Origin of the sequence: Thioclava sp. F28-4 (assembly GCF_002020045.1) — a bacterium.
Lineage (GTDB): Bacteria > Pseudomonadota > Alphaproteobacteria > Rhodobacterales > Rhodobacteraceae > Thioclava > Thioclava sediminum.
Genome location: NZ_MPZQ01000009.1, coordinates 1 through 54,422, shown reverse-complemented (window position 1 = coordinate 54,422; position 54,422 = coordinate 1). Strand labels below are relative to the sequence as shown.

Here is a 54,422-nt window from a genome sequence, read left to right as displayed (position 1 = left end):
TTCGGCGACCGCGAGATCGATTATGACGACGTGGCGCAGTGCCAGAGCGTGCTGGAAGAGTTCACTTCGCGCTATGCCCGCACTGACGAGACCCATGACGAGGCGGCCTTCAACGAGGTCCCGGAAGAGCGGCGCCGCGTCGCGCGCGGCATCGAGGTCGGTCAGATCTTCTATTTCGGCACGCAATATTCCGAGGCGCTGGGCGCGAGTGTCCAGACCCCGGACGGTTCGAAAGTCCCGGTCCATATGGGCTCGCACGGGATCGGTGTGAGCCGTCTCGTCGGCGCGCTGATCGAGGCGAACCACGACGACAAGGGCATCATCTGGCCCGAGGGGGTGACGCCGTTCCATGTCGGTATCGTCAATCTCAAGCAGGGCGATGTCAGCTGCGACAGCGCCTGCGAAGCGCTCTACCGCGCGTTCCTCGATCACGGGCTCGACCCGCTCTATGACGACCGCGAAGAGCGCGCGGGCGCGAAATTCGCCACCATGGACCTGATCGGCCTGCCGTGGCGCATCACCGTCGGCCCGCGCGGGATCGCGGCGAACAAGGTGGAACTGACCTGCCGCCGCACCGGCGAGAGCGAGGAGATGCCGGCGGAAGAGGCGGTCGAGAAGATCGTGGGCATCTATGAAGGGCTTTGATCTGATCTTTGCCGCCAGCGCGGTCGCGGCGGGCCTGCTCGCCGGGCCCGCTTTGGCCGAAGGCTCGGGGCAGGGCGCCCGGCAGGGCCTAGTGGCGTGGTCGAGCGACGCGCTTGGCATCTCCGCCAAGGTGCCGCAGGGCTGGACGTCGGATGAGATGCCGGGGGGCGGGATCCTGTTCTCCGCCCCCGATATCGACCCGCACAAGACCGCCCATGTCGCGTTGCGCGCCCATGTCGATCAGGGGGGCGACCTCACGGTGGCACATGAACAACTGCTGCACACGATCCTGCTCGATGGCGATACGGTGCTGTCGGATGACGTGACCGAGGACGGGTTCGCAATCCGCTCCAAGGACTCGTTCGGCAAGGTGACGCTGCGCAAGACCGCGCGGCTCGATTGTGAGGGTGGGCCGGTGCTCGCCTCCGTGCAGACCGATTACCCGGCCGATCTGGCCGAGGGCATGGCGCCGCTTCTGGCGGATGTGTCCGGCACGCTGGGCTGTAAATAGGGGGCTCTGCCCCCGCCCGTTCCGGGCTCCCCCGGGATATTTCGACCAAGCCGAAACAGGCGCGCTCTCGCCGCTATGACCGGGCGCAGGCTTGACCTTTCGACCCCGCCGCGCCAGCTTGCGCCGAATTTTCGTGGATGGAGCCGATGGCCGCACGCACTGCCCCGTTTTCCCGTTTCGAGTTCATGATCGCATGGCGCTATCTGCGCGCGCGCCGCGCCGAAGGTGGCGTCTCGGTCATGACATGGATTTCCCTGATCGGCATCGCACTGGGCGTGGCCGCCCTGATCGCGACGCTTGCCGTGCGCGCGGGCTTCCGCGCCGAGTTCGTCTCGACTATCGTCGGCTCGAACCCGCAGATCACGGTCTATTCCGCGCCGATGGAAGTGGCCGAGGGCTCGGGCGTCTATTCCAAGCTGATCCGCGACTATGCCGCGCGCACCGAGCGGATCAAGGCGATCCCCGGTGTGGTCAGCGCGGCCCCGGCCGTGCGCGGTCAGGCGATGGTCAGCTTCGGCGACCGCTCCAACGTGGCGGATGTTTACGGGCTGGCGCTGTCGGATCTGAAGAACATCCCCAATATCGCCCATTCCGACGACGCGCAGGGCGATATCGACAATTACGGTGAAGGCATCGCGATCGGCATCGGGATGGCGCGCGATCTGGGCGTGACGGTGGGCGACACGGTCAAGGTGATCTCGCCGAACGGGGCCAAGACGCCGTCCGGCACGAGCCCGCGGGTGAACGCCTACAAGATCTCGTATGTGTTCTCGGCCGGGCGGTATGACATCGACCAGACGCGGCTTTATATGCCGTTCAAGGAGGCGCAGAGCTTCTTCAACCGCGAAGGCGGGGTGGATGAGATCGACGTCGACGTGGCCGATCCGGAAGGCATCGCCGAATGGGAGCCCGCGATCATGGATGCGAGCGGCAAGGGCACGCTTTTGTGGACGTGGAAGGACGCCTCGTCGAGCTTCCTGCGCGCGCTCTCGGTCGAGGATAACGTGATGTTCATCATCCTCTCGATCCTCGTGCTGATCGCTTCGATGAATATCACCTCGGGGCTGATCATGCTGGTGAAGAACAAGGGTCGCGATATCGGCATCCTGCGCACGATGGGGCTTAGCGAGGGCTCAATCCTGCGGGTCTTCTTCCTGTGCGGGGCCTTCACCGGGGTGATCGGAACGCTTGCGGGGCTGGCGATCGGGGTGCTGTTCGCGGTGAATATCGACCACGTCATGGGCTTCGTGAACTGGCTCAATGGTGGCGATGCCTGGGACCCGTCGATCCGCGGCATCTATCATCTGCCAGCGAAATTGCAGCCCTGGGACGTGACCAAGGCGGTGGCGCTGTCGCTGACGCTGAGCTTCATCGTGACCATCTTCCCGGCGCGCCGTGCTGCGCGCATGAACCCGGTGGAGGCGCTGCGCTATGAATGACGTTCTGATCTGCGAACAGTTGGAAAAGTGCTACAACCGGGGCAAGCCGAACGAGATCACGGTGCTCAAAGGTCTCGATCTGACCATTCCGAAAGGGCAGGTCGTGGCGCTGGTCGCGCCCTCGGGGGCGGGGAAATCGACGCTTCTGCATATCGCGGGGCTGCTGGACACGCCCGATTCCGGGCGGGTGCTGATCGATGGCGAGGACCTGACCGGTGCGCGCGATGGCAAGCGCACGGCGGCGCGGCGCGAGAAGCTGGGCTTCGTCTACCAGTTCCACCACCTGCTGCCGGAGTTCTCGGCGGTCGAGAATATCGTGCTGCCGCAGCTGGCCAATGGCGTCAGCCGCAAGGCGGCGGAAGAGCGGGCCGAGGACCTCTTGAGCCGCGTCGGTATGGCGGGCCGGATGGATCACCGCCCCTCGGCGCTGTCGGGGGGTGAGCAGCAGCGCGTGGCGTTCTGCCGGGCGCTCGCGAACGGGCCGAGCCTGTTGCTGGCCGACGAGCCCACGGGCAATCTCGACCCGGCCACCTCGGATACCGTGTTCGACGTGCTGATGGGGCTGGTGCGCGAGACGGGTCTGTCGGCGCTGATCGCGACGCATAACATGGAGCTCGCCGCCAAGATGGACCGCGTGTTGCATCTGGATAACGGCGCGCTGGAGGAGGGGATATGATCGTTTACGGGATTTCGACCTGCGACACGGTGCGCAAGGCGCGCAAGGCGCTGGAAGCGGCCGGGCGCGACGTGGAGTTTCACGACGTGCGGGCGGAGCCTCTGACGGGGGCCGAGGTCGCGGAATTCGAGGCGGCCTTCGGCGACAAGATCGTCAACCGCGCCTCCACGACGTGGCGCAACCTGCCCGAAAGCGAGCGCGAAAAGCCCGTCGCCGATCTGCTGGGCGAACATCCCGCGCTGATGAAGCGCCCGGTGATCCGCGAGGGCGACAAGCTGACGCTGGGCTGGGCGAAGGCCACGCAGGCCGAGTGGCTCTGAGAGGGGAGCCCCTCATCGAAGACTGAGACAGAAAAACGGCGCGCATCCCGCGATGCGCGCCGTTTCAAATCCTTACCGTCCGATCCTAAGATCAGAGCAGGACCAGATCCGATGCCGAGGAGCGGCCGTCGCGACCCGACTGCAGCTCATATTGGATCTTCTGATTGTCATCGAGCCCCTTGAGACCCGCACGCTCGACAGCAGAGATGTGCACGAACACGTCCTTGCCGCCTTCGTCGGGCGCGATGAAGCCGTAACCCTTGGTGGAATTGAACCATTTCACGGTGCCAGTGGCCATTACCGTCTTCTCCTTCGTAGTCTCCCGGCGCGATATTGCGTCCGGGCCGTGCAGCCAGTCTCTTTCGGGTCTTCCGGCTGCCTTTTTCAGAAGCGAGGCGGTAGGAAAGTCTGTAACACACGCATATTCAAGTCTCTCCGAGAATTGCAAAAATGCAATGACATTCCGTGAGGGGCGCAAGCCCCTCACAGGTCTGTGAAAATTCCGGATCGGCCTGAATTTGCGGCAATTATCCGCGCAAATCGGGCGGCGTCGATTCGGTGATCAACTGCTCGACGATCTCGTCGATTGCCACCGTGGAGGTGCGGGTGTCGCCGAGTTTGCGGACAGACACGGTGCGTTCCTCGACCTCTTTCATCCCGATCGCGAAGATATAGGGGACCTTGCCGAGCGAGTGCTCGCGGACCTTGTAATTGATCTTCTCGTTGCGGGTGTCGGCCTCGGCGCGGATGCCGGCGGCGCGCAGCTTCGACGTCACTTCCAGCACGTAGTCGTCGGCATCCGAGACGATCGAGGCCACGACCACCTGACGCGGCGCGAGCCAGAGCGGCATCTTGCCCGCGAAGTTCTCGATCAGCATGCCGATGAAGCGCTCGAACGAGCCCAGCACTGCGCGGTGCAGCATCACGGGGCGGTGGCGCTCGCCATCCGAGCCCACGAATTCCGCATCCAGACGCTCGGGCAGGTTCGTGTCGACCTGCAGCGTGCCGCATTGCCAGTCGCGCCCGATCGCGTCGGTCAGCACGAATTCCAGCTTCGGCCCGTAGAACGCGCCTTCGCCTTCGAAGATCTCGTAATCGTAACCGGCGGCCTTGCATGCATTGCCGAGCGCGGCTTCGGTGTAATCCCAGCTTTCATCGCTACCGATGCGTTTTTCGGGGCGCGTCGACAGCTTGATGCGCCAGTCGGTGAAGCCGAGATCGTCATAGATCCCCGAGAGGAACTTGATGAATTTCTCGGTTTCCGCCTCGATCTGATCCTCGGTGCAGAAGATATGGGCGTCATCCTGCGTGAAGCCGCGCACGCGCATGATGCCGTGCAGCGCGCCCGAGGGCTCGTAACGCGCACAGGAGCCGAACTCGGCCATGCGGAGCGGCAGGTCGCGATAGGATTTGACGCCCTGATTGAAGATCTGCACGTGGCAGGGGCAGTTCATCGGCTTGAGCGCGTTGACCGTCTTCTCGCGTGCATGATCCTCGTCGACTTCGACGATGAACATGTTCTCCTGGTAGTTCTCCCAGTGGCCCGAGGCTTCCCAGAGCTTGCGGTTCACCACCTGCGGCGTGTTCACCTCGACATAGCCGTCATCGCGCTGCTTGCGGCGCATGTAGTCCTGCAGCGCGGTGTAGATGGTCCAGCCGTTCGGGTGCCAGAAGATCTGGCCCGGCGCCTCTTCCTGCATGTGGAACAGGTCCATCTCGCGGCCGAGCTTACGGTGGTCGCGCTTGGCGGCCTCCTCCATCATCGTGACCCAGGCGTTGAGGTCCTTCTTGGTCTTGAAGGCCACGCCATAGATGCGCTGCAGCATCGGACGCGAGCTGTCGCCCAGCCAATAGGCGCCCGCGACATGGGTCAGCTTGAACGCATCCGCCGGAACCTGACCGGTATGCTGCAGGTGCGGGCCACGGCAGAGATCCTGCCAGTTGCCATGCCAATACATCCGGATGTCTTCGCCTTGCGGGATCCGGTTGATCAGTTCGACCTTGTAGGGCTCTTCCGTCGCCAGATAGTGGTCGATCGCGTGTTTGCGGCTCCAGACCTCGGTCTTGATGGCGTCGCGCGCGTTGATGATCTCGCGCATCTTCTTCTCGATCGCGCCGAGGTCTTCGGGCGTGAAGGGCTCTTCGCGGTCGAAGTCGTAGAACCAGCCATTGTCGCGGACCGGGCCGATCGTGACCTTCACGCCGGGATAGAGCTCCTGCACGGCGCGGGCCATGATATGGGCGAGGTCGTGGCGGATCAGCTCCAGCGCGGGGCCGTCATCCTGCATCGTGTTGATGGCGATCTGCGCGTCTTCCTGGATCGGCCATTGCAGATCCCAATGCGCGCCGTTCACCTGCGCAGAGATCGCTTTCTTCGCCAGCGACGTCGCGATGGAGGCGGCCACTTCGGCCGGCGTCACGCCCGCGTCGTAGTCGCGCGAATTGCCATCGGGAAAGGTGAGGGAGATTTGGGACATGTCGTCCTCCTCGTCGGTTTGGCGCCCACGGAACGCCCGGTTGCGGGATATATGCTTCCCGAGCCTTTTGCGCGGCTCGCGCGCGGCTGTCAATGGCTTGGGGCTGGGGGAGGTGTCGCAGGGGGCGCTGCCCCCGCGCTAACGCGCTCCCCCGGGATATTTCGGCCAAGCCGAAGCTGAAAGCCTCGTGCGCGTTCGTGTTGGCGAAAATATCCCGGGGGTGAGGTGCGCAGCACCGAGGGGGCAGCGCCCCCTTGGCTATGGGCCAAGAAAAAGGCGCCGCTCGGGCGCCTCTCGCTTACATCTTGTTGAGCTTGCTCTGCAGATCGGCGAGCTGTTTCTTGATCGAGTCCAACTCGCCGCGATCATCGCCGTCATCGGGCGCGGGGCCGGACGAGCCTGCCGTGCCCCAGCCGGCCATCATGTTCTGCAAGAAGGCCTGTTGCTGCGCCTGCAGAGCCTCGAAGCCCGGCATCGAGGCCATGGGATTTGGCATCTTGTTCATATTCTCGAGCATATGCGAGTGCCCCTCGCGCAGCATCTCGAAGCTGGCTGCGAGGAATTGCGGCACCACCGATTGCGCAGCCCCCGTATAGGAGCGCACCAGATCGGTCAGCACGTCTACCGGCAGGACATTCTCGCCGCGGCTTTCGTGCTCGGCCACGATCTGCAGCAGATATTGCCGCGTCAGGTCGTCGCCCGATTTCAGATCGACAATCTGCACCTCGCGCCCGTCGCGGATGAATTTCGCGATGTCTTCGAGCGTCACGTAATCGCTGGTCTCGGTGTTGTAGAGACGGCGGCTGGCGTAACGCTTGATCAGCAAGGGCTTTTCGTCTTCGGCCATGTGATGCGATCCTCCCCGGATTGTGCTTGTGCAGCGATTGTGTGACGCCGCGCTGCCAAAAGCAATAAAAGAAAAAGGGCGCGCCACGAGGGCGCGCCCGAGATACGCGAGGCCGACTGGGAGGAGGAAGCCGGTGCCCGCGGTGAATTCTTACTTCGCAGCCGCCGTGGCTTTCTTCGTCGCGGCGGTCATGTCGGCGGTCGCCTTCTTGACGTTTGTGGAGGCTTCTTCCGACATGTCCTTGCCGGCAGCCATCATCAGCTCGACGGTGTCCATCTGAACCTTTTTCGCGATTTCAGCGAAAGCGGCCATGTTTTCGGCAGCCATCTCGGCGGAAGCCGACGCGAAGTCGCTCATCGCCTTGGCGTAATCGGCGGGCTCGTCCTTGGTTTTGGTCAGGTCGCCCATCTTGTCGATGGTGCCCTTGGTCCATTTGGTCGAGATTTCGGTCGACTTGCCGGCAGCTTCAAGCGCCACCTGCGACATCTTCTCGCCCAGAGCCGCTTGCGATTTGAAAGCGTCTTGGAATTTCGAGGTGTCGACGGGGAAGGACGCCATCATGTCCTGCATGATCTTGGTGTAGTCTTGGGTCTTAGCCATGTGAATGCTCCGTTGGGTTGGGGCCCGTGGTCTGGAACGTTGGCGGGGCCCTTTGGGTTACGCAACGTATATACATGCTGCGACGCAGCATTTCAAGAGGAGAATTGCTGCGCCGCAGAAACTTTCAACCCAAGCGGGAAAGTTATATCTTAACTATCTCTTTTACATAAGTGCCGGGCGCATCAGCCAAAACCGGGTGATCTGCATCGCCGGGCTGGCGTGCGGGCACCATCGCGCCGGACTTCTTGGCCAGCCATTCGCCCCAGCGCGGCCACCAGCTTCCCTCGTGGAACTCCGCCTGCGCTTTCCACTCGTTGGGATTCGCGACCGGCGCCTCAGAGGTGTAGTGGCCATATTTCTTCTTGCTGGGCGGGTTCACGATCCCGGCGATATGGCCCGACTGCGACAGGATGAAGGTCTTGTCCTTCGATCCCATCTTCGCGACCCCGTTGAAGGACGCGACCCAGGGCGCGATGTGGTCGGTTTCGCAGGCGATGGCCATCAGCGGCACATTCACGTCCGAGACCTTGACCGTCTCGCCCAGCACCTCAAAGCCGTCGCGCGCGAAGCGGTCCTTCTGGCAGAGCCCGCGCAGATACTCGACCGCCATCTTGCCCGGCAGGTTCGTCGAGTCGCCGTTCCAGAACAGCAGGTCGAAGGCGGGCGGGGATTCCCCCATCATGTAGCTGCGGATCGCGGGCCGATAGATCAGGTCGTTCGAGCGCAGGTAGGAGAAGGTGCGCGACATGAAGTAGCTGTCGAGCACCCCGTCGGCCTTGCATTGCCGCTCGATCCCGTCGACGAAATCGTCCTGCAGGAAGACCGCGAATTCGCCCTGATCCGAGAAGTCGGTGAGCGTGGTGAAGAATGTGGCCGAGTTGATCGACTTGTCCTTGCGCTTGTTCAGAAGGCCCAGCGTCAGCGACAGCGTGGTGCCCGCGATGCAGTAGCCGACCGCGTTGACCTTCTTCTCGCCGGTGATCTTCTTCACCTCGTCGATCGCGGTCAGATAGCCTTCCTGCACGTAGTCATCCATGCCGACATCGGCATAGCTCTGGTCGGGGTTCTTCCAGCTCACCACGAAGAGGGTGAAGCCCTGATCGACGATCCAGCGGATCAGTGAGTTCTGCGGCTTCAGGTCCATGATGTAGAAACGGTTGATCCAGGGCGGGAAGATCACCAGCGGGGTCTTGTGAACCTTCTCGGTGGTCGGCGTGTACTGGATCAGCTCGAATAGGCGGTTGCGATAGACCACCGCGCCCTCGGCGGTGCCGATATTCTCGCCCACGGTGAAGGCGTCCTTGTCGGCCAGCGTCACCAGCAGATCGCCGCGGTTCGCCTCAATGTCGCGCACGAGGTTCTCGAGCCCTTTCACGAGGCTCTCGCCTTCGGTCTCGATCGCCTTCTCCAGCGCGTCGGGGTTGGTGGCGAGGAAATTCGTCGGCGCCATCAGGTCGATGATCTGGCGCGAGAAGTAGTTCAGTCGCTGACGGTCCACCGGATCGAGATCGTCGAGCTTGTCGACCGCCTCTTTCACGCCTTTGGCCGCGATCAGATACTGCTGTTTGATGTAGTTGAAATAGGGGTGGCTGTCCCAGAGCGGATTGGCGAAGCGCGGATCGGACGGGCCGGGATCTTCCGGCGGGCGGAACGCGCCCTTGGCGAGCGCCTCCTGCGCTTCGAGGTAATGCTTCATCGCCTGACCCCAGTAATTCACCTGGGCTTCGAGGATTTTCGAGGGCTTTTCGAGCCACTCGTTCATCATGGCGGCAGAGGACGTCATGTAGAGATCGGCGCCGGGGCCTTCGAGGGCCGGGTTCATCGGTCGCTTATGCGCGATCGCATCGACCATGCGCTCGGTCAGTTCTTCGATGCGGGCGAGGTTGTCCTGCATCTTCTGCGATGCAGCAATTTTGTCCGTCTCCTCGGTTGTCATAAATGATATTCCTCCCTATCCTCTGCACCAGCATAATATCGCCGCAGTCTTGGGGTAAAGCGGCGTTTCCATTGCCGAGTGAGTGCGTGGCCCGCCCCGAGGAGTTGCATATGAAAACGATCATGTCCTACGACCTGATGGAAACCTTCAGGAACACGAACGAGTGGATGGGCGCCTCGGCGCGCGCCATGGCGTCCTACCCGGTCTGGGGTCTCGCCCCGCATCCGATGTTCAAGATCATGTCGGCCTGGGGCCGCGTGACGGAGCGTTCGTTCGCACGGATGGTGATCAAGCCCGACTGGGGCATCCATTCGATCGCGGCCGAGGACGGGCGCGATCACCTCGTCGAGGTCGAGACCGTGCTCGACAAGCCCTTCGGCAGCCTCGTGCATTTCAACGTCCATGGCCGCGAGCCGATGGAGCGCCGCATCCTGCTGGTGGCGCCGATGTCGGGCCATTACGCGACGCTTCTGCGCTCGACCGTGGCCTCGCTGCTGCCCGATGCGGACGTTTGGGTGACCGATTGGCATAATGCGCGCGACATCCCCGTTTCCGAAGGCAAGTTCGATATCGAGGACTACACCCTCTACCTTGTCGATTTCATGAAGAAGATGGGCCCTGACTGCAACGTGATCGCCGTGTGTCAGCCGGCACCGCTCGCGCTGGCCGCAACCGCTTATCTGGCCGCCGAAGACCCTGCCGCGCAGCCGCGCACGCTGACTCTGATCGGCGGGCCGATCGATCCCGACGCGAAGGCGACCGAGGTCACCGATTTCGGGCGCCGCGTCACGATGGGCCAGCTCGAGCAGATGGTGATCCAGCGCGTCGGCTTCAAATACAAGGGCGCGGGCCGTCTGGTCTATCCGGGCCTGATGCAGCTCGCCTCGTTCATCTCGATGAACATGGACAAGCACGCGCAGGCCTTCCAGGAAAAGATATGGAGCGAGGCGCAGGGCGAAGGCTCCGAGCATGACAAGCATTACCGCTTCTACGACGAGTATCTCGCGGTGATGGACATGACGGCGGAGTTCTACCTCTCGACGGTGGAGCGGATCTTCAAGGGCCTCGAGATCGCCCAGAACCGCTTCGAGGTTGCTGGCAAGATGGTCGATATCTCGAAGATCACCAAGGTCGCGGTGAAGACCGTGGAGGGCGAGAAAGACGACATCTCCGCCCCCGGCCAGTGCGTCGCCGCGCTCGACCTGTGCTCGGGCGTGCCGGATTCGATGAAACAACAACACCTCGAGCCCGGCGCAGGCCATTACGGCATCTTCGCAGGGTCGCATTGGCGCAACAACATCCGCCCGCTGGTCCTCGATTTCATCGACGAGAACGCCGACAACCCGGCGCCCGGTAAAGGGAAGCCCGCGACGGTCACGCCGATCCGCAAGAAGAAGGTGAAGACGGCCGAGGCGGGGTGATCTCACTCCACGCGAGAGTTTTAGGAAAGCGCTGCTTCGGCAGCGCTTTTTTATTCGCGGTATCGCCATCGTTTTGACGGGTTTCGGCGCATGATCGGAAAATCACTTGGATTTTTTGAGACCGAGATTATGGACGCATTGTTTTTCCCCGTTGTACTGCTTCTCCTCCTCTTAGTTGCGATCGTAAAATTCCCCCGTTTCAAGGGGTTCATCGGAGAGGTTTACGTCAGCAAAGGACTTAAGAAACTAGCTGAAGAGAGGGGCATGCATCTCTTCGATGATGTGACCCTGCCCGTGAAGGACGGAACGACGCAGATCGATCATGTCCTCATATCGCGGAGCGGCGTGTTCGTGATCGAGACCAAGAACATGAGCGGTTGGATATTCGGTGCGGAGAGGCAATCTCAGTGGACGCAGGTTCTCTATAAGAAAAAGACCAAGTTTCAGAATCCACTGCGGCAAAACTACAAGCACATCAAAGCGATCGAAGAGTGTCTTGGTGTAGATGGCAGCAAGGTTCAGGGGGTTGTCGTCTTCGTTGGTGGGGCGGTCCCGAAAACCGAGTTTCCTTCCAGCGTTTACTGGCGGCGGAACTCGATGCTCAGCTTTCTGAAGTCTCCGCACCAAGTGATACTCACGGAGAGTGAGGTTGAGGCGCTATGTCAGGCGTTGGAAAGCCGGCGGTTCGAGCGGGGTTTGAGGACCACGCAGCAGCACATCAAGAACGTCAGGACGCGAGTGGAAGCGCAGGCTTCGACAGATGCGTGCCCGCGATGCGGATCCGCGATGGTCGAGCGTCGTAGCAAGAAGACGAATGACGTCTTCATGGGCTGTACGAATTTCCCCAAATGCCGTGGGACCCGGAAAGTCGAAGCCCCGAAGGTTGTTGCGTTCTCACGCCAGCAATAACGGCGCCTCCAGCCAGTCGCGCAGGCCTTGGGTGATCTTCTCGGGCTGCTCCAGCGGGCTCAGGTGGCCTGCGCCGAGGATCAGGCGGAATTCGGCGTGGGGCATCAGCTCGGCGAGGAATTCGTGGCGGCGCGGCGGGCAGATCTTGTCGTATTCGCCGCACATCAGCAGCGCGCGGGTTTTCGTGGCGCGCAGCGTGCGTTGCAGGTCGGGGCGGCGCATCAGGGCGCGCGATTGCGCCTCGAACGTGTCGGCGCCCAAGCCTGCCGCCATCTCCAGCATCATCGCCTGAATCTCGGCGCGGCCGGGATCGGGGGCGAGGCTCTCGGCGGGGATTTCTTCCAGCATCATCTCGTCGAGCCGCCCGGTGAGCGCCTTCACGATCCGGGTCTCTCGCGCGGCGGCGATCTGCGGCATCTCGGGCAGGGGGGAGACGTCGAGCAGCGCGACTTGGCTCACCCGGTCGGGGGCGCGGCGCAGGATCTCGATTGCGACGACCGCGCCCAGCCAATGCCCGACCAGCGCGAATTGCGGCGGGGCCTCGTCGAGCACGGTCTGCGCCATCTCCTCGATCGTCGCGCCACGCAGCCGCGCCACCATCACCGAGCGCTCGGAGGACAGTTCCTGCAGCGGGTGCCAGAACAGCCGTGCGTCGCACATGAAACCGGGAAGAAAGACCAGCGGGTCGCTTGGCATCGCTCGAAACCTCAATCGCGGCGCGTTTTCGCGCTTCTCGCGTCGAGTGTGCCGCAAGGGTCGAGGTCAAGCAAATCGAAATGCCGCAAGCAGCGGATCACAGCCGGGCGAGCACCTCCGCCAGCGCGGTCTCGATCAGCGCGAGGCAATCGGGGTCCGAGAAGCGGTGATCGGCGCCTTTGACCAGGGTCAGGCGCATGTCCGCGCCCTCGGCATGCTCCAGCAGGCGGATCGCGGTCTCGGTGCTGACGGCCTCGTCGGCGGTGCCTTGCAAGAAGCGCGTGGGGAAGGGCAGCGCCAGCGGGCTGCGCAGCACCAGCCGCTCGCGGCCCTCGTTGATCAGGCGGCGCGTGATGACATAGGGCTCGCCGTAATCCGACGGAATGGCGATGGAGCCTTCGCTCTCCAGCTTGTGCCGGGTTTCCTTGTCGAAGCTCGCCCAATAGCCGTCTTCGGTGAAATCGGGGGCGGCGGCGATGGTGACGAGGCCCGCGACTTTCTCCGGGTGTTCGCGCGCCATCAGGAGCGAGATCCAGCCGCCCATCGAGGAGCCCACGAGGATCTGCGGGCCTTCGGGCTTGGCCATGATCACGTCGCGCGCATCTTCGAACCAGTCGCCGATCGCGCCGTCCTCGAATTCCCCGCCCGAGACACCGTGGCCGGAATAGTCGAAGCGCAGGAAGGCGCGGCCTTCGCGCTTGGCCCAGTCCTCGAGCGCCAGCGCCTTCGTGCCTTCCATGTCGGATTTGAACCCGCCGAGGAACACCACGCCCGGCCCTTTGCCCGGCGTCAGATTATAGGCGATGCGGCGGCCTTCTTGGGTCTCGAAATACTCGGTCATCTGCGCTCCCTGCGATCTGTTCGCGCCCAGCCTATCGGGCGGCGCGGGTGGCCTCAACCTGTCCGCTTGCGCTCAGTGCGCGGGCTTTTCCTTGCCGGTGACGGCGCGGTAGATCGGCTGGATGATCCGGGTGACGACGGGGATCAGGACCAGACCGTAGATCAACCCGAAGATGCCGTCGAAGAACGCGGTGACGGCCCAGCTGACGAAGCCTTCGGCGGTGCCTGCCGCATGGGCTGCGGCCTCGGCCTGATGGTGGATCCAGTCGTAGGGCGCGTGCCAGCCAAGCTCTGCCAGACCGTGCAGCACGATATTGCCGCCGACCCAGATCATCGCGGCGGTGCCGACGATCATCAGCAATTGCATCAATCTGGGCATCACATGCACGATGCCACGCCCGAGTGCGCGCGTAGGTCCGAGCTTGCCATTCTCGGCCAGCCAGAGCCCCGCATCATCGGCTTTCACGATCAGAGCGACCGAGCCATAGACCACCACCGTCACGCCGATCCCGATGATCGCGAGCGCAATCGCCTCCATCCAGATCGGCTGGCCCGAGGGCAGGGCGGCGAGGCCGATCGTCATGATCTCGGCGGAGAGGATGAAATCGGTCTTCACCGCGGATTTGACGCGCTTTTCCTCGAGATGGTCGGCGGTTTCTGCGGCGACATGGCCCTCGGCATCGGGCTCATGCGGTTTGAACAGGTGATAGACCTTCTCCGCGCCCTCAAAACACAGGTAGGAGCCGCCCAGCATCAGCAAGGGCGTGATCAGCCACGGCGCGAAGGCAGAGAGCAGCAGCGCCGCTGGCAGCAGGAAGATCAGCTTGTTCTTGATCGAGCCGAGCGCGATTTTCCCGACGATCGGCAATTCGCGGGCGGGCTTGAAGCCGTGGACATATTTCGGCGTCACGGCGGCATCGTCGATCAGCGCGCCAGCGGCTTTCGAGCCTGCCTTGGCCGCCTGACCTGCCGCGTCGTCGATGGAGGTCGCCGCCACTTTGGCGATCCCCGCCACGTCATCCAGCAATGCCAGCAAGCCACTCATCGCAAACCCTTTCCCAATCACGCCCGCGTGAGCCTAGGGCGCGTCTCCCCAAGCCACAAGCGCGAAGACTTGTTCCCGAATTCTTTCCGGGCGGACATGAAAAAGGCGCCCGAAGGCGCCTTGATCGGAATTGTTCGCGAGGCTTACAGCCCCAGCTTCTGCGCGACGATCTGGTTGACCGCCTTGGGGTTGGCCTTGCCGCCCGAGGCCTTGATGACCTGACCGACGAACCAGCCAGCGAGCTTCGGGTTGGCCTTGGCCTTCTCGACCTGCTCGGGGTTCGCAGCGATCACCTCGTCCACGGCGGCCTCGATGGCGCCCGTATCGGTGACCTGAATCATGCCGCGCTCTTCCACGATCTTCTCGGGGTCGCCGCCTTCGGTATAGACGATCTCGAAGAGGTCCTTCGCGATCTTGCCCGAGATCTTGTCGGACTTGATCAGCCGGATGATCGCGCCAAGCTGCGCGGCATCGACCGGGCTCGACGAGATGTCGTGGTCTTCCTTCTTCAGGCGACCGAAGAGCTCGTTGATGACCCAGTTCGCGGCGAGCTTGCCGTCACCGGCCTCGGCCACCACAGCCTCGAAGTAATTCGCGTTCTCGACCTCTGCGGTCAGCACCGAGGCGTCATATTCCGACAGGCCCAGCTCCTTGACGAAGCGCGCCTTCTTCTCGTCGGGCAGTTCGGGCATCGAGGCGCCGATATCGTCGACCCAGGCCTGCTCGATCTCGAGCGGCAGCAGGTCGGGGCAGGGGAAGTAGCGGTAATCATGCGCCTCTTCCTTCGAACGCATCGAGCGCGTCTCGCCCTTGTCCGGATCGTAGAGGCGGGTCTCCTGCACCACTTCGCCGCCGTCTTCGACGATGGCGATCTGGCGACGCGCCTCGTATTCGATCGCCTGTTGGATGAAGCGCATCGAGTTCATGTTCTTGATCTCGCAGCGGGTGCCCAGATGCGAGAAATCCTGCGTTTCCTGATATTTCTCGTAAGCGCCCGGCTTGCAGATCGAGACGTTAACGTCCGCGCGCAGGTTGCCGTTTTGCATGTTGCCGTCGCAGGTGCCCAGATAGCGCAGGATCTGGCGCAGCTTGCCGACATAGGCCGCCGCTTCCTCGGGGCCGCGAATATCGGGGCGCGAGACGATTTCCATCAGCGCGACACCGGTGCGGTTGAGGTCCACGAAGGACATATGCGGGTCCATGTCGTGGATCGACTTGCCCGCGTCCTGCTCGAGGTGGATACGTTCGATGCGGACCTTTCGGGCGACGCCCGGGCCCATGTCGACGATGATTTCGCCCTCGCCCACGATGGGGTGGTAGAGCTGCGAAATCTGGTAGCCTTGCGGCAGGTCCGGGTAGAAATAGTTCTTCCGGTCGAAGGCCGAGCGCAGGTTGATATCGGCTTTGAGGCCGAGCCCGGTGCGCACGGCTTGCGCCACGCAGAACTCGTTGATCACCGGCAGCATGCCGGGCATCGCCGCGTCGACGAAGGCCACGTTCGAGTTCGGCTCTGCACCGAATTTGGTCGAGGCGCCCGAGAACAGCTTGGCTTTCGAGGCTACCTGCGCGTGGACTTCAAGCCCGATCACCAGCTCCCAATCCGATTTGGCACCGGCAATGACCTTGGGTTCGGGGGCTTGGAATTCGAGATGGTCGAGCATGTCCACATCCTGTCAGTAAAGGCTTGGGCAAGCTTCTAGGACAGGGCAGGGGCGGGAGCAAGAGGGCGACCGCCCCGGATTAGGGATCAGACCACCGGCACCCCATAGGATTCGAAAATCGCGCTGAGCCGGTCGAGCGGCGGCGTGGCCTCGCGCGGCAGGTAGGCGCGACGCCCGTCGCGCAGCGTGACCATGCATTCGTCGCCCGCTAGCTTGCGCCGCCGCAGCCGCGCCGAGTCGATCTGCGCAAGCGGGAACGTGCCCAATTGCCGCCCGTTGCGATAGACCTCCATTCGCGCTGGCGTGATCCGCAGCAGCCCCGAGCGGTTGCGCATCAGCTTGTACAAAGTGAGGGCGAGATAGATCCACGCAGCGACATGAATCCATGTCGTCGCGGTCAGTTTCATTGCGCTGTAAAGCAGCGCCATCCCGAAGGCGAGGGCGAGATAACCTCCCGCCCGGCGGGCCTGGTGTCGGTATTCAAATTCATTGTCGTCCATGGTCGAGCCCATCCGCGAAATTGCGTAACGCCCGCAAGGCGCGGGCGTCCGCGTTTCGTAGCGCGAGAACCCGGCACGGATGGGCCGAAAATACGGCCAATCCGTGGTGAGATGGGCGCGCCTGCGGGCGCTGAGCGGAAATCAGCCCAACAGACGCTGCGTCATCTCCGACAGGTCGCGGCTGAGGCCCGGCTGAGCGGCGATCCGCTCCAGCTCGCTGCGCATCTTCTCGCGCCGGCCTTCGTCATAGCGCGTCCACGTCTCGAAAGCGGTGGACATGCGGGCGGCGACCTGCGGATTGACCGGATCGAGCTTCAGGAGCCAGTCGGCATAGAAGCGATAGCTCGCCCCGTCCGCGCGGTGGAACCCCGCGTGATTGCCCGACAGTCCCGCCATCAGCGCGCGGAAGCGGTTCGGCGTCTTCCACGTGAAGAGCGGATCGCCGGTCAGCGCCTCGGCGCGCTCCAGCGCCATCTCTGGCGGGCAATTGGCAAGCTGGACGAGGAACCACTTGTCCATCACCAGCCGGTCGCCCTGCCAGCGGTCGCGGAATTCGGCCATGGCGGCGGCGTCCTGCCCGGTCTGCACCAGTGCTGCGAGCGCGCCGAGGCTTTCGGTCATGTTCTCCGCCGAGGCAAAAAGCGCCCCCGCCCGAGCCCCACCGTCGATGCGGTTCAGGAGTCGCAGGACCGCAAGGCGCAGCGCCCGCGGACCGGCCTGCTCGGGATCGGAGCTATAGGGGCCCCTCGCTTCGGTGCTGGTGAAGATCTCGGCCAGAAGCGTCTTGTGCGCGCTCGCCAGATCGCGGGCGAGCCCTTCGCGTGCCGCGTAGATCGCAGCCGGATCGGGCGTCTCGCCCTGATCGTAGAGCGCCTGCGCGATGCTGTCCTCGGAGGGCAGGTTCAGGCACAGCGCACGGAAGGCCGGATCGGCGGTCTCGTCGCGCAGCAGCGCCCCGATCGCATCGGAGAAGGACGCGTCGGTTTCCTGTCCCAGTACTCGCCCGATCAGCACTTTCTGGGCCAGCGCGCGCCCCGCCTCCCAGCGGTTGAACGGGTCGCGGTCATGGGTCAGCAGGAAGGCCAGTTCGGACGTGTCGGCGTCGCGCTCCAGCCGCACGGGGGCGGAAAAGTCGCGCAGGATCGAGGGTACCGGGCGCGTCGCGAGCCCGTCGAAGGTGAAGCTCTGTTTCGCCTCGGTCATTTCCAGAACGGTGGAGGGCACGACCTCGTCGCCATTCTCGGACAGAAGGCCGACTTCAATCGGAATGTGGCGCGGAAGTTTTTCCGTCTGGCCCGGCGTGGGGCGCGTTTCCTGTTCGAATTCAAGCGTGTATGTGCCGTCCTTGAAACTATCGCGCACCCGCAGGGTCGGCGTGCCCGCATCGGTATACCAGCGCTTGAACTGGCTCAGATCTCGGCCCGAGCTGTCCTCGAAGACCTTCAGCCAGTCCTCGATCGTGCAGGCTTGCCCGTCATGGCGCTCGAAATAGAGATCAAGCGCGGCGCGATAGCCCTCGTGGCCGAGCAAGCGGTGCAGCATCCCCACGATCTCGGCGCCTTTCTCGTAGACGGTCGCGGTGTAGAAGTTGTTGATCTCGCGGTAATGATCGGGGCGCGGCGGGTGCGAGAGCGGGCCGCGATCCTCGCGGAATTGCCGTCCGCGCAGCGAGAGGACGTCGTCGATCCGCTTCGTCGCATGGCCGCGCATGTCGCCGGTGAACTGCTGGTCGCGATAGACTGTCAGCCCCTCCTTCAGGCACAGCTGGAACCAGTCGCGGCAGGTGATCCGGTTGCCGGTCCAGTTGTGGAAATACTCATGCGCGATGATGCCCTCGATGCGCTCGTAATCGGCATCGGTGGCGGTCTCCGGCGAGGCCAGAACCCATTTGGAGTTGAAAATGTTCAACCCCTTGTTCTCCATCGCGCCCATATTGAAGTCATCGACGGCGACGATGTTGAAAATGTCCAAGTCGTATTCGCGCCCATAGGCCTCTTCGTCCCAGCGCATAGAACGGTGCAGCGCCTGCAGGGCGAAGTCGCAGCGGTCCTCGTCGCCGGGGCGAACCCAGATATTCGTCGCGACCTCGCGGCCCGACATCGTGGTGAATGTACCCGAATGTGCGCGCAGATCGCCCGCGACCAGCGCGAAGAGATAGGCGGGCTTAGGCCACGGATCGACCCATTCGGCATAGCCGTCGCGGCTCTCGACGAGATCGCCATTCGCCAGCAGCACCGGCTGGTCGCCGGTGATCGTGACGTGGAAGCGCGCCATCACATCGGGGCGGTCCGGGTAGTAGGTGATCTTGCGGAAGCCCTCGGCCTCGCATTGCGTGCAATACATGCCGTTGGACATATAAAGCCCTTCGAGCGCGGTATTCTTCGACGGTGCGATCCGCGTGACGGTTTCCAGCGTGAAGGGCTGCGAGGGCAGAACGTTCGCCGGGATCGTCAGGCCTGTCTTTGTCAGTTCATAGTCGTCCGGCGTCAGCGCCCGCCCGTCCACTGCAACCGAGACAAGCTCCAGATCTTCGCCATCGAGTTCCAGCGCGGCCGCCTCCTGCCGGGGCGAAAAGGTGAGGCGCGCGCGCACTTCGGTCGCGTCCGGGTCGAGCGTGAAATCAAGCCGCACGGTCTCGAGGGTGAAGGGGTAGGGGCGGTAGTCGCTCAGGCGCTTGGCAGGGGCGTCGGCAGCCGTCAGTTCAGCGGACATTCTAACGATATTCCTAATTAACTTCGGGTTATTTCAGGTGGCGCGCGCCCGTGCGAAAGCAAGTTCGCCTTTGCGTGAGCCGCGCCTCTGATGTTCGGCGGGCGCGACCCGGTCTTGGCGTCGCAGTCCCGCAGCTGGCGGAACAGTATCTGGCCCGCTCGGGGTTTTCAAAGCGGTTTCGCGGACCGCTCTGAGAGACGCGTGGCAGGCCGGACGAACCTGAAGCGGGTGGGTTGCGTTACCTGAGGTGAACGGGGCGGCTTGGCGCGAGGTCGCGATCGCCCCGACATGGAATTTGGAAAGATGGAAGGAGGACATCCGATGTCCGCACCCGATACCAATGTGAAGACCCAGAAGAAAAGACACGCCCCCGCCCTGATCGGCATCGCGATCGTCGCGGTGCTGGGCGTGGCGGTGATCCTGGTCTGGATCGCGATGGCCACAGATACCTCGGAGCCCGCGGCAAGCGATGCAAGTCAGGCCGAGGTCACGACGCAGCCCGCGCCGGAGACCGAGGGTGTCGTGCGTTCGGAGCCGCCGGCGAAGCCGCTGGACGGGATTGGTCTGTCCACCACGCAAGCGCCCGAGACGACTGGTGTCGGCAATGTTGAAAGCAATGGCGACGCGACGCAGGCCGACCCGATCCAGCAGTGAGCTCGGACGGGTCGCGCGCGGCTGCATCGCTCCCGTTTCCGTGAGCCGCTGGCCTTTTTACGCCCTTTCACCGTCTTAGCGTCTTCTCGCCCGCGACAGGCAATCCGCTGGACATTCACGCTCAGCGGTTTCATCTAGTACGCGACTAAGCAAACCGGGAGGGCACAATGGCACAGCGGGTCGCACGTAACGAACTGCAGGTGGCGGTCGAACTGGCCGCCTTCATCGAGGATCAGGCTTTGCCGGGAACCGGCGTCGCGCCGGAGCGCTTCTGGGAGGGGCTTTCGGACCTGCTGCACACGCAGGGGCAGAAGAACCGTGCGCTGCTGGAGACGCGCGAGGCGATCCAGTCCAAGCTCGACGACTGGCACGCGCATCACCGCGCCGAAGGCTTTGATTTCGAAGACTATAAATCCTTCCTGAAAGAGATCGGCTACCTCCTGCCCGAAGGCGACGACTTCAAGATCGAGACGCCGGAAACCGATCCCGAATTCGCCACCGTCTGCGGTCCGCAGCTCGTCGTGCCGATCACCAATGCGCGCTATGCGCTCAACGCGGCGAATGCGCGCTGGGGCAGCCTCTACGATGCGCTTTACGGGACCGACGCGCTTGGCGATCTGCCGCAGGGCAAGGGCTATGACCCCGAACGTGGCGCCCGCGTGATCGAGCGCGCGAAGGCATTTCTCGACGAGGCGGTGCCGCTTGCGGGCGGCAGCTGGACCGGCGTGACCGCGCTGCGTGTCGAGAACGGCGTCTTCTTCGTGGAGAACGCGGTGGGCGAAACCGGGCTGGCCGATCCGGCGCAGTTCCTCGGGTTCAACATCTCCGACGAGGGCGCGCTCTCCGAGGTTCTGCTGGAAAATAACGGGCTGCATCTCGTGATCGAGATCGACCCGACCACCGAAGTCGGTCAGGCCGATCCCGCCGATATCGCCGATGTCATCCTCGAGGCCGCGATCAGCACGATCATGGATTGCGAGGACTCGGTCGCCTGCGTCGATGCCGAGGACAAGGTTCAGGCCTATGGCAACTGGCTGGGCCTGATGAAAGGCGATCTGCGCGAAAACGTCGTGAAGAACGGCGAGAAGACGGTCCGGCGGCTCGAAGGCGATTACCAGTTCACCGGCGGCGGTGGCGAGAAGATCACGCTGAAAGGCCGTTCGCTGATGCTGGTGCGCAATGTCGGCCACCTGATGACCACGCCCGCGATCCTGACCCGCGACGGCGAAGAAGCCTTCGAGGGGCTGATGGATGCGATGGTCACCACGCTTTGTGCGATGCATGACCTCAAGAAGACGGAAGGTCCGCGCAACTCCGTTACCGGCTCGGTCTATGTGGTGAAGCCGAAGATGCACGGCCCCGAAGAGGTCGCCTTCGCGACCGAGATCTTCGACAAGGTCGAAGAGGTTCTGGGCCTGCCGCGCTATACCGTGAAGCTGGGCATCATGGACGAGGAGCGCCGCACCTCGGTCAATCTCAAGGAATGCATCCGCGCCGCGAAGAAGCGCGTGGCCTTCATCAACACGGGCTTCCTCGACCGCACGGGCGACGAGATCTACACCTCGATGCAGGCCGGTCCGATGCTCGCCAAGGGCGAGATGAAGGGCCAGCCGTGGATCGAAGCCTATGAGGATCGCAACGTCGATATCGGGCTGGCCTGCGGGCTCGCCGGGAAGGCTCAGATCGGTAAAGGCATGTGGGCGATGCCCGACCGGATGGCCGATATGCTCGAGGCCAAGGTCAATCACCCGCTCGCGGGCGCGAACTGCGCCTGGGTGCCGTCGCCGACGGCGGCCACGCTGCACGCGACGCATTACCACAAGGTCGATGTGAAGCGTCGCCAGCAGGAGATCGCCGCGATGAACCGTCCTGCGCGGCTCGACGATCTGCTGACGATCCCGCTCGCACGCGGCAAGAACTACTCGGAAGAGGAAATCCGTACCGAGATCGAGAACAACGCGCAAGGCATCCTCGGCTATGTCGTGCGCTGGGTCGATCAGGGTGTCGGCTGCTCCAAGGTGCCCGACATCCACGACGTGGGCCTGATGGAAGACCGCGCGACCTGCCGGATTTCCAGCCAGGCGATCGCGAACTGGCTCGAGCATGGGCTGGTCAGCGAGGGTCAGGTGATGGAGGCGCTGCGCAAGATGGCCAAGGTCGTCGACCGCCAGAACGAGGGCGACCCGAACTACCGCCCGATGGCGCCCGGCTATGACGGCTTCGCCTTCCAGGCGGCCTGCGATCTGTGCTTCTTGGGTACGGTCCAGCCCTCGGGTTATACGGAACCGGTGCTGCATCAGCGCCGCCTGCAAGTGAAGGAGGAACGCGCATGATCACGCTCGAACAAGCGCAGAAGATGATCGACACCGCGCTCGCGCAAGGTGTGGAAGACGAACTGAAACCGCTCTCGGCGATCGTGCTGGATGCGGGCGGCCACCCGCTGGCATTCGCGCGCGCCGGTGGCGCCGCCCCGGGCCGGTTCGAGATCGCGCGCGCCAAGGCTTACGGCGCGGTGATGCTGGGCATGGGCGGCAAGGCGCAGATGGCGCGGGCCGAGGCGCAGGCCTATTTCATGGCCGCGGTGAACGGCATCTATGACGGCAAGACCTGCCCGGTGCCCGGCGGCGTGCTGATCCGCGACGAGAGCGGCGCGGTAATCGGCGCGATGGGCGTCACCGGCGACACCTCGGACAATGACGCCAAGGTGGCCGTGGCCGGGATCGAGGCTGCGGGCTTCACCGCCGAGGACTGATCCTCTCGCAAGGTTCGATTTCGGGCGGTCCGGCAGGCGATGCCGGGCCGCCCGCGTCGTCTTGGCCCCCGCTTGGGCCCCGCTCTGCCCGCGCTCGGGCCATTGACGCGCCCGGCGCGCTCTGGCAGGGGAGAGCGCAAATAAGGACAATGAGAATGCACCTGTTTTCCGACATCCGCGCCGCGGTGATTGCGGCACTCGATCAGATGGTTTCCGAAGGCGCGCTGCCAGAGAGGCTGGACTACGCAAACGTCGCGGTGGAACCCCCGCGCGATCCGCTGCATGGCGACATGGCGACGAACGCCGCGATGGTGCTGGCCAAGCCCGCCAAATCGAAGCCGCGCGACATCGCCGAGACGCTGGCGACCAAGCTGGCCGCAGATGACCGGATCGTCAGCGCCGATGTGGCCGGTCCCGGCTTCATCAACCTGCGCCTCGATCCGAAGGTCTGGGCGGATGTGACACACGCCGTGCTCAAAGAGGGCGCGGATTACGGGCGTTCCGATCTGGGCAAGGGTGTGAAGGTCAACGTGGAATATGTCTCCGCGAACCCCACCGGCCCGATGCATGTGGGCCATACGCGCGGGGCCGTGTTCGGCGATGCGCTGGCGAGCCTGCTGGACTTCGCGGGCTATGACGTCACGCGGGAATATTACATCAACGATGGCGGCGCGCAGGTCGATGTGCTCGCCCGCTCCGCTTACGAGCGTTACCGCGAAGCCTGTGGCCTCGAGCCGGAAATCCGCGAGGGGCTTTACCCGGGCGATTACCTGATCCCGGTCGGCGAGGCGATCAAGGCGAAATATGGCGAGAGCCTGCTCGACAAGCCCGAGGAAGACTGGCTCGAAGATATCCGCGAATTCGCGACCGAGCAGATGATGGAGATGATCCGCGGGGATCTCGCCTGTCTCGGCGTGAAGATGGATGTGTTCTCCTCCGAGAAATCGCTCTACGGCACCGGCCAGATCGAAGCGGCGCTGAAGCGGCTCGAGGATCTGGGGCTGATCTACGAGGGCGTGCTGGACCCGCCGAAGGGCAAGCTGCCCGAGGATTGGGAAGAGCGCGAGCAGACGCTGTTCCGCTCGACCGATTATGGCGATGACGTGGACCGTCCGGTGAAGAAATCGGATGGCTCGTGGACCTATTTCGCGCCCGATATCGCCTATCACTGGACCAAGATCGACCGTGGTTACGATCTTCTGATCGACGTCTTCGGCGCCGACCATGGCGGCTATGTGAAGCGGATGAAGGCGGCGGTCGCGGCGCTGTCGGATCGCAAGGTGACGCTTGATATCAAGCTGATCCAGCTGGTGAAGCTGTTCAAGAATGGCGAGCCCTTCAAGATGTCGAAGCGCGCGGGCACTTTCGTGACGCTGCGCGACGTGGTGGAGCAGGCGGGCGCCGATGTGACCCGCTTCCACATGCTCACCCGCAAGAACGACGCGCCGCTGGATTTCGATTTCGACAAGGTGCTGGAGCAGTCCAAGGACAACCCGGTCTTCTACGTGCAATATGCCCATGCCCGGGTCTGCTCGGTGCTGCGCAAGGCGGCGGAGGCTGGCTGGGACATGTCCGACGCACGTCTGGCCGAGGTCGATCTGTCCGGCGAGTGGCATCCGTCCGAGCTGGAACTGGTCAAGAAGATCGCCGAATGGCCGCGTCTTCTGGAGATCGCGGCGCGCGCGAACGAGCCGCACCGGGTGGCGTTCTACCTCTACGATCTCGCCTCGGACCTGCACAGCCTGTGGAACCGTGGCAATGACGAGCCGGCCCTGCGCTTCCTGCAGGAGGGCAATGAGGCCGCATCGGCGGCGAAAATCGCCCTTGCCCGTGCCAGCGCCGTTGTCATTTCCGCCGGTCTTGGTATTCTTGGCGTGACCCCGGCTGAAGAGATGCGATAAACGCACGCCGCCGGGAACAGGCAAATTCCGGGTCAACCGGGCAAGGCCGGGCAACCGGCGGCGAGGCGACGAGCATGACGACCTACGACTACCGCGAGAGTGGGGGTTACGGGCATGAACACCCGCAGCCCCATTACGCGCATCCCGAAGATCCCGCTCCTGAACGTGCGCCACGAGTCGTGTCGCGATGGGTCAATGTGGCCGGCGCGCTGACATCGGTCGCGATGATCGCGGGTCTGGTGGTCTGGGGCTACAAGCTGGCGATGCGCGATCTCAACGGCGTGCCGGTGATCCGCGCGATGGACGGGCCCGCCCGGATCGCGCCCGAGGACCCGGGCGGCGAACTTGCGCGCCATACCGGTCTTGCCGTGAACGACGTCGCTGGCACGGGGCAGGCGGCGCCTGCGCCCGAGAAAGTGACGCTCGCGCCCAGCCCGGAAGGCTTCACCGACGATGACAAGCCGATGGGCGAGTTGGCGGCAGAGGCCAAGGTGGCAGGCGAGGAGGCCAACGCTGCGGCCAATCCGGCCGTAGAGGCGGCGATCGCGGCGCTCGAGCCTGCCGCGCTCAATGCCGATCCCTCTCAGGTCAAGGACGCGCCCGACATTCCCGTGAAGCCCGCTCTGATGAGCCCGGCCATGCCCGAGACGCGCCCCGATGCGGTGGAGCAGGAAGCGACGCCTGAAAGCGAGACGGTCGAAGGTGTGATCCCGGCTACCGTTCCGGGTGTCTCGCGCTCGCCGCGGCCGCAGACCAAGCCGATGCGCGATCAGCTTCTGGCGGCGGCGCTGGAGCAGGCGGTGACGAAGCAGATGTCCTCCGGTCAGGCCGAGGCGGGCGTCGTCGACATCAACCCTGCGGATCTGGCGGCGGGCACGCGCCTCGTGCAACTTGGCGCCTTCGACACCGAGGCCGCGGCCAAGGGAGAATGGGACCGCATCGCCAAGCGCTTCGACGCGCTGATGTCCGGCAAAAAGCGCGTGGTTCAGAAGGCGAGCTCGGGCGGGCGCGATTTCTATCGCCTGCGCGTCGCGGGCTTTGACGACGTGACCGAAGCGCGCCAGTTCTGCGCCGCCCTCGTGGCCGAGCGGCAGAACTGCATCCCGACGCAGGCGCGCTGATGGGCGTCGCCGCGATCTTCGGCTGCGAGGGGACCGAGCTCTCCGCGCGTGAACGCGATTTCTTCCGCGAGGCCGACCCGTGGGGCTTCATCCTGTTCTCGCGCAATATCGACAAGCCCGAGCAGGTCGCCCGGTTGACCGATGCGCTGCGCGGGGCCGTTGGGCGCGATGCGCCGGTGCTGATCGATCAGGAAGGCGGGCGGGTGCAGCGGATGCGCGGGCCCCAGTGGCGCGAATGGCTGCCGCCGCTGGAGCAGGCGAAGCGGGCAGGGGCGCAGGCGCCGCGCTCCTTCTGGCTGCGCTCGCGGATCATGGCGGAGGAGCTGCGTGCGGTCGGCATCGACGTGAACTGCGCGCCCACCTGCGATATCGCGGGGCTTCTGACCCATCCCTTCCTGCAAAACCGCTGTCTGGGCAAGGATGCGGCTACCGTGATCGCCAATGCGCGCGCCACGGCCGAGGGGCTGCTGGCAGGCGGCGTGCTGCCGGTGATCAAGCATATCCCCGGCCATGGCCGTGCGATCTCCGACAGCCACAAGGACCTGCCGGTGGTCGAGGCCTCCAAGGCCGATCTGATCGCGAGCGATTTCGCGCCCTTCAAGGCGCTCGCTGATCTCCCGCTGGGGATGACCGCACATATCCGCTTCACTGCGCTAGATGACGCTCCCGCGACGCAAAGCGCGAAGACCATCAAGATTATCCGCGAGGAGATCGGCTTCGGCGGGCTCCTGATGAGCGACGATATCGGGATGGAGGCGCTGGCGGGTGGCTTCGGGACACGCACGGCTGCCGCGCTGGCGGCTGGCTGCGATCTGGTGCTCCATTGCAAGGGCGACATGCCCGCGATGGAAGAGGTGGCGATGGCCGCTCCGGCGATGAGCGAGGCGGCAAAGGCGCGCGCCGAGGCCGCGCTGGACCGGCGCTTGCCGCCCGAGACAGTTGACATGGCCGCGCTCGATGCCGAACTTGAGGCACTCTTGAGCGGCGGCATGGATGAGTGACACCGAAAATCTGTTCGACTCGCAAACGGTAGCGGATCGGCTTCAGGCCGAGGCGCTGATCGTCGATGTCGACGGGTTCGAAGGCCCGCTCGACCTTCTTCTGACGCTTTCGCGCAGCCAGAAAGTCGATCTGCGCAAGATCTCCGTGCTGCAACTGGCCGAGCAATATCTGGCCTTCGTTGACCGCGCCAAGGCGCTGCGTATCGAGTTGGCCGCCGATTACCTCGTGATGGCGGCGTGGCTCGCCTTCCTGAAATCGCGGCTTCTGCTGCCGCCCGACCCGGAGGCCGAAGGCCCCTCGGCGGAAGATCTGGCAGAACACCTCGCCTTCCAGCTGGAACGCCTGCAGGCGATGCGCGAGGCGGCGGCGCAGTTGATGGCGCGCGACCGGCTGGGGCGCGACACCTTCGCGCGCGGCATCTCGGAAGAGGTCGAGCGCGTCCGCAAGGTCACCTATTCGGCCTCGCTGATGGACCTGATGCAGGCCTATGCGCGCATCCGCACGCGCGATGAATTCCGGCCCTACGCGTTCGATCGGACCAATGTCTTCACGATGGAGGAGGCGCTGGACCGGATGCGCGGGCTGATCGGTTTCGCGGGCGGCTGGTCGGAGCTGACCACCTTCCTGCCCGACGGCTGGACCGCCGATCCCAAACGCCGACGCTCGGCCACCGCCGCGACCTTCGCGGCCTCGTTGGAAATGGCCAAGCAAGGCCAGATCGAGCTGCGCCAGAGCGATACGTTCCAACCCATTTCGATCCGGAAAAAGACATGAACGACGAACCGGAACAGACTGAAGAAAAAGAAGAAACCCTTTTCGCGGCGCCGCCCATCGCCGAGCAGGAGCGGATGGTCGAAGCGATCCTCTTCGCCTCTGCCGAACCGGTCCGCATCCGCGAGATGGAAGAGCGGATGCCGCATGGTTGCGACCCCGCCGAGGCGCTCGTGCATCTGCGCAAGCGCTACGAGGGACGCGGCGTGCGTGTGGTGAAGGTCGGCGACGCCTGGGCAGTGCGCACCGCGCCCGATCTCGCCTTCCTGATGCAGAAAGAGACGGTGGAGGAGCGCAAACTGTCCCGCGCCGCCGTCGAGACGCTCGCGATCATCGCCTATCACCAGCCGGTCACCCGCGCCGAGATCGAAGAGATCCGCGGCGTCGCCGTCTCGCGCGGCACGATCGACCAGTTGCTGGAGATGGAATGGATCCGCTTCGGTCGCCGCCGGATGACGCCGGGCCGCCCCGTCACCTTCGTCGTGACGCAGGAATTCCTCGACCAGTTCAGCCTCGAGAGCGCCCGCGACCTGCCGGGCCTCAAGGAGCTGCGCGCCGCCGGTCTGCTGGACTCGCGCCCCCTGCCGGGTGCAGGCTCGGATGACGACGAGGAGGGCGAGGAGGACGAGGCCCAGACCGGCCAATCCGAATTGTTCGAGGATTGACAGGGGGATATCCGATGAACTTCAACCAGATCATCAACATGGTCATCCGGATGTTCCTGCGCCGCGGGATCAACTGGGGGATCAACAAGGGCGTCGGAATGGCCTCGAAGCGAGGCGGCAAGGGCAAAGCGCAGGGCCCGATGACGGCGAAGGAGCGCAAGGCCCAGCAGGGCGCGCGCGACGCGGTCAAGCGGGCAAGGAAGGCGGCGCGGATCACGCGGCGCATGTGAGGGGCTCCGGCAGATCGCGACGCGGCAGCTTTGCGGACAAAGTAGCCATTCGCCGCGAAAGCCGAACCTCCCGAAGAGGTCCGGCAAAGGGCTACCGCTCAAAGGAAATGTGAGATCAGGACGGCGCCTTCTCCAAGGTAAGATGGGGTGTGCCATCCGACGTTCTGCTGTGGCTGCACCCATCTTCGCGCAGCGTGCCACGAATGCGGGACCGCCAATTCGAGAAGCTGTCGAACCGCACCGTGTCGATCGGCCTATCCAGCGCGATTTCGACCCGGCGATGCGCGGCGGGACCCGAAAGGGCGACGATCTTTCCGCTAAAGGCTTGTCCGAGGTAGTGTCCGGTCACCCGGTCGCCCAGGGCAAGTTCCGGTGGCGCATTGCGTTGACTGAGACGGGCGTGAAGCGTGTTCCAGTCCCGCGCCCCATGTTGCCGGGCGACGAGTTCGAGAGCCTGGGCATGACTGACGGTCATACCCTGGGCCTGCAAGGCCTGACGCAGTGCCTTGGCCTGCATCTTGACGGTGTCGAGGGATGCTTGTGTCATGCGGCTTCCTTCGCGTGCGGCGTTGCGGAGATGGGCGCAGTGAGGCGGTTTCGGACGACAAGGATCAAGGCCAGCGCAAAGAGCGCAGCATCGGCGATGGGGAAGGCGAACCACAGGCCGTCGATCCCCGCCACTGCGTTCAGGACAAGCAGCAAAGCGGGCGTCAGCAGCCACGGCTTGGTGAGGGTGAGCGCTGCGGTCCGGAGCGGATACCCCATCGCTTGAAAATGCAGGGCGAGGACGAGGATGGGGCCGCTGACGACGTTGAGGGCCGTCATCGGCCTCAGGATTGCGGCAACTGCCGAGACGACCTCCCGGTCGTTCGAGAACATCGCGCTCAAGGGCTCGCCCAGAAAGGCTCCGGTGAGCGTTACACCAAGGCACCACAGGAACGCGCTTCCCATGGCAAGCCGCAAGGCTGCGCCCGCCCGATCCAGCCGGCCCGCCCCCGCGTTGTTGCCGGTGATGCTCTGGGTGCTCAGCGCGATCGCCATCTGTGGCAGGAAGGCCAGTCCGAGAATGCGTGTCACCACGCCGTAGGCCGCGATAAAGGTTGCATGGTTCGTGGCGGTGGTGCCGACGACGAGGAGGACCACGCTTGAAACCAATGCCATCCCAATGAAGGTCAGGCACAAAGGGAGCCCGAGTGAGAAGATCTGCGGCCACCCCGACAGCCAACTGTGGCGGCGGAGTGCCCCAAGGGGCAACAGGTCGCGATCGCGTTCCCGCAGGACCAGCAGCAGCGCGAGGCCGAGGGTTTGCGCCCCCACGGTGCCGATCGCAGAACCCGCCACCCCCAATCCAAACAGCACGATCGCGATATAGTTCGCGCCGATGTTCAGCAGATTCACGAGCACCGAGAGCATGGCGATCTGCCCTGCACGTCCCTCGTTGCGCAGGGCATCGGCGTGCAGACCCAAAGCGAACTGGATTGGCGTGCCCAGGATCAGGATCAACAGATAGCTATGCGCCCCACCTGCGACCCCCGCGTTTCCGGCTGCGAGCGTGGAGATGATGACAGGCCCCATCGACAAAGCACCCGCGATAAGCGCCGCGCTGATGGCGAGGGCCAGCCCGTGGGCACCTGCGAAGACGGCTCCAGCCCGTGTGCGGGCACCTGCGCCCAGATGGCGGGCGAGCAAGCTCGACATGCCGCCACCGGCCAAAGTCGTCAGTGCCGTGAGCAGCATGACGACCGGAAAGGCCAGGCTGACCGACGCCAGGGCCTGGGCGCCGACGAAGCGCCCGACGAAGATCCCGTCTACGACGTTAAGCAGCCCACCCATCGACATGACCACCGCCATGGGCAGGGCATTCGACACGAACAATCGTCCGACGGGCTGTGTCAGGAGACGGTTTTCAATTGCAGTAGATGCAGGTCCAGCGGACATGGCTCACTCCTCCAGAGAGGCATTTCGGATCGGGAGGGAGCCTGCATTGCCCACCTGCGAAATGCTTCGAGGGTGAGGTGTCGTCTTGTTCCGGGCTTCACCGTGACTCGCGTCCGCAGGCGGCAGGTGCCCGGCACCTACCGGCTTCTTAAGAGGGAACCCCATCAAGCGCAATAGGCCACGCAAGGTCGCGCGACCACGCCGCCCCGAGATGCATGATTGTTACGCTATAAAGTCCAGACCCGGAGCTATGGGCTCAATCCGGACTCACCGCCCCTGACGTCGCGCCATAAACGCCAGCCGCTCGAACAGATGCACGTCCTGTTCGTTCTTCAGAAGCGCGCCGTGCAGTTTCGGCAGCAGGCTCGCGCCTTCGCGTTTGAGGTCTTCGGGGTTCAGGTCCTCGGCCAGCAGCAGCTTCAGCCAGTCGAGCACCTCGGAGGTCGAGGGCTTCTTCTTCAGGCCGGGCGTTTCGCGGATCTCGTAGAACTGGCTCAGCGCCTCGGTCAGCAGGCGGTCCTTGATGTCGGGGAAGTGGACGGCGACGATTTCGCGCATCACTTCCGGCTCTGGAAAGCGGATGTAGTGGAAGAAGCAGCGGCGCAGGAAGGCGTCGGGCAGTTCCTTCTCGTTATTCGAGGTGATGATGACGACGGGGCGGTGTTTGGCCCGGATCGTCTCGCCGGTCTCGTAGACGTGGAACTCCATCTTATCGAGCTCCTGCAGCAGGTCGTTCGGGAACTCGATATCGGCCTTGTCGACCTCGTCGATCAGCAGCACGACTTTCTCGCCCGCCTCGAAGGCCTGCCAGAGCTTGCCCTTGCGGATGTAGTTCTTCACGTCGTTGACGCGTTCGTCGCCCAGCTGGCTGTCGCGCAGCCGGCTCACCGCGTCGTATTCGTAAAGGCCCTGCTGCGCCTTGGTGGTGGATTTGATGTTCCACTCGACCATCTCCATCCCGAGGCTCTGCGCCACCTGCCGCGCGAGTTCCGTCTTGCCGGTACCCGGTTCGCCCTTCACCAGAAGGGGGCGCTCCAGCGCCACGGCGGCATTGACCGCGACGGTCAGATCGGGCGGGGCGACATAGCTGTCGGTCGATTGAAATTGCACGGGGAACACGCTCCGGTTTCGAGATCGCTGCGCAATGATCTTGCGCAAATCGTTTGCAACCTATCTGCGCCAAAATGCTGCCGCAACCCGGGCGTAAGAATTGATGAGGAAACACGCAGTCCGGGCGAATGCGGACGTGACAACACTGTGTTCTTGGGGTATTGCCTCGCCCGAGGAGAGTTGGCCGATGGCGAATGACGATCATGGTGACGCCCCCGGCACGTATGAGAGGGCAGGTATGAGAGCTGAAGTATTCCTTCCGGATGATTATCGTCCGGCCGAGAATGAACCCTTCATGAATGACCGGCAGCTGGAATATTTCCGCAGAAAGCTTCTGGCGTGGAAGGCCGAACTTCTCGAACAATCCGCTGAAACGCTCGAAGGTCTCGCGGAATCCGCGCGCAACGTTCCCGACATTGCCGATCGCGCCTCCGAGGAAACCGATCGTGCGCTGGAACTGCGCACCCGCGACCGTCAGCGCAAGCTGGTCAGCAAGATCGACTCGGCGCTGCGTCGCATCGACAATGGCGAATACGGCTATTGCGAGAAGACCGGGGAGCCGATCTCGCTCAAGCGTCTCGATGCGCGTCCGATCGCGACGATGACGCTGGAAGCGCAGGAAAAGCACGAGCGCCGCGAACGGGTGCATCGCGACGACTGATCGCCTGCGCGCACTGCGTGTGGGGATGCACAAAACGCGCGTTGCCTTCGGGCGGGAAGGCGCGCAAAACAATTCGACACCGGCACCGCCAAGGTGCCGGTGTTCGCTTTTGAAGGAGGTCCCATGCTGATCGGGCGCAAGGTTACGGTTCTGGGTGCGGGGATCGCGGGGCTGACGGTGGCGCGGGCTCTGGCGATGCGCGGCGCCGAAGTCGAGGTGCTCGAACAGGCCGAGGCGATACGCGAAGTGGGCGCCGGGCTGCAGGTTTCGCCCAACGGGGCGGCGGTGCTGCGCGCCTTGGGGCTGGGTAAGGCGCTGGAGGCGGCGGGGCCGCGCGCCGAGGCGGTGCGGCTCGTCGATGGCGAGACCGGGAGCCAGGTCGCCAGGCTGGACATGGCGCGGTTGCGCCCCGATGCGGATTACCACTTCGTCCATCGCGCCCGGCTGATCGAGTTGCTGGCCGATGGGGCGCGCGAGGCGGGGGTGAAAATCCGCCTGCTGCAGCAGATCGAGCGGGTGGACCTGTCCGGGCCGCATCCGGTGCTGCACACCAAACAGGGCGCCGAGATCGAGACCGACCTTCTGATTGGCGCGGATGGGCTCAACTCCAAGACGCGCGAGGCGCTTAACGGGCGGGTGGCGCCGTTCTTCACCCATCAGGTGGCGTGGCGCGCGCTGGTGCCGTGCGACGATTCCGAGCCGAAGATCGCGCAGGTCTTCATGGGCGCGGGCAAGCATCTGGTGAGTTATCCGCTGGGCCGGGGGCTGCGCAATGTCGTGGCAGTCGAGGAGCGGCATCGCTGGGTCGAGGAAAGCTGGGCGCTCGAGGATGATCCGATCAATCTGCGCACCGCCTTCGAGGATTTCTGCCCGACCGTGCGCGGTTGGCTCGATCAGGTCGAGAAGGTGAACCTCTGGGGCCTGTTCCGTCACCCGGTGGCCGAGCGCTGGTTCGCGCCCGGTGTCGCGATTCTGGGCGACGCGGCGCATCCGACGCTGCCCTTCCTTGCGCAAGGGGCCGTGATGGCGATGGAGGATGCCTGGGTTCTGGCCGAGGCGCTTGCCAATTACGAGACCGACGAGGTGGCCTTCGCCGCCTATCAGGAGGCGCGCTGGGATCGCTGCGATCAGATCGTGACAGCGGCAAACAAGAACGCGCGGAACTATCACCTCTCGGGGGCTCCGCGCACATTTGGTCATCTCGCGCTGCGTGCCGCCTCGCGGTTCACGCCGGAGCGGCTGGTGGGGCGGTTCGACTGGATCTACGGGTATGACGTGACGCAGCAGACTGGGTAGGGCGTCTCAAAGGGGCTCTGGCGCGGGGCGACCAGCCCCGGGCCGCGCCCGACCCTCCCCCCGGGAGGGCGCATTGGCGGTGTCAGCGCGGGCTCGACCGATCTGGGGGCTTGCGAGATAAAGCGCCAGGCTACAAAGCGCGCCAAGCGCCCACCCGAGGCTCGGGCGCGACCCTCAGCCGCTCAGAGAGTGGCGTTCTGCCTTCAGGCGTTCGCCGGGCGTCCTTCCACTGGAAGGCCGCTATTCCCGGCTCACCCCATGCGGAAATGCTTGGCGAGCTTCAGGCCCTGTCCCTGATAGTTCGAGGCGATGTCCTTGCCGTAAAGCTGGCGCGGCTCCTCGGCCATGCGCTCATAGACGAGACGACCCACTACTTGCCCATGCTCCAGCGCGAAGGGGGCTTCGTGGCAGCGCACCTCCAGCACCCCGCGCGAACCGGTACCGCCGGCAGCGCCGTGCCCGAAGCCGGGATCGAAGAAGCCCGCATAATGGACGCGGAATTCGCCGACCATCGCCAGATAGGGCGCCATTTCGGCGGCGTGGTCGGGCGGGATCGTCACGGCCTCGCGGCTCACGAGGATATAGAACGCGCCGGGATCGAGGATGATGCGGCCATCGGAGGCGCGCACCTCTTCCCAGAAATCGCGGGCCGGGTAATGGCCGATCTTGTCGATGTCGATCACGCCGGTATGGGGTTTGGCGCGGTAGCCCACCAGATCGCCCTCGGCGGGCTTGAGATCGACCGAGAAGCCCAGACCCTCGTCGATCACCGCGGTGCCATCGACCAGCGGCTCCTGCTGGTGCAGGATCTTCAGCTCGGCATCGCTGAGCACCGCCTGACCGGCGCGGAAGCGAATCTGGTTGAGCCGCATTCCCGGCCGCACCAGCACCGAGAAACTGCGCGGGCAGATCTCTGCATAAAGCGGGCCGCTATAGCCTTCGGGGATTCGGTCGAACTCGGTGCCGTCATCGGTAATCAGGCGAGTCAGCAGATCGAGCCGCCCGGTGGAGCTTTTGGCATTGGCGACCGCCGTGACGCCCTCGGGCAGCGCGAGGGTCTCCATCAGCGGCACGAGATAGACGCAGCCCTTTTCCAGCACCACGCCGTCATCGGTCAGCGCCATGCGGTGCATCTCGAAGTCATGCAGGCGGTGCGAAACCTTCTGCCCCTTGCCTGCGAGGAACGAGGCACGCAGCCGGTAGGCCACGGTGCCAAGCCGCAGGTCGAGGCTCGCAGGTTGGATCTGTTCGGGGATGATGGCTGGCTCGGCGGCGATCTCACCGCGCGTGATCATGTCTTGCAGCATCGCGTCAGGCAGCACGCCGATGGTCATCCGATCCCTCCTCCGGATACACGAACGCCCACCCCGATGAAGAGGTGGGCGTTTGTCGAATTGGTCGGGCTGGCGAGATTCGAACTCACGACCTTCCGTCCCCCAGACGGACGCGCTAACCAGGCTGCGCCACAGCCCGACGAGGGGGATATAGTGCGAACCGGGCGGCGGGTGCAAGCAGTTAGTGAGAGAAATTTCACGCCAATTCGTCCGGGGTTAAGATCACTCATTCCGCCTGCGCGGAGCCATGCTGTGCGAGCCGCACCTGAAGGGCCTGCGCACGCAGGCGCAACATGCGCAGATCGCCCCGGTCGGCGGGGCTGAGCCGCGCCGGATCGAGCGTACGCAGCCCATGTAATAGCCGTGCGAGATCGGCCCGTGCGGCGATTTTCGCGGCGCGTTCCTGCGGCCCGCGGTCGATCGTCATCGCCACGACAGGGGCCATCGGCTCCGGCTCTGGTTCGACATCGAGCGCCATCGGGGCCTCTGCGTCTTCATCCCACGCGTCTTCTTCCGGGGATTCGCTGAAGGCGGTCTCCGGCTCTTCGAAGAAGGAAGGCTGCGATGGGGCAGGGAAGGGTGTCACCGAGCCGCCCTGATGGGCCTCGACAGGGGTGTCCTCGGCAGGGCTGAGATCGAGCAGTTCCTCGGGGCGGTCAGGGAGCGACTCGGTCTGGGACTCGTCTTCAGCTGTATCTTGCGCGCTGTCCGCGAGAGAGGCTGCCTCTTGCGGGGCTTCCTCCTGCGGAACGATCTCGTCCGGTGCTGCCTCGGTCCACTCGGGCTCGCCGAGGTTCGCGTTCTGCGCCTGAGGCGCCTCTTGCGGGGCCGGGCTGTGCTGAGGCGCGGCAACCGGGGCAATCGGCTCCGGAGCGCTCCGCGTGGCCTCATCGGCCTCGCGCTCATCCTCGACGCTGACCTCGCCACGCGCAGCCACTTCGCGGATGCCTTCCTCGCGCAGCAGTTTCTGCACGCCGCGGATGGTCATACCTTCTTCATGCAGGAGATGCTTGATGCCGCCCAGAAGGGCCACATCGGCAGGCCGATAATACCGCCGCCCGCCGGCACGCTTGACCGGTTTCACTTGCGTGAACTTGCTCTCCCAGAACCGAAGAACGTGGGTCGGCGTGTCGAGAAGGTCTGAAACCTCAGAGATCGTCCGAAACGCGTCGGCGGATTTACCCATCGGTAGGACCTGTCATTTGTTATCGGGTTACTTCGAGTTGCCCGCCGCCACGCGGTCCTTCATCAGATGCGAGGGACGGAAGGACAGCACGCGACGCGGCGAGATCGGAACCTCTTCGCCGGTCTTGGGATTGCGGCCCATGCGCTTGGCTTTCTCGCGCACCGAGAAGGTGCCGAACGAGCTGATCTTGACCGTCTCCCCCTCCACGAGGGCGTCGGACATATGCTGCAGCACGCTTTCGACGAGCTGAGCCGATTCATTGCGCGACAATCCGACTTCGCGGAACACCGCTTCGCTCAGATCCATGCGCGTCAGGGTCTTCGACATCCTATCCCCCCGGATAAAGAGTTTGGCTAACAGTGACCGACCGTAATTCCCGAGTCAATATCAAGCACTTGGCGGACGGGATTGATGCGCGGGCTCACGCGCGTTTGCGCGGGAATCGCGTAAAACGAATGCAGGGAGGCCGCGCTTACCAGCGCAGGACGACCGAACCCCATGCCAGACCGCCGCCGATCGCCTCGGTGACCAGCACCTGGCCTTCCTTGATCTGGCCGCGTTGCTTGCCGACAGAGAGGGCCAGCGGGATCGAGGCCGCAGAGGTGTTGCCGTGGTCCTGAACCGTGACGATCACGCGGTCCATCGGCAGCTGCATCCGCTCGGCCGTGGCCGAGATGATGCGCAGGTTCGCCTGATGTGGCACGATCCAGTCGACGTTCTCACCGGTCAGCCCGGCCTTATCGAGCGCCTTGTGGGCGGTCTCGGCCAACTTGGTGACGGCGTGTTTGAAAACCGCGTTGCCCTGCATGCGCAGATGGCCCGCCGTGCCGGTGGTGGACACGCCGCCATCGACATAGAGCAGATCCTTGTAGCGCCCGTCGGAATGCAGATCGGACGACAGGATGCCGCGATCATTCGCCGTGCCGGTGCCTTCGGCGGCCTCGAGGACCAGCGCGCCTGCGCCGTCGCCAAAGAGCACACAGGTGCCCCGGTCGGTCCAGTCCATGATCCGCGAGAAGGTTTCGGCGCCGATCACCAGCACGCGCTCTGCCTGACCCGACAGGATCAGCCCGTTCGCATTGGTCAGTGCGAAGATGAAGCCCGCGCAGACGGCCTGCACGTCATAGGCAAAGCCCGTGGTCGAGCCCAGTCCCGCCTGAACCATCGTGGCGACGGAGGGGAAGGTGCTGTCGGGCGTGGAGGTCGCGACGACGATCGCGTCGATCTGGTCGACGCTCATATTCGCGTCTTCGAGCGCGGCCTCCGCGGCCTTGATCGCGAGATCGGAGGTATATTCCCCTTCGGCGGCGATGTGGCGACGCTCGATCCCGGTACGCCCGCGAATCCATTCATCCGTGGTATCGAGCGTTTTCTCGAACTCGGCGTTCTCGACAACGCGCTCGGGCAGGTAATGGCCTACGCCGCGCACCACGGATCTGATCGTCATTGGCTGCTCTCGCTTTTCTCGGCGGCAGATGGCGCGCCGGATTTGGTCTCATCCTGCCCCGAGGGAAGGGTGGTGGCAACCCGTGCGGCAAGCTTCGCGCCGAAGCCCGAGCGTGCCAGACGGGCGGCCAGTTCGATCGCGGCGGCGAAGCTGGTGGCATCCGCCGAGCCGTGCGATTTCACGACCGTGCCGTTGAGGCCGAGGAAGACGCCGCCATTGGCGCGGCGCGGATCTGTCTTGTGCCGCAGGCGCTTGAGCGCACCCATCGCGAAGAGGGCGCCCAGCTTTGACATCACCGAAGAGGTCAGCGCCTCGCGCAGGAGTTCGGCCACGAATTTCGCGGTGCCCTCGCCGGTTTTCAGCGCGACATTGCCGGTGAATCCGTCGGTCACGATTACGTCGGCGCGTGCGCCGGCCAGCTCATTACCCTCGACGAAACCCGCGAAGTCGAACTGCCCCGCCTCTTGGGCGTTGCTGATCAGCTCATAGGCTTCTTTGAGCTCGGGGCGGCCTTTGTGCTCTTCGGTGCCGATATTCAGCAGACCGATGCGCGGACGCTCCAGCCCCAGCGCGTTGCGCGCGTAGGAGGTGCCCATCAGAGCATAAGTCAGAAGATCCTCCGCATCGGCTTTCACGTCAGCGCCCATATCGAGCATGACGTTCCAGCCCGCAGGCCCGCGGGAGGGCCAGAAGGAGGCGATGGCCGGACGGTTCACGCCCGGCATTTTGCGCAGCCGCATCATCGAGATCAGCATCAGCGCCCCGGTATTCCCGCAGGAGACCGCGACATCGGCCTCCTTGTCGCGGACCGATTCGATGGCCGACCACATGGAGGTGTCCTGCCCGTTGCGCAGAACCTGCGCGGGCTTGTCCTCCATCGTGACGGTCCGCTCGGCATGACGCAGATCGACACAGTCACCAAGATCGTGCTTGGCGATCAGCGGTTCGAGCTGCGCGCGCGGGCCGTGGATGATGAAATGCAGATCGGGGTGAGCGCGATGCGCCTTCGCGACGCCGGCAATCGTGGCCTCGGGGCCAAGATCGCCGCCCATCGCGTCAACGGACAGAACGACAGCGCCGGCATTCGCCGGCGCTTTGCCCTTCTGGGCGGCTCGCATTTCTGCGGCCTTCATCTGCGATCCCGACTGCGGCTGGTCCTGCGTATCTTGCATGACGTGCGGCGCGGGTCGACGGGCTTACGCCGCGTCGTCGTCCAGATCGACCTCTTCGGTCAGAGCGACGACCTCACGGTCGGCGTAGTGACCGCAGGACGGGCAGACGTGGTGCGGGCGCTTGAGTTCGCCGCAGCTGGGGCATTCCGCCGGGTTGCCAGCGGTAAGCGAGTCGTGGGCGCGGCGCATGTTACGGCGCGAACGCGTGACTTTATTCTGAGGGACAGCCATGTCTCAACCTCGGGGTTTCGGGGGCCAGTAGCCCGTGTTTGCGGCGTTACAGCCCTGATTTTCCTTGTGGTTTCGTCACTTGGCCGAAAGCGTCTCTCGGGGTGCGAAGCCAAACGTCGAATGAGGCCGGGAACATACTCGGATTCTTTTTCCGTGCAAGCCTTTTTTCCGGCCATTTTTCAAGCGGTTTCGGGCGGTGCGAAACCGCGTCTGCCACTATGCGTCGCCCTTACCGTTTTCGCCCTTGGCAAGCAAGTCGCGCAGATTGGCAAATGGCTTCATCTGTTCGTCGCTGAGCGGCTCGGCGCCCGGCTCGGTCACTTGCGCGCCTTCCAGTTCCGCGTCTGCTGCACGCGGATAAAGCGGCAGGGCCAGCTCCATCGCCTCGAGCGCGACCACGCCGAGATTCACCGTCGTGGGCAACGGTTCGGCGGTGTCATCCTCGGGCATCTCGACCTCTTCGGAGGTCGGCATCTCCATATCGGCGAGATAACGCCGCACCACCTCTTCGCGAATATCGGTCGTGACCGGGGCGAGGGTGATCACACAATCCTGAACCACGCGGGCCTCGAGGGTCGCGCGCAATTCCCAGTCCGAGCGGCCCTTCGGCGCAAGCTCGCCCTTGAGGCGCAGCGCCTCGACGTCGCGAATATCTGCCCAGTCTGCGATCGCCTTGAGCCGCTCTCCCTTGGCTTCGATGTCGAAGCGCGTGGGTTTGCGGCTGGGCAGATCGGCCAGCCGCATGGGCTCGCTCCAGATCGTCTCGGGGGCGGCGGGCAGGTCGGGATCGACGGGGGTCTGTGTCATGTCCGGCTCCTTGTTTTGGGTCGCTCGGTGTTGTCCTGCGACCCTTTGCATGCGCCCGAGTGCCCAATCGGCGCGCTCTAGCGCTTGAGGGCGGCGCAGTCATGATGTAAGCGTCACTAAAAGCCCGAAGTGTCAGAGGCAATAGGGGGTTGCAGGTGGGGATCGGTTCTATGATGCGCAAGGCCATGCTGTTTATCGCGTTCGGCGTGGTGCTTTTCGCGGGCGCCTGCTCTCCGATTTACCGTAACCACGGCTATGTGCCGATTGACCAAGACCTCGCCCAGATCGAGGTCGGCAAGAGCACGCGTGATGATGTCGCGGCCGCGATCGGGCGGCCCAGCTCGACCGGGCTTCTGGAAGGCTCGGGCTGGTATTACGTCGGTTCGCGTTGGAAAACCGTGACCTGGCACGCCCCTGAGGAAATCAGCCGGGAAGTCGTCGCCGTGTCGTTCAACGACAATGGCGTCGTCACCAATGTCGAACGCTTCGGGCTTGAGAAAGGTCAGGTCGTGACGCTGTCGCGCCGTGTGACCGAGAGCAAGGTCAAGGGCATCGGCTTCCTGCGCCAGCTTATGGGCTCGATCGGTCGTATCAATGCGGGTCAGGTTCTCGGCGACAACTGATCGCGACGGGGCGGCCGATAGCCGGCCGCCGCCATGACCCGCGAGGTCGCATGTCCCTGAGTTTCGCAAAAGGTGCCTATCAGGTCCGCGAGGCACAAAGTCCGGATGACCGCGAGGCGGCGCTGCGCCTGCGCGCCGATGCGTTTCGTGCCGGGACTTCCGATGCAGACCACTTCGACCCGCTCTGCCGCCACATCCTTATTTGCGACGATCACGGACCCGCCGCCGCCGCGCGGCTTTTGCTGCTGGAGGATGGGGCCGCGCTGTCTGAGGGCTATTGCGCACAGTTCTACGATCTCGCGCCGCTCGCAGCATGGGCCGGGCCGATCCTCGAACTGGGCCGCTTCTGCGCCCGTCCGAGCCTGCGCGACCCGGACGTGCTGCGTCTGGGTTGGGCCGCGATCACCCGGATCGCGGAGGAGAGTGGCGCCGCGCTTCTGATCGGATGCTCCTCTTTCACGGGCAGTGACTGGCAGGCGCATCGCGCAGGGCTCGCGCATCTCGCTGCCCGCGCTTTGGGGCCCGCTACCTTGCGCCCACGTCCCAAAGCGCCCGAACGCGTGGACTATCCCGCCGCGCTCGCAGGGGAGACGGGCGATGTCAGCGCATTGCCGCCGCTGCTGCGCTCTTATCTCGGCATGGGCGGTTGGGTGTCGGATCACGCGGTGCTCGATCGCGACCTCGACACCTGTCACGTCTTCACCGCGCTGGAGATCTCCGCGATCCCCGAGGCGCGGCGACGTAGCTTGCGGGCGCTGGCACGTTAAGACCGGCGGCGGGGTGCGCTGAGAGTGCGGATGCCTCCGGCGGGGATATTTGTTCCAAGGGGAAGGGGATGCGGGCGCGCACAGGGGCTGCGTCGCGCATGGCCCATTGACCTTTCGCCAAGGCCCGCTTAGCTCGCGAGCATGGCACGCGCACCGCTTTTACAGCTTTCCGACATATCGCTCACCTTCGGCGGCAACCCCGTATTCGAAGGGCTCTCCCTCACCGTCCAGCAAGGCGACCGAGTCGCGCTGGTGGGCCGAAACGGCTCGGGCAAATCCACCTTGATGAAGGTGATGGCCGGGCTGATAGAGCCGGATTCGGGGACGCGAGTCGTGCCGCCTGGCATTTCTGTGGGCTATATGGAGCAGGAGCCTGACCTGTCGGGCTTCGCGACTTTGGGCGATTTCGCCGCCTCCGAACTGGACCCGGCCGAGGCCTACAAGGTCGAGATGGTCGCAGAGGGGCTGAAGTTCAAACCCGAGACCCCTGTCGAGACGGCCTCGGGGGGCGAGCGTCGCCGTGCGGCGCTGGCGAAGCTTCTGGGCGAGGGGCCGGAGCTGATGCTGCTCGACGAGCCGACGAACCATCTCGATATTGAGGCGATCGCCTGGCTGGAAAACCAGCTGAAGGAGACCCGCAAGGCGTTCGTGCTGATTTCGCACGACCGCGCCTTCCTGCGCGCGCTGACGCGGGCCACGCTCTGGATCGACCGGGGCGAAGTGCGCCGCAATGAAGAGGGCTTCGAGACGTTCGAGGAATGGCGCGAAAAGGCTTGGGCGGAGGAAGACGACGCCCGCCACAAACTCAATCGCAAGATCAAGGCCGAGGCGCGTTGGGCGGTCGAAGGCATCTCGGCGCGGCGCAAGCGCAATCAGGGCCGCCTGCGCGCTCTGCAGGCGCTGCGCGCCGAGCGCGCGGGGCAGATCAAGCGGCAGGGCGTGGCCGCGATGGAGCTCGACTCGGGCCAGCAGTCGGGCAAGCGCGTGATCGAGGCCACGGGCCTGTCCAAGCGCTATGGCGACAAGCAGATCGTGAAGGATTTCGACCTGCGCGTGCTGCGCGGGGATCGCGTGGCTTTCGTCGGTCCCAATGGAGTTGGCAAGACGACGCTTCTGAAGATGCTGACCGGCGAGGTCGCACCCGATGAAGGCGCGGTAAAGCTGGGCACGAATCTCGAGATCGCCGTCTTCGATCAGGCGCGTGCGACGCTCAATCCCGAGCAGACGCTTTGGGACGGGCTGGTGAACGACCCGGACATGGCGGTGAAGGGGCGCTCCGATCAGGTGATGGTGCGCGGCACCCCGAAACATGTCGTGGGCTACCTGAAGGACTTCCTGTTCGACGAGCAGCAGGCGCGCGGCCCGATCCGGTCGTTGTCGGGCGGTGAGCGCGCGCGGCTTCTTCTGGCGCGGATCATGGCGAAACCCTCGAACCTGCTGATTCTCGACGAGCCGACCAACGATCTCGACGTGGAGACGCTCGATCTGCTGCAGGATCTGCTGGGCGAATATGACGGCACGGTGCTGTTGGTCAGCCACGACCGCGATTTCATCGACCGCGTCGCCAGCACGACCATCGCGATGGAAGGCGACGGGCGCGCCACCGTCTATGCGGGCGGCTGGTCGGATTATCAGGCGCAAAAGGCCGAGGCCGCACCGGAGGCCAAGCCCGCGCCGAAGAAGGACGCCCCCAAGGCAGAGGGTAAGCCCGCCGCGCCCCAGAAAGCTGCGCCGAAGAAATCCGGCCTCAGCTTTACCGAGAAGCATCGGCTGGAGGAGCTGCCCGGCGTGATCGAGAAGCTCGAGCACGAGATTTCCAAGATCAACGAATTGCTCGCCGATCCCGATCTCTTCACCCGCGAGCCTGTGAAATTCGCCAAGGCCACCGAGATGCTGAGCGACCGCCAGTCGGCGCTCGACGCGGCCGAGGTCGAATGGCTCGAGCTCGAAGAGAAAGCGCAGAACGCCTAAACCCTTCGCGCGCGGCTCGGTCGGATGCCTCCGGCGGGGATATTTGATCCAAGCCGAAGGGGAGGGCATTCTCTTTCGGATTGGCAGAAATATCCCCGGGGGCTGGCGGAGCCAGCGGGGCAGAGCCCCTCTGACGGGGCAATAAGGAGGGGCGCATGACCAAGCGAACGGGGGCCGAGCGGACGGGACCGCTCAGCGGGCTGCGCATTGTCGAGATTTCCGGGCTGGGGCCGACGCCGTTCGCGGCGATGTGTCTGGCCGATTTCGGGGCCGAGGTGATCCGCATCGCGCGGCCTGGCTCGGGCGGGGCCAAGAATCATGTGCTGGGGCTGGAGGTCGACGTGCTCGACCGGGGCCGCGACGTGGTGGAGCTGGATCTCAAATCCGACGCCGGGCGCGAGGCGGTGCGCAGGCTGATCGCCCGCGCCGACGGGGTGATTGAAGGCATGCGCCCGGGCGTGATGGAGCGGCTTGGGCTGGGGCCCGAGGATTTCCCCGATCATCCGGCGCTGGTCTATGGACGGATGACGGGCTGGGGGCAGGAAGGACCGCTGTCGCAAACCGCGGGCCATGACATCAATTACCTGTCTCTGACCGGAGCGCTGCATGCGATGGGCGGTGAGGCGCCCGCGATCCCGCTCAACCTTCTGGGCGATTTTGGTGGTGGCGGGATCTATCTCGCCTTCGGGATGCTGGCGGCGCTGTGGCGCGCGCGCGAGACCGGGCGGGGGCAGGTCGTCGATTGCGCGATCACCGACGGGGTGGCGCATCTGATGGCGATGATCACCGGGATGGCCGGGCAGGGGGCGTGGACGGATCGGCGGCAGGCGAATCTGCTTGATGGCGCCGCGCCGTTCTACACGGTCTATGAATGTGCCTGCGGTGGGCATATGGCGGTGGGGGCACTCGAGCCACAATTCTACGCGGCACTGATCGCGGGGCTGGGATTCGCGCCTCAGGACTTGCCTGCGCGCGAGCCGCGTGCGAACTGGCCAGCCTTGCGTGACGCTTTCGCTGAGCGCTTCGCGACTCGCAGCCGGGATGACTGGGCCGAGGTCTTCGCGGGCAGCGATGCCTGCGCGACGCCGGTTCTGTCGATCGCTGAGGCCATTGCGCATCCGCAGAATGCCGAACGCGGCGCTTATGTCGACCTCGACGGCATCGCCCAGCCCGCCCCCGCGCCGCGCCTCTCGGCCACGCCGGGGCAGGCGGGGGCACAGGGTCGCCGGATCTCTGCGGCGGAGGCGCTCGCCCGCTGGAGCGAATGCGGATAAAACCTCGTTTTTCCTTGACAGACGGGGGCTGATCCCCGATATCGGCCCGACCCGGCGGAGAGGCTTCTTTCCGCCGGGCCTCGTTTTTGCAACTTCGCTCCCATGAGGAGCGCGCAGTCCGACGGCGGGCCGACAGGTCCAACGAACTCCGATCAGGGGCCACAGGGCGCGGATGAAGAAAAGGAAAGACCCATGTTTGCGGTCCTCAAGACCGGCGGCAAGCAATACAAAGTTCAGGCGGGCGATCTGCTCCGCGTGGAACTGCTCGCAGCCGAAGCTGGCGATAAAGTCCAGTTCAACGAGATTCTGATGGTCGGCGGCGACAAGCCCCAGTTCGGCACCCCGCTCGTCGAAGGTGCGGCCGTGCAGGCGGAAGTCATCGACAACATCAAGGCCGACAAGGTCATCACCTACCACAAGCGTCGTCGTAAGCACTCGTCGCAGCGTACCCGTGGTCACCGTCAGCAGCTGACCCTGCTGCGCGTCACCGACGTCCTCGCCACCGGCGGCGACAAGTCGGGCGTGAAGGAAGCCGTGGGCACCGCGATCGCACGTCGTGCAGCGCATGGTGGCAAAGGCGAAGCCGCTCCGGCCAAGCCCGCCAAGGCCGCTGCTGCTCCGAAAGCCGCGCCGAAGGCTGATGCCGCCGTCGCGGAAGCGGACGATCTGAAGGTCATCACCGGTCTCGGCCCGGCGGCCGAGAAGAAGCTGAACGAAGCTGGCATCACCACCTACGCTCAGCTCGCTTCGGTCGATCCCGAAACCTTTGAAGCTACCAAGGTCAAGCCCGACTGGGTCGAGCAGGCCAAAGAGCTCGCGAAATAAGGAGAGACACCCATGGCACACAAGAAAGCAGGCGGTTCATCCCGTAACGGCCGCGACTCTGCGGGTCGTCGTCTTGGCGTGAAACTGTTCGGCGGTCAGGCTGCGATCCCGGGCAACATCATCGTGCGTCAGCGCGGCACCAAGTGGTGGCCGGGTGAAGGCGTCGGCCTCGGCAAGGATCACACCATCTTTGCAACGGCTGAAGGCCGCGTCACCTTCCATAAAGGCCTCAAGGGCCGCACCTTCGTATCGGTCCTCCCGGCTGCGGAGGCCGCCGAGTAACCCGACCGACGAACGTGTCACAAAATCGGGGGATCGGCTGAAAGGCCGGTCCCCTTTCTCGTTGCGGTGCAGCACGAAAATGTTTGCAATTGCGGCGAGAAAATTTACCGGGTCGGGGGATGTATCGTCATCCTACTGTCCTATTTATTTACTAGGACCACGCGGCAGGAGGGGCCGCCGGTTCGTCCGCGTTTCGAGGAGGAGCGCCCATGTACCAGGAGACGATTTCCACCCAACCCGTGATCGAAACGGAGCGCTTCGTGCTGCGCCCGCTGCGCCGTTCGGATGCCGGTCTGATCGAGATGTATTCCGGCGATAAACGCGTCGCGGAAGGCACTCGCGCGATCCCGCATCCGCTGCCGCCCGGCACGGCCGAGAATTTCATCACACGCGCACAGGCTGACGACCGCGTCGAAGACGTCTGGGCGATCGATGGCTCGCGCCATGGCATGGGCGAGCTGCTGGGTGTCGTCTCGCTGACCCGTCTCGACGACGATCAGTCCGAGATCGGCTATTGGGTTGGACCGGGGTTCTGGAATACGGGCCTCGCCTCCGAGGCGGTCGCCGCGATCATCGAAGCGAACCCGCAAGACGCGCGCACGCTTTTTGCCGAGGTGTTTCAGGACAATCCGGGCTCGGCCCGTGTCCTGACCAATTGCGGCTTCGAGTATCTGGGCGATGCGGAAAGCTGGTCGCTCGCGCGCGGTCGCCATGTTCCGACTTGGACCTATCTGCGCAAAATGTAACGGAGACCGAGAGCGTGGACGGGAGGGCGCTGCCCTCCTGAACCCTCCCGGGATATTTGGGCCAAGAGGAAGATGCACCGGATCGAAACGCCGCGCCTTGTCTTGCGTCCCCTGACTTCGAAAGATGTCGATGCGATCACGCATGCCGCGAATGATTTCGAGGTCGCGCGCTGGCTCACGCGGATGCCGCATCCCTACAGTAAAACCGATGCCGAGACGCTGGTCGCTGCCGGTCGCGTCCATCTCGGACGTGTTTGGGGGATTACGCGAGACCGAGGTTTTTGCGGCCTCATCGGGAAGGTCGGCGCTTTCGGCTATTGGTTGGGGCGAGACCATTGGGGTCACGGTTGCGCGACCGAAGCAGGGCGTGCCGTCATCGCCGTGCATTTCGATGCCGCGGATGCGAAGCCGCTAGTGGCGGGGTATTTCGAGGGCAATCACCGGTCGCGCAGGGTGCTCGAAAAGCTCGGATTTCGCGCCAATGGCGAGTCGCTTCAGGAAAACCGGGCGCTCGGGCGAAAGCTCCGGCACTTCGACATGATCTGCGAAAGCCCGCCTCGCGACGCGCATTCCCCTTCCTCTTGGTGAAAATATCCCAGAGGTGTGGGGGCCGCGCCCCCACGCGGCGCTTGATCCTGCGCGCGCGGGCAGCTATCCCGGCGCCTTGATGAAAGGGGCCTGACCATGAAATTCCTCGATCTTGCCAAGGTCTATATCCGCTCGGGCGGCGGCGGCGCGGGCTGCGTCTCGTTCCGGCGCGAGAAGTATATCGAATTCGGCGGCCCCGATGGCGGCGACGGCGGCAAGGGCGGCTCGGTCTGGATCGAGGCGGTCGAAGGGCTCAACACGCTCATCGATTTCCGCTACCAGCAGCATTTCTTCGCAAAAACCGGCCAGCACGGCATGGGCAGCCAATGCACCGGCAAGGACGGCGATGACGTCGTGCTGAAAGTGCCGGTTGGCACCGAGATTCTCGACGAGGATCAGGAGACGCTGATCGCCGACATGACCGAGGTGGGCCAGCGCGTGCTGCTCGCCAAGGGCGGCAATGGCGGCTGGGGCAACCTGCATTTCAAATCCTCGACCAACCGTGCGCCGCAACGCGCGAATCCCGGTCAGGAAGGTGTCGAGCGCACGATCTGGCTGCGCCTGAAGCTGATCGCGGATGCGGGGCTTCTGGGTCTGCCCAACGCGGGCAAGTCCACCTTCCTCGCGGCGACCTCGAATGCGCGGCCCAAGATCGCGGATTATCCGTTCACGACGCTGGTGCCCAATCTTGGCGTTGTAGGTATCGACGGGCGCGAATTCGTGGTGGCCGATATTCCGGGGCTGATCGAAGGCGCCTCCGAAGGGCGGGGGCTGGGCGATCAGTTTTTGGGCCATGTCGAGCGCTGCTCGGTGCTGCTGCATCTGGTGGATGGCACGGCGGAGGACCCGGTCGAGGATTGGCGCACGATCATCGGCGAGTTGGAGGCCTATTCGGAAATCCTCGCTCAGAAGCCGCGCGTCACCGTGCTCAACAAGATCGACGCGATTGACGACGAGACGCTGGCCGAGCGCAAGGCAGAGCTGGAAGAGGCCTCGGGCGGGCGCGTGATGCTGATGTCGGGCGTGTCGAAGAAGGGCGTGCCGGACGTGCTGCGCGCGCTTTGGGCGGAGATCGCCAAGGACAAGCCGAAGCCGGAGGACGAGGGCGGAGCATGGCAACCGTGAGCGCGCCCGCTCTGGCGCAGGCGAAGCGTCTGGTGATCAAAATCGGATCGGCGCTGCTTGTCGATCAGAGCGGATTGCGCGCGGATTGGCTGCGTTCGCTGGCCGCCGATGTGGCGGCTTTGCGCGCCCGCGGCACGGGCGTCGTGATCGTCTCCTCCGGCTCGATTGCGCTGGGGCGGCGGGTGCTCGATCTCTCGGGTGGCACGCTGCCGCTGGAGCAGAGCCAGGCCGCGGCGGCGGTGGGACAGATCCGCCTCGCGCGGGCCTATGAGGAAGTGCTGGGGCCGCATGATGTGAGCACCGCGCAGGTTCTGGTGACGCTGGAAGATACCGCGGATCGCCGCCGCTACCTCAATTCGCGCGCGACGCTAGAGACGCTGCTGAGCCTCGGCGTCGTGCCCATCGTGAACGAGAACGACACGGTCGCGACCGACGAGATTCGCTTCGGCGACAATGACCGGCTGGCCGCCCAGATCGCCGTGACGATCGGGGCGGATCAGCTGCTGCTTCTGTCCGATGTCGACGGGCTTTACACCGCGAACCCCAAGACCGACCCGAGCGCCGAGCATCTGCCGGTGATCGAACACATCACCCCCGAGATCGAGGCGATGGCGGGCGATCCCGTCTCGGGCCTCTCGAAGGGTGGGATGAAGACGAAACTGCTGGCCGCGAAGGTTGCGGTGGCGGGCGGCTGCGCGATGGCGATTGCGGAAGGCTTCGCCGAGCATCCGGTTGCCGCACTGGAGCAGGGCGGGCGCTGCAGCTGGTTCCTGCCCGAGGGCGACCCGCAGGCGGCGCGCAAACGCTGGATCGCGGCGATGAAGCCGCGCGGCGAGCTCTTCGTCGATGAGGGGGCCGCCAACGCTCTGCGTTCTGGCAAGTCGCTGCTGCCCGCCGGGATCACCAAGGTTGTTGGACGCTTCGGGCGCGGCGATCCGGTCACGATTGCGGGGCCGGATCGTGCGGTGCTGGGTAAAGGGCTCGTGCGCTATACCGGTGACGAGGCGCGGCTGATCGCGGGGCACCGCTCGGGCGAGATCGAGGAGATCCTCGGCTATCCCGGCCGCGCGGCGCTGATCCATCGCGACGATATGGTGGTGGGCTGAGCGGGTTTACTCCGCCCAGTCCGGCTTGCGCTTCTCGATGAAGGCCTGCACGCCTTCCTTCGTATCGCGCCAGAGCATATTCTCGACCATCACCGCGGCCGTGTGCTCATAGGCCTGCGCGAGGTCCATATTGGCCTGATCGTAGAAGGCGCGCTTGCCGATCTTCACGGCGGCGCCCAGCTTGCCTGCGATGGTCTGCGCGAGCTTCTCGGTCTCGGCGCCAAGTTCCTCATGCGGCGCGATGCGATTGACCAGCCCGACCTCGCGGGCGCGGGCGGCATCGATGAACTCGCCGGTGGTGAGCATCTCGAAGGCCACCTTGCGCGGCACGTTGCGCGAGAGCGCCACCATCGGGGTCGAGCAGAAGAGCCCGATATTCACCCCGTTCACGCCGAACCGCGTCCCCTCGGCCGCCACGGCCAGATCGCAGGACGCGACCAGCTGACAGCCGGCGGCGGTCGCGATGCCGTGTGCCTCGGCGATCACCGGCTGCGGCAGAGCGGGGATCATCTGCATAACCTCGGCGCAGCGGAAGAAGAGATCGGCGAAATAGGCGCGGCCATGATCCTCGGCTTCGCGCCCGCGCTGCATCTCCTTGAGGTCATGGCCCGCGCAGAACGCCTTGCCCGCGCCGCGCAGCACGACGACCTTGATGCCAGTATCCTCAGCCAGCTCGGAAAACCGCGCCTTGAGCGCGGCCAGCATCGCATCGGACAGCGCGTTGAGGCTGCCGGGGCTGTTCATCGTCAGATGCGCCACCGCGCCCTTATCCTCGCGGATCACCAGATCGGTCATTGAAACTCCTCCTCTTTGGCGAAACTCTAGGGGCGAGCGAGGGACAAGAAAAGGGGAGGGCGCATGGCGCTGATAATGGATCGCGGCGAGCTCGCGGAATTTCTCGACGAGGCGTTTCCGCAGGTGAAAGGCGACTTCGCGATCGAGGCGCTTGATGAGGACGAGCTCGTGGTGCGCCTGAAGGTGGAAGAGCGCCATTTGCGGCCCGGCGGCACGGTTTCGGGGCCGAACATGTTCGCGCTGGCCGATGTCGGGATCTATATCGCGATCCTCGCGCGGATCGGGCGCGTGGCGCTGGCGGTGACGACGAATGCGAGCATCGACTTCATGCGCAAGCCCGCCGCAGGGGCCGACCTGATCGCGAAGATCCGGGTACTCAAGCTGGGCCGCGTCCTCGCCGTGGGCGATGCGCTGATCTATTCCGAGGGCGACGACCGGCCCGTTGCGCGCGCGAGCATGACCTATTCGATTCCGCCGCGCGCGATGGGGTAGGGGCTGCGCTCTCTGCGTCTTCGCCTTGGCGTAAATATCCCGGGGGAGGCGCGGATGCGCCGGGGGCAGAGCCCCCAACCCGGCCCAACATCGCGTCGAGGCGTGGGGTATTTTGATACCTAATTTTTACCCTATTGTTTTTGTTAAATAAATTCCATCGCATCCCACTTGAAAACGCGTCCGGAATCGCGCAAAAGCCCGCATCAGAATTCGAAATACCCCACAAGGGCAGATCACAGATGAAAACCTACACCGCAAAACCCGCGGAGATCGAGAAGAAATGGGTCATCATCGACGCTGAAGGCGTCGTGCTGGGCCGTCTCGCGTCGATCGTCGCAATGCGTCTGCGTGGCAAGCACAAGGCCACCTTCACGCCGCACATGGATATGGGCGACAACGTCATCGTCATCAACGCCGACAAGGTGCAGATGACCGGCAAGAAGCGTGACGACAAGACCTACTACTGGCACACCAACCACCCCGGTGGGATCAAGTCGCGCACCGCGCGTCAGATCCTCGAGGGCGCGCATCCCGAGCGCGTGGTTATGAAGGCGGTCGAGCGCATGATCTCGCGCAACCGTCTGGGTCGTGCACAGATGGCGAACCTGCGTGTCTACGCTGGTGCCGAGCATCCGCACGAAGCGCAACAGCCTGAAGTTCTCGACGTCAAGTCGATGAACAAGAAGAACACCCGGAGCTGATCATGGCCGACGATATCAAGACCCTCGACGATCTGAAATCGGTCGTGACCGGCTCGGACAACGCTGGCGCCACCGAAACCGAAACCTCCACGCCCCGTGAGCCCGTGCGCGACGCGCAAGGCCGCTCCTATGCCACCGGCAAGCGTAAAGACGCGGTCGCCCGCGTCTGGGTCAAGCCGGGCACCGGTAAGGTAGAAGTGAACGGCAAGGCGATGGACAAGTACTTCGCGCGTCCCGTGCTTCAGCTGATCGTGAACCAGCCCTTCGGCGTGGCGAATGTGGACGGCCAGTTCGACGTCTACGCGACCGTCGCAGGCGGCGGCCTCTCGGGCCAGGCCGGTGCAGTCAAGCACGGCATCTCGAAAGCGCTGCAGCTCTACGATCCCTCGCTGCGTCCGGCTCTGAAAGCCGCAGGCTTCCTGACCCGCGACTCGCGCGTTGTGGAACGTAAGAAATACGGCCGTGCGAAAGCCCGTCGTAGCTTCCAGTTCTCGAAGCGCTAAACTTCGCGAGATACGATTTGGAAAGCGGCTCCCATTCGGGGGCCGCTTTTCGTTTGGGGCTCCGCCCCCCGGCGCGTGCCGCGCGTCCCCCGGGATATTTCGGGCAGTTGGAAGGGTGGCGCGAGCTCTGACTTCCAACTGCGTCAAATATCCCGGGGGCGAATTCGGCGAAGCCGAAGCGGGGGCGGCGCCCCCGATCTTTTGCCCGCAAAAAGAAGAAGGCGCCCCGTTCGGAGCGCCTTCGAGCCTGTCTGACCTGCGAGGGGCGGGGGCTTACTCCGTCTCGTCCATCTTGGCGGCGTTGAGCAGGGCGTAATTCTGCGCGCCCACGCGGTCGTAGAGGTCGAGCTGCGTTTCGAGGAAATCGACATGCCCTTCCTCATCCGCGATCAGCTCTTCGAACAGATCCTTCGAGACGTAATCGCGCACGCTTTCGCAATGGTCGCGCGCCTCGCGATAGAGGGTCAGCGCGTCATGCTCGCCCGCCAGATCGCATTCGAGGGTCTCGCGCGGGCCTTCGCCGATGCGTAGCGGGTCGAGTTTTTGCAGGTTGGGATGGCCTTCGAGGAACAGGATGCGCGCGATCAGCTTGTCGGCGTGATGCATCTCCTCGATGGATTCCTCGCGCGATTTCTTCGCCATCGCGGCAAGGCCCCAGTCCTCCTGCATCCGGAAGTGCAGCCAGTATTGCGAAACGGCCGTCAATTCGCTGCGCAGAGCTGCGTTGAGATATTCGATGACCTTAGCGTCGCCCTTCATGTCGTCTTCCTTCCATTGGTGCCTGTCTCAGCCCGGTCAGTTCGACCGGCACTTTCAAATTGGTATTCTTGCGCATCGTGGAAAGAAAGAGCGGCATGCATCCACCGCAGTCGGCCCGCTTCCCGAGCGCGTGATAAATCTTGCCCGGGGTGATGATCGTGCTCGGGTCCGATTTGCGCATCCAGTCGATTGCGGCGTGGATGTCGCGATCGGTGATGGTCTGACAATGGCAGATGATCATGGTCGTGCGCCCTGTTTCCGGGGAGGGGGATTCCTGTCCGCCCATAGGTGAGTAGTTTTGTCGGAAATGTCAATCCGACAGAAAGAGTCGGGGATGGGGCCGGCCCCGGCGTCCGTTTCCCGCCCCGTTTCCATCGCCGCGCAACTGGGGTAAGCACGGGCAAACAGTTCAAGAGGCCCGTATGTCCGTCTCCATGCTCTCCACCTTCGTCAAACCGATGCATCCCGAAGGGCGCAAGTTCGTCGCCATCTTCGCGGGCATCACCTTCATTCTGTTCCTGATCTGGGAGCCTCTGGGCTGGATCGGGGTCGGGCTGACCGTCTGGTGCTATTACTTCTTCCGTGATCCGCCGCGGGTGACGCCCACCCGTGAGGGGCTGATGGTCTCGCCCGCCGATGGCGTGGTCTCTCTGCTGGAGCCGGCGGTGCCGCCGGCGGAGTTGGGTCTTGGCGACAAGCCGATGACCCGCGTCTCGGTCTTCATGTCGGTTTTCAACTGCCACGTAAACCGGCTGCCCTGTGCGGGACGGATTTCGAAGGTCGCCTATCGCCCGGGGAAATTCCTCAATGCCTCGCTCGACAAGGCGAGCTCGGACAATGAGCGCAACGGGCTTGCCGTGACGCTGCCCGATGGCCGCCAGTACGGGGTGGTGCAGATCGCAGGGTTGGTGGCCCGGCGCATCCTGTGCTGGTCGAAAGAAGGCCAGAGCCTGATGACCGGCGAGCGCTTCGGCCTGATCCGGTTCGGCTCGCGACTCGACATCTACCTGCCCGAAGGGGTGAGCCCGCTCGTCTGCATCGGCCAGAACATGGTCGCGGGCGAAACCGTAATTGCCGATCTCGAAAGCACGGAACAAGCGCGCTCCGGCGGCATTCGGTAAGAGAGGCTCGAGGAGGGCGCGATGAAAGACCACGAACTCGACCCGCATGAAAAGGACCGGTTGCCGTTTCTGCAGCTGGTGCCGAACCTCGTCACGATTGCCGGGATGGGGCTGGGGCTGACCTCGATCCGTTTCGCGATGGATGACCGGTTCGAGAGCGCGGTGGTGCTGATCCTGCTCGCGGCGCTGATCGACGGGATGGACGGGCTGCTCGCGCGGCGGCTCAATGCGTCTTCGGATTTCGGAGCGGAGCTCGACAGCCTCTCCGACTTCCTCTGCTTCGGCGTGGCGCCGGGTCTTCTGCTTTACCGCTTCGCCCTGGGGGAGACGCACGCTTTCGGCTGGGTCTTCGTGCTGGTCTATACCGGTGCGGCCTGTCTGCGCCTCGCGCGGTTCAACGTGATGCGCGCCGAGCCCGAGTCGATGCGCCACTTCACGGGGGTGCCCGCACCCGCAGGGGCAGGGCTCGCGCTATTGCCGATGTTCATCAGCTTTGCCGATCTCGGCGATGCGCGCGCGGTGCCGGTGCTTGTGGCGGTCTGGCTGGGCTTTGTCGGCCTGCTGATGATCTCGCGGATCAAGACCTTCTCGCCCAAAGCGATGCGCATTCCGCGCCGCGCGGTGGGTGTGCTGCTGATCGGCACGGTCATCGCGGTGGGGATGGTCTTCACGCGGATCTGGCTGCTGATGGTGATCCTGGCTGCGATCTACGCGGTGATGCTGATCCCTGCGATCTGGAAAGCGCGCGGGAGAATTCTGCGCGCCTGACCTCGCGCCCTCTTCAACACTGCCGAACGCCGCTCCTCCGGGGGCGGCGTTTGCGATTCCAGGGAGGTGTGAGGGCAGGGGAGGCGATTCACCGAAAAGAAGGGGGCGATTCACCATGTCATCAGGGCGATTTTGGGTGATTTGCGCGAAACGGAATCGGGTGACCCCGGGGCAGTATCGAGCGATTCCGTGTCTGCCCATCGGCCCCAAGCCCATCCCCTTTGCTTTTCGCCGCTTTTTTGACCAAGAAAATAAGGGCATCGAGAAAAAAGTGACGATCAGATGAAAAAACCTGTTGCGGACCCCGGTCCCTATGCGTAGAAACCCCCTCACCGAAGCGGCACACACCGCAGCGGGGCGCCGGAAGGGCCAGCGACGCTGACACGGACGGCAACGAACACTACTGAGGTTTGAGGGCGGGCTGCGCTACAAAGTAAGCGCTTCCGGTTCTTTTTGGCCTCAC

General features: G+C 64.4%; 57 protein-coding genes and 1 tRNA gene (1 of these 58 running past the window's edge). 33 read left to right on the top strand and 25 right to left on the bottom strand.

All coding sequences use genetic code 11. The features are described from left to right. The 5 genes from proS to BMI87_RS17155 all read left to right on the top strand — a co-directional run. Positions 1–645, top strand: the 3' end of a protein-coding gene (gene proS, locus BMI87_RS17175) for a proline--tRNA ligase (protein ID WP_078522843.1). 693 nt of this gene lie to the left of the window's left edge; 645 of the gene's 1,338 nt are visible here — the last part of the coding sequence; its start codon lies off the left edge, out of view; its stop codon occupies positions 643–645. Further along, positions 632–1,156, top strand: a complete 525-nt coding sequence (locus tag BMI87_RS17170) for a hypothetical protein (RefSeq protein WP_078522842.1) — start codon at positions 632–634, stop codon at positions 1,154–1,156. Before proS ends, BMI87_RS17170 begins: the two co-directional genes overlap by 14 nt. Before the next feature lie 146 nt (positions 1,157–1,302). Beyond that, entirely contained in the window at positions 1,303–2,595 is a 1,293-nt protein-coding gene (locus BMI87_RS17165; RefSeq protein ID WP_078522841.1) for a lipoprotein-releasing ABC transporter permease subunit, read from the top strand. Beyond that, positions 2,588–3,271 (top strand): ABC transporter ATP-binding protein, encoded by a 684-nt coding sequence (locus BMI87_RS17160; protein ID WP_078522840.1) that lies wholly within the window; start codon positions 2,588–2,590, stop codon positions 3,269–3,271. The genes BMI87_RS17165 and BMI87_RS17160 overlap by 8 nt, the downstream gene beginning before the upstream one ends. Then, entirely contained in the window at positions 3,268–3,591 is a 324-nt protein-coding gene (locus BMI87_RS17155; RefSeq protein WP_078522839.1) for an arsenate reductase family protein, read from the top strand. Before BMI87_RS17160 ends, BMI87_RS17155 begins: the two co-directional genes overlap by 4 nt. Before the next feature lie 91 nt (positions 3,592–3,682). On the opposite strand, the gene BMI87_RS17150 is transcribed toward BMI87_RS17155, so the two are convergent. The 5 genes from BMI87_RS17150 to phaC form a co-directional block, all read right to left on the bottom strand. After that, a complete protein-coding gene (locus BMI87_RS17150; RefSeq protein ID WP_075775516.1) occupies positions 3,683–3,889 on the bottom strand; it encodes a cold-shock protein in 207 nt (68 codons plus the stop codon). 229 nt (positions 3,890–4,118) lie between these two features. After that, entirely contained in the window at positions 4,119–6,068 is a 1,950-nt protein-coding gene (thrS, locus tag BMI87_RS17145; RefSeq protein ID WP_078522838.1) for a threonine--tRNA ligase, read from the bottom strand. 298 nt (positions 6,069–6,366) lie between these two features. Then, complete coding sequence (phaR, locus tag BMI87_RS17140) at positions 6,367–6,915, bottom strand: polyhydroxyalkanoate synthesis repressor PhaR (protein WP_078522837.1); 549 nt, start codon at positions 6,913–6,915, stop codon at positions 6,367–6,369. Between the two features lie 150 nt (positions 6,916–7,065). After that, entirely contained in the window at positions 7,066–7,515 is a 450-nt protein-coding gene (locus BMI87_RS17135; RefSeq protein WP_078522836.1) for a phasin, PhaP, read from the bottom strand. Between the two features lie 142 nt (positions 7,516–7,657). After that, positions 7,658–9,451: a class I poly(R)-hydroxyalkanoic acid synthase gene (phaC, locus tag BMI87_RS17130; protein ID WP_078522835.1), complete on the bottom strand. Its 1,794-nt coding sequence runs from the start codon at positions 9,449–9,451 to the stop codon at positions 7,658–7,660. A 110-nt stretch (positions 9,452–9,561) separates the two neighbouring features. On the opposite strand from phaC, the gene phaZ reads away from it, so the two are divergent. Beyond that, positions 9,562–10,872 carry a polyhydroxyalkanoate depolymerase gene (gene phaZ, locus BMI87_RS17125; RefSeq protein WP_078522834.1) on the top strand — a complete coding sequence of 437 codons (1,311 nt, stop codon included), beginning with the start codon at positions 9,562–9,564 and terminating at the stop codon, positions 10,870–10,872. A gap of 90 nt (positions 10,873–10,962) precedes the next feature. After that, entirely contained in the window at positions 10,963–11,781 is an 819-nt protein-coding gene (locus tag BMI87_RS17120) for an NERD domain-containing protein (RefSeq protein ID WP_078522833.1), read from the top strand. Here the strand turns inward: BMI87_RS17120 and BMI87_RS17115 are convergent. The 6 genes from BMI87_RS17115 to pepN form a co-directional block, all read right to left on the bottom strand. Beyond that, positions 11,767–12,477, bottom strand: a complete 711-nt coding sequence (locus BMI87_RS17115; protein WP_078522832.1) for an alpha/beta fold hydrolase — start codon at positions 12,475–12,477, stop codon at positions 11,767–11,769. The two genes, BMI87_RS17120 and BMI87_RS17115, sit on opposite strands and share 15 nt — an antisense overlap. Before the next feature lie 97 nt (positions 12,478–12,574). Further along, positions 12,575–13,318 (bottom strand): carboxylesterase, encoded by a 744-nt coding sequence (locus BMI87_RS17110; RefSeq protein WP_078522831.1) that lies wholly within the window; start codon positions 13,316–13,318, stop codon positions 12,575–12,577. 72 nt (positions 13,319–13,390) lie between these two features. Further along, on the bottom strand, positions 13,391–14,362 hold the full coding sequence (locus BMI87_RS17105) for a DUF808 domain-containing protein (RefSeq protein ID WP_078522830.1): 972 nt from the start codon (positions 14,360–14,362) through the stop codon (positions 13,391–13,393). 143 nt (positions 14,363–14,505) lie between these two features. After that, the gene (gene gatB, locus BMI87_RS17100; protein ID WP_078522829.1) at positions 14,506–16,023 is read right to left on the bottom strand and encodes an Asp-tRNA(Asn)/Glu-tRNA(Gln) amidotransferase subunit GatB; all 1,518 of its coding nucleotides are present in this window, start codon (positions 16,021–16,023) and stop codon (positions 14,506–14,508) included. Positions 16,024–16,109: 86 nt separating this feature from the next. Next, complete coding sequence (locus BMI87_RS17095) at positions 16,110–16,523, bottom strand: hypothetical protein (RefSeq protein WP_078547441.1); 414 nt, start codon at positions 16,521–16,523, stop codon at positions 16,110–16,112. Positions 16,524–16,664: 141 nt separating this feature from the next. Beyond that, on the bottom strand, positions 16,665–19,235 hold the full coding sequence (pepN, locus tag BMI87_RS17090; RefSeq protein WP_078522827.1) for an aminopeptidase N: 2,571 nt from the start codon (positions 19,233–19,235) through the stop codon (positions 16,665–16,667). Positions 19,236–19,556: 321 nt separating this feature from the next. Here pepN and BMI87_RS17085 point away from each other — a divergent pair, with 321 nt between their 5' ends. From BMI87_RS17085 to BMI87_RS17045, 9 genes are all read left to right on the top strand, one after another. Then, positions 19,557–19,889 (top strand): hypothetical protein, encoded by a 333-nt coding sequence (locus tag BMI87_RS17085; RefSeq protein WP_078522826.1) that lies wholly within the window; start codon positions 19,557–19,559, stop codon positions 19,887–19,889. Between the two features lie 167 nt (positions 19,890–20,056). Continuing rightward, a complete protein-coding gene (locus tag BMI87_RS17080; protein ID WP_078522825.1) occupies positions 20,057–22,222 on the top strand; it encodes a malate synthase G in 2,166 nt (721 codons plus the stop codon). Then, positions 22,219–22,641 carry a heme-binding protein gene (locus BMI87_RS17075; protein ID WP_078522824.1) on the top strand — a complete coding sequence of 141 codons (423 nt, stop codon included), beginning with the start codon at positions 22,219–22,221 and terminating at the stop codon, positions 22,639–22,641. Before BMI87_RS17080 ends, BMI87_RS17075 begins: the two co-directional genes overlap by 4 nt. Before the next feature lie 155 nt (positions 22,642–22,796). Continuing rightward, a complete protein-coding gene (gene argS, locus BMI87_RS17070; RefSeq protein WP_078522823.1) occupies positions 22,797–24,542 on the top strand; it encodes an arginine--tRNA ligase in 1,746 nt (581 codons plus the stop codon). A gap of 74 nt (positions 24,543–24,616) precedes the next feature. Beyond that, positions 24,617–25,663, top strand: a complete 1,047-nt coding sequence (locus tag BMI87_RS17065) for an SPOR domain-containing protein (protein WP_078522822.1) — start codon at positions 24,617–24,619, stop codon at positions 25,661–25,663. Further along, positions 25,663–26,664 carry a beta-N-acetylhexosaminidase gene (gene nagZ / locus BMI87_RS17060; protein WP_078522821.1) on the top strand — a complete coding sequence of 334 codons (1,002 nt, stop codon included), beginning with the start codon at positions 25,663–25,665 and terminating at the stop codon, positions 26,662–26,664. The genes BMI87_RS17065 and nagZ overlap by 1 nt, the downstream gene beginning before the upstream one ends. Beyond that, complete coding sequence (locus BMI87_RS17055) at positions 26,657–27,439, top strand: ScpA family protein (protein ID WP_078522820.1); 783 nt, start codon at positions 26,657–26,659, stop codon at positions 27,437–27,439. The genes nagZ and BMI87_RS17055 overlap by 8 nt, the downstream gene beginning before the upstream one ends. Further along, positions 27,436–28,101 carry an SMC-Scp complex subunit ScpB gene (gene scpB, locus BMI87_RS17050; RefSeq protein WP_078522819.1) on the top strand — a complete coding sequence of 222 codons (666 nt, stop codon included), beginning with the start codon at positions 27,436–27,438 and terminating at the stop codon, positions 28,099–28,101. The genes BMI87_RS17055 and scpB overlap by 4 nt, the downstream gene beginning before the upstream one ends. 14 nt (positions 28,102–28,115) lie before the next feature. Continuing rightward, positions 28,116–28,331, top strand: a complete 216-nt coding sequence (locus tag BMI87_RS17045) for a hypothetical protein (RefSeq protein WP_078522818.1) — start codon at positions 28,116–28,118, stop codon at positions 28,329–28,331. Between the two features lie 115 nt (positions 28,332–28,446). Here the strand turns inward: BMI87_RS17045 and BMI87_RS17040 are convergent, their stop codons facing one another. The 3 genes from BMI87_RS17040 to BMI87_RS17030 form a co-directional block, all read right to left on the bottom strand. After that, entirely contained in the window at positions 28,447–28,878 is a 432-nt protein-coding gene (locus tag BMI87_RS17040) for a glyoxalase superfamily protein (protein ID WP_078522817.1), read from the bottom strand. Further along, positions 28,875–30,269, bottom strand: a complete 1,395-nt coding sequence (locus BMI87_RS17035; protein WP_078522816.1) for an MATE family efflux transporter — start codon at positions 30,267–30,269, stop codon at positions 28,875–28,877. Before BMI87_RS17035 ends, BMI87_RS17040 begins: the two co-directional genes overlap by 4 nt. A gap of 267 nt (positions 30,270–30,536) precedes the next feature. Then, positions 30,537–31,379: a MoxR family ATPase gene (locus tag BMI87_RS17030; RefSeq protein ID WP_078522911.1), complete on the bottom strand. Its 843-nt coding sequence runs from the start codon at positions 31,377–31,379 to the stop codon at positions 30,537–30,539. A gap of 238 nt (positions 31,380–31,617) precedes the next feature. Here BMI87_RS17030 and dksA point away from each other — a divergent pair, with 238 nt between their 5' ends. Together dksA and BMI87_RS17020 are read left to right on the top strand one after the other, a co-directional pair. Continuing rightward, the gene (dksA, locus tag BMI87_RS17025; RefSeq protein ID WP_078522815.1) at positions 31,618–32,040 is read left to right on the top strand and encodes an RNA polymerase-binding protein DksA; all 423 of its coding nucleotides are present in this window, start codon (positions 31,618–31,620) and stop codon (positions 32,038–32,040) included. A 123-nt stretch (positions 32,041–32,163) separates the two neighbouring features. Continuing rightward, complete coding sequence (locus BMI87_RS17020; protein WP_078522814.1) at positions 32,164–33,336, top strand: FAD-dependent monooxygenase; 1,173 nt, start codon at positions 32,164–32,166, stop codon at positions 33,334–33,336. A gap of 251 nt (positions 33,337–33,587) precedes the next feature. On the opposite strand, the gene BMI87_RS17015 is transcribed toward BMI87_RS17020, so the two are convergent. The 8 genes from BMI87_RS17015 to BMI87_RS16980 all read right to left on the bottom strand — a co-directional run bounded on the left by BMI87_RS17015 (position 33,588) and on the right by BMI87_RS16980 (position 39,513). After that, on the bottom strand, positions 33,588–34,670 hold the full coding sequence (locus BMI87_RS17015) for a 2'-deoxycytidine 5'-triphosphate deaminase (protein ID WP_078522813.1): 1,083 nt from the start codon (positions 34,668–34,670) through the stop codon (positions 33,588–33,590). A gap of 61 nt (positions 34,671–34,731) precedes the next feature. Then, positions 34,732–34,809, bottom strand: a tRNA-Pro gene (locus BMI87_RS17010). Positions 34,810–34,896: 87 nt separating this feature from the next. Continuing rightward, positions 34,897–35,856, bottom strand: coding sequence for a MerR family transcriptional regulator (locus BMI87_RS17005; protein ID WP_078522812.1), 960 nt, complete (start codon positions 35,854–35,856; stop codon positions 34,897–34,899). Positions 35,857–35,883: 27 nt separating this feature from the next. Continuing rightward, entirely contained in the window at positions 35,884–36,183 is a 300-nt protein-coding gene (gene ihfA, locus BMI87_RS17000; protein ID WP_075775489.1) for an integration host factor subunit alpha, read from the bottom strand. 145 nt (positions 36,184–36,328) lie between these two features. After that, the gene (locus BMI87_RS16995; protein ID WP_078522811.1) at positions 36,329–37,303 is read right to left on the bottom strand and encodes a beta-ketoacyl-ACP synthase III; all 975 of its coding nucleotides are present in this window, start codon (positions 37,301–37,303) and stop codon (positions 36,329–36,331) included. After that, positions 37,300–38,421, bottom strand: coding sequence for a phosphate acyltransferase PlsX (gene plsX / locus BMI87_RS16990; RefSeq protein WP_078522910.1), 1,122 nt, complete (start codon positions 38,419–38,421; stop codon positions 37,300–37,302). Before plsX ends, BMI87_RS16995 begins: the two co-directional genes overlap by 4 nt. 78 nt (positions 38,422–38,499) lie before the next feature. After that, positions 38,500–38,706, bottom strand: coding sequence for a 50S ribosomal protein L32 (rpmF, locus tag BMI87_RS16985; RefSeq protein WP_078522810.1), 207 nt, complete (start codon positions 38,704–38,706; stop codon positions 38,500–38,502). Positions 38,707–38,922: 216 nt separating this feature from the next. After that, positions 38,923–39,513 carry a DUF177 domain-containing protein gene (locus tag BMI87_RS16980; RefSeq protein ID WP_078522809.1) on the bottom strand — a complete coding sequence of 197 codons (591 nt, stop codon included), beginning with the start codon at positions 39,511–39,513 and terminating at the stop codon, positions 38,923–38,925. Positions 39,514–39,683: 170 nt separating this feature from the next. Here BMI87_RS16980 and BMI87_RS16975 point away from each other — a divergent pair, with 170 nt between their 5' ends. From BMI87_RS16975 to proB, 10 genes are all read left to right on the top strand, one after another. Continuing rightward, on the top strand, positions 39,684–40,136 hold the full coding sequence (locus BMI87_RS16975) for an outer membrane protein assembly factor BamE (RefSeq protein ID WP_078522808.1): 453 nt from the start codon (positions 39,684–39,686) through the stop codon (positions 40,134–40,136). 50 nt (positions 40,137–40,186) lie between these two features. Beyond that, the gene (locus tag BMI87_RS16970; protein WP_078522807.1) at positions 40,187–40,903 is read left to right on the top strand and encodes a GNAT family N-acetyltransferase; all 717 of its coding nucleotides are present in this window, start codon (positions 40,187–40,189) and stop codon (positions 40,901–40,903) included. Between the two features lie 141 nt (positions 40,904–41,044). Beyond that, entirely contained in the window at positions 41,045–42,874 is a 1,830-nt protein-coding gene (locus BMI87_RS16965; RefSeq protein ID WP_078522806.1) for an ABC-F family ATP-binding cassette domain-containing protein, read from the top strand. A 155-nt stretch (positions 42,875–43,029) separates the two neighbouring features. Further along, positions 43,030–44,148, top strand: coding sequence for a CaiB/BaiF CoA-transferase family protein (locus BMI87_RS16960; RefSeq protein ID WP_078522805.1), 1,119 nt, complete (start codon positions 43,030–43,032; stop codon positions 44,146–44,148). Positions 44,149–44,340: 192 nt separating this feature from the next. Next, complete coding sequence (locus BMI87_RS16955; RefSeq protein ID WP_078522804.1) at positions 44,341–44,973, top strand: 50S ribosomal protein L21; 633 nt, start codon at positions 44,341–44,343, stop codon at positions 44,971–44,973. Positions 44,974–44,985: 12 nt separating this feature from the next. Beyond that, on the top strand, positions 44,986–45,255 hold the full coding sequence (rpmA, locus tag BMI87_RS16950) for a 50S ribosomal protein L27 (protein WP_075775480.1): 270 nt from the start codon (positions 44,986–44,988) through the stop codon (positions 45,253–45,255). Positions 45,256–45,464: 209 nt separating this feature from the next. Next, complete coding sequence (locus BMI87_RS16945) at positions 45,465–46,001, top strand: GNAT family N-acetyltransferase (protein WP_078522803.1); 537 nt, start codon at positions 45,465–45,467, stop codon at positions 45,999–46,001. 72 nt (positions 46,002–46,073) lie between these two features. Continuing rightward, complete coding sequence (locus tag BMI87_RS16940; protein WP_078522802.1) at positions 46,074–46,589, top strand: GNAT family N-acetyltransferase; 516 nt, start codon at positions 46,074–46,076, stop codon at positions 46,587–46,589. 96 nt (positions 46,590–46,685) lie between these two features. Beyond that, positions 46,686–47,714 carry a GTPase ObgE gene (gene obgE, locus BMI87_RS16935; protein ID WP_078522801.1) on the top strand — a complete coding sequence of 343 codons (1,029 nt, stop codon included), beginning with the start codon at positions 46,686–46,688 and terminating at the stop codon, positions 47,712–47,714. Further along, positions 47,702–48,820 (top strand): glutamate 5-kinase, encoded by a 1,119-nt coding sequence (gene proB / locus BMI87_RS16930; protein WP_078522800.1) that lies wholly within the window; start codon positions 47,702–47,704, stop codon positions 48,818–48,820. The genes obgE and proB overlap by 13 nt, the downstream gene beginning before the upstream one ends. Before the next feature lie 6 nt (positions 48,821–48,826). Here the strand turns inward: proB and BMI87_RS16925 are convergent, their stop codons facing one another. Next, positions 48,827–49,615, bottom strand: coding sequence for an enoyl-CoA hydratase (locus BMI87_RS16925; RefSeq protein WP_078522799.1), 789 nt, complete (start codon positions 49,613–49,615; stop codon positions 48,827–48,829). A gap of 63 nt (positions 49,616–49,678) precedes the next feature. Between BMI87_RS16925 and BMI87_RS16920 the strand changes: the two genes are divergently transcribed. The 3 genes from BMI87_RS16920 (at position 49,679) to rpsI (ending at position 51,311) form a co-directional block, all read left to right on the top strand. After that, positions 49,679–50,107: a PaaI family thioesterase gene (locus tag BMI87_RS16920; RefSeq protein WP_078522798.1), complete on the top strand. Its 429-nt coding sequence runs from the start codon at positions 49,679–49,681 to the stop codon at positions 50,105–50,107. 239 nt (positions 50,108–50,346) lie between these two features. After that, positions 50,347–50,808, top strand: coding sequence for a 50S ribosomal protein L13 (gene rplM, locus BMI87_RS16915; protein ID WP_078522797.1), 462 nt, complete (start codon positions 50,347–50,349; stop codon positions 50,806–50,808). Positions 50,809–50,810: 2 nt separating this feature from the next. Continuing rightward, positions 50,811–51,311 (top strand): 30S ribosomal protein S9, encoded by a 501-nt coding sequence (gene rpsI / locus BMI87_RS16910; RefSeq protein WP_078522796.1) that lies wholly within the window; start codon positions 50,811–50,813, stop codon positions 51,309–51,311. A 273-nt stretch (positions 51,312–51,584) separates the two neighbouring features. Here the strand turns inward: rpsI and bfr are convergent, their stop codons facing one another. After that, positions 51,585–52,070 carry a bacterioferritin gene (bfr, locus tag BMI87_RS16905; RefSeq protein WP_078522795.1) on the bottom strand — a complete coding sequence of 162 codons (486 nt, stop codon included), beginning with the start codon at positions 52,068–52,070 and terminating at the stop codon, positions 51,585–51,587. After that, positions 52,054–52,311, bottom strand: a complete 258-nt coding sequence (locus BMI87_RS16900) for a bacterioferritin-associated ferredoxin (protein WP_075775471.1) — start codon at positions 52,309–52,311, stop codon at positions 52,054–52,056. Before BMI87_RS16900 ends, bfr begins: the two co-directional genes overlap by 17 nt. A 181-nt stretch (positions 52,312–52,492) precedes the next feature. Here BMI87_RS16900 and BMI87_RS16895 point away from each other — a divergent pair, with 181 nt between their 5' ends. Together BMI87_RS16895 and pssA are read left to right on the top strand one after the other, a co-directional pair. Further along, complete coding sequence (locus tag BMI87_RS16895; protein WP_078522794.1) at positions 52,493–53,191, top strand: phosphatidylserine decarboxylase; 699 nt, start codon at positions 52,493–52,495, stop codon at positions 53,189–53,191. A gap of 21 nt (positions 53,192–53,212) precedes the next feature. Continuing rightward, a complete protein-coding gene (gene pssA / locus BMI87_RS16890) occupies positions 53,213–53,959 on the top strand; it encodes a CDP-diacylglycerol--serine O-phosphatidyltransferase (protein WP_078522793.1) in 747 nt (248 codons plus the stop codon). Positions 53,960–54,422: the final 463 nt, after the last annotated feature.

What these genes read in the sequence shown, in the direction of transcription:
- BMI87_RS17040 (WP_078522817.1), bottom strand. Translation starts at nt 28,878, where the DNA reads ATGACACAAGCATCCCTCGACACCGTCAAGATGCAGGCCAAGGCACTG.
- bfr (WP_078522795.1), bottom strand. Translation starts at nt 52,070, where the DNA reads ATGAAGGGCGACGCTAAGGTCATCGAATATCTCAACGCAGCTCTGCGC.
- BMI87_RS16925 (WP_078522799.1), bottom strand. Translation starts at nt 49,615, where the DNA reads ATGACCGATCTGGTGATCCGCGAGGATAAGGGCGCGGTGGCGCATCTG.
- phaZ (WP_078522834.1), top strand. Translation starts at nt 9,562, where the DNA reads ATGAAAACGATCATGTCCTACGACCTGATGGAAACCTTCAGGAACACG.
- proB (WP_078522800.1), top strand. Translation starts at nt 47,702, where the DNA reads ATGGCAACCGTGAGCGCGCCCGCTCTGGCGCAGGCGAAGCGTCTGGTG.
- phaR (WP_078522837.1), bottom strand. Translation starts at nt 6,915, where the DNA reads ATGGCCGAAGACGAAAAGCCCTTGCTGATCAAGCGTTACGCCAGCCGC.
- BMI87_RS17075 (WP_078522824.1), top strand. Translation starts at nt 22,219, where the DNA reads ATGATCACGCTCGAACAAGCGCAGAAGATGATCGACACCGCGCTCGCG.
- BMI87_RS17080 (WP_078522825.1), top strand. Translation starts at nt 20,057, where the DNA reads ATGGCACAGCGGGTCGCACGTAACGAACTGCAGGTGGCGGTCGAACTG.
- BMI87_RS17135 (WP_078522836.1), bottom strand. Translation starts at nt 7,515, where the DNA reads ATGGCTAAGACCCAAGACTACACCAAGATCATGCAGGACATGATGGCG.
- BMI87_RS17095 (WP_078547441.1), bottom strand. Translation starts at nt 16,523, where the DNA reads ATGGACGACAATGAATTTGAATACCGACACCAGGCCCGCCGGGCGGGA.
- BMI87_RS16945 (WP_078522803.1), top strand. Translation starts at nt 45,465, where the DNA reads ATGTACCAGGAGACGATTTCCACCCAACCCGTGATCGAAACGGAGCGC.
- BMI87_RS17165 (WP_078522841.1), top strand. Translation starts at nt 1,303, where the DNA reads ATGGCCGCACGCACTGCCCCGTTTTCCCGTTTCGAGTTCATGATCGCA.
- pepN (WP_078522827.1), bottom strand. Translation starts at nt 19,235, where the DNA reads ATGTCCGCTGAACTGACGGCTGCCGACGCCCCTGCCAAGCGCCTGAGC.
- BMI87_RS17110 (WP_078522831.1), bottom strand. Translation starts at nt 13,318, where the DNA reads ATGACCGAGTATTTCGAGACCCAAGAAGGCCGCCGCATCGCCTATAAT.
- BMI87_RS17120 (WP_078522833.1), top strand. Translation starts at nt 10,963, where the DNA reads ATGATCGGAAAATCACTTGGATTTTTTGAGACCGAGATTATGGACGCA.
- BMI87_RS16920 (WP_078522798.1), top strand. Translation starts at nt 49,679, where the DNA reads ATGGCGCTGATAATGGATCGCGGCGAGCTCGCGGAATTTCTCGACGAG.
- argS (WP_078522823.1), top strand. Translation starts at nt 22,797, where the DNA reads ATGCACCTGTTTTCCGACATCCGCGCCGCGGTGATTGCGGCACTCGAT.
- BMI87_RS17055 (WP_078522820.1), top strand. Translation starts at nt 26,657, where the DNA reads ATGAGTGACACCGAAAATCTGTTCGACTCGCAAACGGTAGCGGATCGG.
- BMI87_RS17155 (WP_078522839.1), top strand. Translation starts at nt 3,268, where the DNA reads ATGATCGTTTACGGGATTTCGACCTGCGACACGGTGCGCAAGGCGCGC.
- BMI87_RS17160 (WP_078522840.1), top strand. Translation starts at nt 2,588, where the DNA reads ATGAATGACGTTCTGATCTGCGAACAGTTGGAAAAGTGCTACAACCGG.
- BMI87_RS17020 (WP_078522814.1), top strand. Translation starts at nt 32,164, where the DNA reads ATGCTGATCGGGCGCAAGGTTACGGTTCTGGGTGCGGGGATCGCGGGG.
- BMI87_RS16955 (WP_078522804.1), top strand. Translation starts at nt 44,341, where the DNA reads ATGTTTGCGGTCCTCAAGACCGGCGGCAAGCAATACAAAGTTCAGGCG.
- BMI87_RS17035 (WP_078522816.1), bottom strand. Translation starts at nt 30,269, where the DNA reads ATGTCCGCTGGACCTGCATCTACTGCAATTGAAAACCGTCTCCTGACA.
- BMI87_RS17115 (WP_078522832.1), bottom strand. Translation starts at nt 12,477, where the DNA reads ATGCCAAGCGACCCGCTGGTCTTTCTTCCCGGTTTCATGTGCGACGCA.
- BMI87_RS16965 (WP_078522806.1), top strand. Translation starts at nt 41,045, where the DNA reads ATGGCACGCGCACCGCTTTTACAGCTTTCCGACATATCGCTCACCTTC.
- nagZ (WP_078522821.1), top strand. Translation starts at nt 25,663, where the DNA reads ATGGGCGTCGCCGCGATCTTCGGCTGCGAGGGGACCGAGCTCTCCGCG.
- BMI87_RS16960 (WP_078522805.1), top strand. Translation starts at nt 43,030, where the DNA reads ATGACCAAGCGAACGGGGGCCGAGCGGACGGGACCGCTCAGCGGGCTG.
- rpmA (WP_075775480.1), top strand. Translation starts at nt 44,986, where the DNA reads ATGGCACACAAGAAAGCAGGCGGTTCATCCCGTAACGGCCGCGACTCT.
- BMI87_RS16995 (WP_078522811.1), bottom strand. Translation starts at nt 37,303, where the DNA reads ATGACGATCAGATCCGTGGTGCGCGGCGTAGGCCATTACCTGCCCGAG.
- BMI87_RS16980 (WP_078522809.1), bottom strand. Translation starts at nt 39,513, where the DNA reads ATGACACAGACCCCCGTCGATCCCGACCTGCCCGCCGCCCCCGAGACG.
- BMI87_RS16975 (WP_078522808.1), top strand. Translation starts at nt 39,684, where the DNA reads ATGATGCGCAAGGCCATGCTGTTTATCGCGTTCGGCGTGGTGCTTTTC.
- obgE (WP_078522801.1), top strand. Translation starts at nt 46,686, where the DNA reads ATGAAATTCCTCGATCTTGCCAAGGTCTATATCCGCTCGGGCGGCGGC.
- pssA (WP_078522793.1), top strand. Translation starts at nt 53,213, where the DNA reads ATGAAAGACCACGAACTCGACCCGCATGAAAAGGACCGGTTGCCGTTT.
- BMI87_RS16970 (WP_078522807.1), top strand. Translation starts at nt 40,187, where the DNA reads ATGTCCCTGAGTTTCGCAAAAGGTGCCTATCAGGTCCGCGAGGCACAA.
- thrS (WP_078522838.1), bottom strand. Translation starts at nt 6,068, where the DNA reads ATGTCCCAAATCTCCCTCACCTTTCCCGATGGCAATTCGCGCGACTAC.
- BMI87_RS16900 (WP_075775471.1), bottom strand. Translation starts at nt 52,311, where the DNA reads ATGATCATCTGCCATTGTCAGACCATCACCGATCGCGACATCCACGCC.
- BMI87_RS16895 (WP_078522794.1), top strand. Translation starts at nt 52,493, where the DNA reads ATGTCCGTCTCCATGCTCTCCACCTTCGTCAAACCGATGCATCCCGAA.
- BMI87_RS17015 (WP_078522813.1), bottom strand. Translation starts at nt 34,670, where the DNA reads ATGACCATCGGCGTGCTGCCTGACGCGATGCTGCAAGACATGATCACG.
- BMI87_RS17065 (WP_078522822.1), top strand. Translation starts at nt 24,617, where the DNA reads ATGACGACCTACGACTACCGCGAGAGTGGGGGTTACGGGCATGAACAC.
- BMI87_RS17045 (WP_078522818.1), top strand. Translation starts at nt 28,116, where the DNA reads ATGAACTTCAACCAGATCATCAACATGGTCATCCGGATGTTCCTGCGC.
- BMI87_RS17150 (WP_075775516.1), bottom strand. Translation starts at nt 3,889, where the DNA reads ATGGCCACTGGCACCGTGAAATGGTTCAATTCCACCAAGGGTTACGGC.
- ihfA (WP_075775489.1), bottom strand. Translation starts at nt 36,183, where the DNA reads ATGTCGAAGACCCTGACGCGCATGGATCTGAGCGAAGCGGTGTTCCGC.
- BMI87_RS17105 (WP_078522830.1), bottom strand. Translation starts at nt 14,362, where the DNA reads ATGAGTGGCTTGCTGGCATTGCTGGATGACGTGGCGGGGATCGCCAAA.
- plsX (WP_078522910.1), bottom strand. Translation starts at nt 38,421, where the DNA reads ATGCGAGCCGCCCAGAAGGGCAAAGCGCCGGCGAATGCCGGCGCTGTC.
- rpsI (WP_078522796.1), top strand. Translation starts at nt 50,811, where the DNA reads ATGGCCGACGATATCAAGACCCTCGACGATCTGAAATCGGTCGTGACC.
- scpB (WP_078522819.1), top strand. Translation starts at nt 27,436, where the DNA reads ATGAACGACGAACCGGAACAGACTGAAGAAAAAGAAGAAACCCTTTTC.
- dksA (WP_078522815.1), top strand. Translation starts at nt 31,618, where the DNA reads ATGAGAGCTGAAGTATTCCTTCCGGATGATTATCGTCCGGCCGAGAAT.
- BMI87_RS17085 (WP_078522826.1), top strand. Translation starts at nt 19,557, where the DNA reads ATGTCCGCACCCGATACCAATGTGAAGACCCAGAAGAAAAGACACGCC.
- phaC (WP_078522835.1), bottom strand. Translation starts at nt 9,451, where the DNA reads ATGACAACCGAGGAGACGGACAAAATTGCTGCATCGCAGAAGATGCAG.
- BMI87_RS17005 (WP_078522812.1), bottom strand. Translation starts at nt 35,856, where the DNA reads ATGGGTAAATCCGCCGACGCGTTTCGGACGATCTCTGAGGTTTCAGAC.
- BMI87_RS16940 (WP_078522802.1), top strand. Translation starts at nt 46,074, where the DNA reads ATGCACCGGATCGAAACGCCGCGCCTTGTCTTGCGTCCCCTGACTTCG.
- rpmF (WP_078522810.1), bottom strand. Translation starts at nt 38,706, where the DNA reads ATGGCTGTCCCTCAGAATAAAGTCACGCGTTCGCGCCGTAACATGCGC.
- gatB (WP_078522829.1), bottom strand. Translation starts at nt 16,023, where the DNA reads ATGCTCGACCATCTCGAATTCCAAGCCCCCGAACCCAAGGTCATTGCC.
- rplM (WP_078522797.1), top strand. Translation starts at nt 50,347, where the DNA reads ATGAAAACCTACACCGCAAAACCCGCGGAGATCGAGAAGAAATGGGTC.
- BMI87_RS17170 (WP_078522842.1), top strand. Translation starts at nt 632, where the DNA reads ATGAAGGGCTTTGATCTGATCTTTGCCGCCAGCGCGGTCGCGGCGGGC.